32 protein-coding genes (2 of these 32 only partly in view) are annotated in these 57671 nt (G+C 62.6%); 19 read left to right on the top strand and 13 right to left on the bottom strand.

All coding sequences use genetic code 11. From position 1 onward, the window contains the following. From GM668_RS11990 to cueR, 11 genes are all read left to right on the top strand, one after another. A protein-coding gene (locus GM668_RS11990) for an HD family phosphohydrolase (RefSeq protein WP_155439188.1) crosses the window boundary here: on the top strand, positions 1-991 show its 3' portion. Its footprint begins 668 nt before the window's first position; the window shows 991 of its 1659 coding nt (coding positions 669-1659); its start codon lies beyond the left edge, outside the window; its stop codon occupies positions 989-991. 45 nt (positions 992-1036) lie between these two features. Continuing rightward, positions 1037-3301, top strand: a complete 2265-nt coding sequence (locus tag GM668_RS11985; protein WP_443094193.1) for a CHASE2 domain-containing protein — start codon at positions 1037-1039, stop codon at positions 3299-3301. A gap of 201 nt (positions 3302-3502) precedes the next feature. Further along, on the top strand, positions 3503-4636 hold the full coding sequence (locus GM668_RS11980; protein WP_155439187.1) for a ShlB/FhaC/HecB family hemolysin secretion/activation protein: 1134 nt from the start codon (positions 3503-3505) through the stop codon (positions 4634-4636). A gap of 28 nt (positions 4637-4664) precedes the next feature. Continuing rightward, positions 4665-13457, top strand: coding sequence for a YDG domain-containing protein (locus GM668_RS11975; RefSeq protein ID WP_170305608.1), 8793 nt, complete (start codon positions 4665-4667; stop codon positions 13455-13457). Between the two features lie 25 nt (positions 13458-13482). Further along, positions 13483-14142 (top strand): FecR family protein, encoded by a 660-nt coding sequence (locus tag GM668_RS11970; protein WP_155439185.1) that lies wholly within the window; start codon positions 13483-13485, stop codon positions 14140-14142. Positions 14143-14360: 218 nt separating this feature from the next. Then, on the top strand, positions 14361-15941 hold the full coding sequence (locus tag GM668_RS11965) for a ShlB/FhaC/HecB family hemolysin secretion/activation protein (RefSeq protein WP_155439184.1): 1581 nt from the start codon (positions 14361-14363) through the stop codon (positions 15939-15941). Positions 15942-15950: 9 nt separating this feature from the next. After that, on the top strand, positions 15951-25772 hold the full coding sequence (locus GM668_RS11960; RefSeq protein WP_155439183.1) for a YDG domain-containing protein: 9822 nt from the start codon (positions 15951-15953) through the stop codon (positions 25770-25772). A 25-nt stretch (positions 25773-25797) separates the two neighbouring features. Continuing rightward, a complete protein-coding gene (locus tag GM668_RS30915) occupies positions 25798-31329 on the top strand; it encodes a two-partner secretion domain-containing protein (protein WP_211923379.1) in 5532 nt (1843 codons plus the stop codon). Continuing rightward, a complete protein-coding gene (locus tag GM668_RS11950; protein WP_155439182.1) occupies positions 31298-32140 on the top strand; it encodes a FecR family protein in 843 nt (280 codons plus the stop codon). Before GM668_RS30915 ends, GM668_RS11950 begins: the two co-directional genes overlap by 32 nt. Positions 32141-32258: 118 nt before the next feature. Beyond that, positions 32259-34538, top strand: coding sequence for a heavy metal translocating P-type ATPase (locus tag GM668_RS11945; RefSeq protein ID WP_155439181.1), 2280 nt, complete (start codon positions 32259-32261; stop codon positions 34536-34538). After that, the gene (gene cueR, locus GM668_RS11940) at positions 34535-34939 is read left to right on the top strand and encodes a Cu(I)-responsive transcriptional regulator (RefSeq protein WP_155439180.1); all 405 of its coding nucleotides are present in this window, start codon (positions 34535-34537) and stop codon (positions 34937-34939) included. The genes GM668_RS11945 and cueR overlap by 4 nt, the downstream gene beginning before the upstream one ends. On the opposite strand, the gene GM668_RS11935 is transcribed toward cueR, so the two are convergent. Beyond that, positions 34936-35679, bottom strand: coding sequence for a sulfite exporter TauE/SafE family protein (locus tag GM668_RS11935; RefSeq protein WP_155439179.1), 744 nt, complete (start codon positions 35677-35679; stop codon positions 34936-34938). The two genes, cueR and GM668_RS11935, sit on opposite strands and share 4 nt — an antisense overlap. Before the next feature lie 113 nt (positions 35680-35792). Between GM668_RS11935 and GM668_RS11930 the strand changes: the two genes are divergently transcribed. Next, the gene (locus GM668_RS11930; protein ID WP_155439178.1) at positions 35793-36500 is read left to right on the top strand and encodes a glutathione S-transferase; all 708 of its coding nucleotides are present in this window, start codon (positions 35793-35795) and stop codon (positions 36498-36500) included. A 15-nt stretch (positions 36501-36515) separates the two neighbouring features. On the opposite strand, the gene GM668_RS11925 is transcribed toward GM668_RS11930, so the two are convergent. From GM668_RS11925 to GM668_RS11910, 4 genes are all read right to left on the bottom strand, one after another. Further along, positions 36516-36746: a heavy-metal-associated domain-containing protein gene (locus tag GM668_RS11925; protein WP_371868687.1), complete on the bottom strand. Its 231-nt coding sequence runs from the start codon at positions 36744-36746 to the stop codon at positions 36516-36518. Positions 36747-37093: 347 nt separating this feature from the next. Continuing rightward, on the bottom strand, positions 37094-38923 hold the full coding sequence (locus GM668_RS11920) for a PhoH family protein (RefSeq protein WP_155439177.1): 1830 nt from the start codon (positions 38921-38923) through the stop codon (positions 37094-37096). Positions 38924-39109: 186 nt separating this feature from the next. Further along, positions 39110-39583, bottom strand: a complete 474-nt coding sequence (locus tag GM668_RS11915; protein ID WP_170305607.1) for a peroxiredoxin — start codon at positions 39581-39583, stop codon at positions 39110-39112. A 103-nt stretch (positions 39584-39686) separates the two neighbouring features. Continuing rightward, entirely contained in the window at positions 39687-40079 is a 393-nt protein-coding gene (locus GM668_RS11910; protein WP_155439176.1) for an Mth938-like domain-containing protein, read from the bottom strand. A gap of 250 nt (positions 40080-40329) precedes the next feature. Here GM668_RS11910 and GM668_RS11905 point away from each other — a divergent pair, with 250 nt between their 5' ends. Both GM668_RS11905 and GM668_RS11900 read left to right on the top strand, forming a co-directional pair. Next, positions 40330-41562 (top strand): pyridoxal phosphate-dependent aminotransferase, encoded by a 1233-nt coding sequence (locus GM668_RS11905; protein ID WP_155439175.1) that lies wholly within the window; start codon positions 40330-40332, stop codon positions 41560-41562. A gap of 22 nt (positions 41563-41584) precedes the next feature. Then, positions 41585-42907, top strand: a complete 1323-nt coding sequence (locus GM668_RS11900; RefSeq protein WP_155439174.1) for a homoserine dehydrogenase — start codon at positions 41585-41587, stop codon at positions 42905-42907. Between the two features lie 113 nt (positions 42908-43020). On the opposite strand, the gene GM668_RS11895 is transcribed toward GM668_RS11900, so the two are convergent. The 7 genes from GM668_RS11895 to GM668_RS11865 form a co-directional block, all read right to left on the bottom strand. Further along, positions 43021-44310 (bottom strand): glycosyltransferase, encoded by a 1290-nt coding sequence (locus GM668_RS11895; protein ID WP_155439173.1) that lies wholly within the window; start codon positions 44308-44310, stop codon positions 43021-43023. A gap of 220 nt (positions 44311-44530) precedes the next feature. Further along, positions 44531-44851, bottom strand: a complete 321-nt coding sequence (locus GM668_RS11890) for a BON domain-containing protein (protein ID WP_155439172.1) — start codon at positions 44849-44851, stop codon at positions 44531-44533. A gap of 234 nt (positions 44852-45085) precedes the next feature. Continuing rightward, positions 45086-46462 carry a sigma 54-interacting transcriptional regulator gene (locus GM668_RS11885; RefSeq protein WP_229499222.1) on the bottom strand — a complete coding sequence of 459 codons (1377 nt, stop codon included), beginning with the start codon at positions 46460-46462 and terminating at the stop codon, positions 45086-45088. Further along, complete coding sequence (locus GM668_RS11880; RefSeq protein WP_229499220.1) at positions 46446-47087, bottom strand: hypothetical protein; 642 nt, start codon at positions 47085-47087, stop codon at positions 46446-46448. The genes GM668_RS11885 and GM668_RS11880 overlap by 17 nt, the downstream gene beginning before the upstream one ends. Further along, entirely contained in the window at positions 47077-48525 is a 1449-nt protein-coding gene (locus GM668_RS11875; RefSeq protein WP_155439171.1) for a sensor histidine kinase, read from the bottom strand. The genes GM668_RS11880 and GM668_RS11875 overlap by 11 nt, the downstream gene beginning before the upstream one ends. A 193-nt stretch (positions 48526-48718) precedes the next feature. Further along, the gene (locus GM668_RS11870) at positions 48719-50221 is read right to left on the bottom strand and encodes a sensor histidine kinase (RefSeq protein WP_155439170.1); all 1503 of its coding nucleotides are present in this window, start codon (positions 50219-50221) and stop codon (positions 48719-48721) included. An 11-nt stretch (positions 50222-50232) separates the two neighbouring features. Next, entirely contained in the window at positions 50233-50925 is a 693-nt protein-coding gene (locus tag GM668_RS11865; protein ID WP_155439169.1) for a response regulator, read from the bottom strand. 208 nt (positions 50926-51133) lie between these two features. On the opposite strand from GM668_RS11865, the gene GM668_RS11860 reads away from it, so the two are divergent. The 5 genes from GM668_RS11860 (at position 51134) to GM668_RS11840 (ending at position 57373) form a co-directional block, all read left to right on the top strand. Beyond that, positions 51134-52192 carry a porin gene (locus GM668_RS11860; RefSeq protein ID WP_155439168.1) on the top strand — a complete coding sequence of 353 codons (1059 nt, stop codon included), beginning with the start codon at positions 51134-51136 and terminating at the stop codon, positions 52190-52192. A gap of 35 nt (positions 52193-52227) precedes the next feature. Next, positions 52228-53211 carry a tripartite tricarboxylate transporter substrate binding protein gene (locus GM668_RS11855; RefSeq protein ID WP_155439167.1) on the top strand — a complete coding sequence of 328 codons (984 nt, stop codon included), beginning with the start codon at positions 52228-52230 and terminating at the stop codon, positions 53209-53211. A 40-nt stretch (positions 53212-53251) separates the two neighbouring features. After that, the gene (locus tag GM668_RS11850) at positions 53252-54334 is read left to right on the top strand and encodes an ABC transporter substrate-binding protein (protein WP_155439166.1); all 1083 of its coding nucleotides are present in this window, start codon (positions 53252-53254) and stop codon (positions 54332-54334) included. A gap of 147 nt (positions 54335-54481) precedes the next feature. Next, positions 54482-56257: an ABC transporter permease gene (locus tag GM668_RS11845; RefSeq protein ID WP_155439165.1), complete on the top strand. Its 1776-nt coding sequence runs from the start codon at positions 54482-54484 to the stop codon at positions 56255-56257. A 15-nt stretch (positions 56258-56272) separates the two neighbouring features. Further along, positions 56273-57373: an ABC transporter ATP-binding protein gene (locus GM668_RS11840; RefSeq protein WP_229499218.1), complete on the top strand. Its 1101-nt coding sequence runs from the start codon at positions 56273-56275 to the stop codon at positions 57371-57373. 47 nt (positions 57374-57420) lie between these two features. Here the strand turns inward: GM668_RS11840 and GM668_RS11835 are convergent, their stop codons facing one another. Further along, a protein-coding gene (locus GM668_RS11835) for an energy transducer TonB (RefSeq protein ID WP_155439164.1) crosses the window boundary here: on the bottom strand, positions 57421-57671 show its end. Its footprint extends 391 nt past the window's final position; 251 of the gene's 642 nt are visible here — the last part of the coding sequence; the start codon falls outside the window, past its right edge; the stop codon is at positions 57421-57423.

The following is a 57671-nucleotide window of genomic DNA, read 5'->3' as shown; positions in this document are numbered from 1 at the left end:
GTACACGGGCCGCCATTGCCAGTTCGTGCCGGAATTGACGATGATGCTGGCCGAAGCCGTCCACAGCACGGACACAGGGCCGCTGGCGGACTTCCGCATGACGGATGCGGACCGCAAGGAATTGTGGCTGGCCGGCTTGCTGCACGACTGCGGCAAGATCACGACGCCGGTGCACGTGGTCGACAAGGCCACCAAGCTGGAAACCATTTTCGACCGCATCCACACGGTGTCGACCCGTTTCGAAGTGCTGATGCGCGATGCGGAAATCCGCGCCCTGAAAGCCAAACTGGCGGGCGGCGACCACGCGGCCATCGACGCCCAGCTGGCGCAAGAACTGGAACAGCTGGAAGCGGACCGCCAGTTCCTGCGCATGGCCAATGTCGGCGGCGAGGGCATGAAGCCGGAAGACCAGGAAAAAGTGCGGCAACTGGCCAAGATGCGCTGGCTGGGACCGGTTATCCAGAAGAAGGAGCCGGGCGGCGAAGAACCGCCATTCCGGCGCGAAGAACAGGATTTCCTCACGCAGGAAGAAGTCGACAACCTGACCATCCGCTTCGGCACCTTGACCGATCCGGAGCGCAAGGAAATCAACAACCACATCGTCATGACGATCCGCATGCTGGAGTCGCTGCCATGGCCGAAGCATTTGCAAAATGTGCCGGAATACGCGGGCGGCCACCACGAGCGCATGGATGGCAAGGGGTATCCGCGCGGCCTGACGAAAGACCAGATGTCGGTGCAAGCCCGCATCATGGCCATTGCCGATATCTTCGAAGCGCTGATGGCGCGCGACCGTCCGTACAAGAAGGGCAAGATGATGTCGGAAGCCATGCGCATCCTGGGCAACTTCAGCCTGAACGGCCACATCGACCCGGACTTGTTCGACATCTTCGTGCGGCAAAAAGTGTATCTGGCGTTTGCCCACAAAAACGTGGACGAACGGCAGATCGATCACATCGACGAATCAAAAATTCCGGGCTATACCCCTTAACTGCACTGACTGCCAGGAGCTGGTGTGCCACTGAAAATTCCCCGATTGGCGGACAAGGCGGTCAAGGCGCTGCAAAAATATTACCAGCGCTGGCTGCTGGGGCTGGTGCTGACGGCATTGGCTGGCGCATACCTGATGAACGCGCTGCCATCGGAAACGCTGGACCGGATGGAAACATCGGTGGCGGACTTGCGCATGCGGCTGGAAAAGCCCGAGCTGGATCCGCGCGTGGTCATCGTCGACATTGACAGCAAAAGCCTGACTGAAGTCGGGCGCTTTCCGTGGAGCCGCAACCATGTTGCCGAACTTGTGCGACAGCTGACGGACAAGTATCAGGTCAGCGCCATCGGCTTTGACGTGTCATTCCCTGAACCTGACACCAGTTCCGGTTTCGATGTGCTGGCGCAACTGGCGCAGCAAGAGTTGAAGCAGGTGCCGGGCCTGGACAAGCAATTGCAGCGGCTGCAGCCGGCCATGGATTACGACGGCTTGCTGGCTGGCGCGCTGAAGGGGCAGCCTGTGGTGCTGGGCTACAACCTGTCTGGTACGGAAACCAAAGGCGTACTGCCCGAACCGGCCTTTACCGAAGAAGATCTCAATGGCCGCGAACTGACGGCGATCGAGACCAGTGGTTATGAAGCCAATATCCCCCGTTTGCAGGCGGCCGCCGCGACAGCCGGCAGTTTCAGTGTGGTGACGGACCCGGATGGCGTCGTGCGCAGCACGGCGCTGCTGCAAAAGGTGGGCAAGGGGTATTACACTACGCTGTCGCTGGCGACGGTGGCCGTGGCAATCAATGCCTACGCAATCAAGCCGCTGTTTGAAGAGACAGTCGATACGCTGTCGGACAGCCAGAAAGCTTCTGGCGGCGTTGAAAAGATCGCTATGTTCAGCAAGGAAGGCAACCGCCTGATTCCCGTTGGCGAAGCATTAACAACGACAGTTCAGTTCCGTGGCAAGGGAGGCCCCAACGGCGGCGCCTTCCGCTATGTGTCGGCAGTCGATGTCATGAAGGGTAAAGTGCCGCAGGATGTGCTGGAAGGCGCCATCGTGCTGGTAGGTACGACAGCCCCCGGTCTGAACGACTTGCGGGCCACGCCAGTCAATGCGGAATATCCAGGGGTGGAAATCCACGCAAACATCGTGAAATCCATCCTGGATGACCAGTTCAAGGTGCGCCCCTCCGAAGCATTTGTGCAGGAAATGGCAATGGCACTGGTGGTGGGGCTGGTGCTGACACTGGCATTGCCGGCGCTGTCTCCGTTATGGTCGGTCGTGTTGTCGGTAGCGGTGATGGGCGCAGCGGCATTTGCAAACTTTTATATGTATAGCCACTTTGACGTGGTGCTGAAGGTCGCCGTGATTTTGCTGCTGGGCGCCGCGCTGTTCGTGCTCAACGTAGCGTGGGGCTACTTCTTCGAAGTGCGCCGGGGCCGCGCACTGGTGTCCCGTTTCGGTGAATACGTGGCGCCCGAACTGGTGGCCGAGATGGCGGAAGACCCGGAAAAGTACAACATGGATGGCGAAAGCCGCGAACTGACGGTGATGTTCGTCGACGTGCGGGGCTTTACGACGATTTCCGAAGGCTTGACGCCTAAACAACTGCGCGAATACATCAATTTGTACCTGACGGCGATGTCCGAAGATATTCGCGACTACTATCGCGGCACGCTGGACAAATACATCGGCGACGCCGTGATGGCATTCTGGGGCGCGCCGGTGGCGTTCCCCGACCATGCGTTCCGCGGCGTGGCGACGGCGCTGAAAATGCAGGAAAGCGCCCATAAATTGAATGACGATTTTATCAAGCGTGGCTGGCCAGAGTTGAAAATCGGTATCGGCTTGAATTCCGGCCCGATGCACGTGGGCGACATGGGTTCGGCCATCCGCCGCGCGTACACGGTGATGGGCGACGCCGTGAACCTGGGTTCGCGGCTGGAAGGCATCACGAAAGTGTATGGCGTGGGCATTTGCGTGGGCGAAGTCACCCGCCATGCCGCGACGGAATTCGCTTACCGCGAGCTGGACCTGGTGAAAGTCAAGGGCAAGAACGAACCGGTGGCGATTTTTGAACCGGTTTGCCTCGATAAAGACTTGCCGGAAGCCGATCGGGCGGAAATCGCCCGCTGGCACGAAGCGCTTGCGCTGGTGCGCAAGCAGCAGTGGGATGCGGCCCAGGCCATGCTGGAAGAACTCCATGCGGCCCACCCCAGGGGCTTGTACGCGCTGTATTTGGAACGCATCGCCATCTACCGCGAACACCCGCCGGGCGACGACTGGGATGGCGTGACCAAGTTCGAGACCAAATAGAACGCATGGGTGCCGGGCCTTTAGGCCGGGCATCAACATATCAGGGCACACTTCCAAAAGTGTCTCCCGCCTGCATCAAGCGCCGCGAAAGTTGCGGACTTCACTGATAAATCGGACTAAACTTAAAGTAACAACCATTTCTTAACGGCCAAATTGTCAGATGGCTATCGGGAGCGGTTGGCGCTGCTGTCCGGAGGCATCATGAGGTGTCGCATTATGCAAATGCTGGCTGCAACGGCCCTGGCCGCTGCTGCTGGTGATGCATACGCCTACGGTTACTCCGACGACCAGGATGACCGCGTCAAAGGCAGCGCGGTACTGGATCGCAGTGACAGCAAAGTGCGCGCAGGCGTTTCGCTTGGCTATTCGATTCCTTTATCTGGGCCAGAGCGCCGTGGCGATACGCTGGACGTGTATGGCAGCTGGTCGCAGGCCGGCAGCCGCTATGGCGGCGGCCTCGGAAGCCAGGGCGGGGCGGCGTATTTGAATAGCGGCGGCAGCGGCCCTGTGGGCAGCGCCACCGGCAGCCCGCTGGCGGGCGGCGGTGCGGCGGACTTGCTGGATAACGCAGGCAAGGGCGCCGCTGTGGGCGTGCGCTGGAACCAGATGCTGTCGTCCGGCGGCGGATATGAATCCCGGCTTAGCCTGGGCGCGGACCTGCGCGGCTACCGTGCCAACGGTCCGCTGCAAGAAGTAGAACCTGGCAACGACGTGACCGTCGCGCCCGTGAGCGTGAATGTCAGCGGCAACTGGACCTTGAATGAGGGGACCGTGAGCGGATCTGTAACCTGGCTGCACAACATCGGCGCGCCGCGTGGCCACCAGGATGACATTGCCCGCCTGCGTCCCGGCGCCAGCCCGAACTACAGCATCGTGCGCCTGGCCGCGCAGTTGACCCGCAATTTGCCCAGCGACTTCCAGGTGCGCGCCGGCGTACACGGCCAATATACGAATGACGTGCTGCTGCCAGGCGAACAGTTTGGCGGCGGCGGGGCGGGCGGCGGCTTGCTGGTGCGGGGATTTACCGACCGCGTGCTGGCGCATGACAGCGGCCTGGCGGCGCACGTGGAATTGTATACACCGGAACTGTGCGGCGAATACCTCCGCTGGCAGTGCCGGGGACTCGTGTTTTACGACAAAGGCTATTTCCGTAACAGCCGCGACTTGCCTGGCGAGTTGCGCAGCAACAGCGTGCGCAGCATCGGCGTCGGCCTGCGCATGAACATATACAAGAACGTAGACCTGCAAGTGGATTATGGCCGCGTGGTCAAGTCCAGCAACGTACCGCAAGACGACAAGAACCGCCTGCACGTGCGCATCGGCATGCGCTGGTGATCCCGCCACAGCAAAAAAGGAAGGCACGATGAACCTCCATCCCGTCCACCATGGACTGCGCCGCAAAATGCTCGCTGTCCTGGTCGCTGCCTGCTACACCTCCGCCTACGCCAATCCCACCGCCCCGCAAGTGATCGCCGGACAGGCCAGCTTCCAGCAGAGCGGCAATCTGTTTTCCATCACGAATACACCGAACGCCATCATCAACTGGCAGAGCTTTTCCATTGCGCCGGATGAAATCACGCGGTTTATCCAGCAAAGTGCGAACAGCCGGGTACTGAACCGTATCACGGGACAGGACCCCAGCCGCATCCTTGGCGCGCTGCAGTCGAACGGGCACGTGTACCTGATCAACCCGAATGGCATCGTATTCGGCAAGGATGCGCGGGTCGACGTGCAGGGGCTGGTGGCGTCGTCACTGGCGCTGTCGGACAGCGATTTCCTGGCGGGGCGCAACCGTTTCAGCGGCACGGGCGCAGGAAAAGTGTCGAACGAAGGCGCCATCGTGACGCCGGGCGGCGGCAAGGTGTACCTGGTCGGCTCCAGCGTGGAAAATTCCGGGGTGATCACATCAAAGCAGGGCGACGTCGTGCTGGCGGCTGGGCATACGGTGCAGCTGGTCGATTCCAGCGATCCATCCGTCCACGTGGTGGTGTCGGCGCCGGATGACCAGGCACTGAACCTGGGGCAGGTGCTGGCGTCCGGCGGACGTGTCGGCATTTACGGCGCGCTGGTGAACCAGCGCGGCAAAGTCAATGCAGACAGCGCCGTGCGCGGCGAGAATGGCAAGATCGTGCTGAAAGCGTCCGGCACCACGCTGCTGGAAAAGGGTTCCGTCACCAGTGCCGTCAACAGCGCGGGGCAGGGCGGCGACATCAAGCTGCTGGGCCAGCGGGTCGGTTTGACCGATGATGCGCTGCTGGACGCCAGCGGCGCCACCGGCGGCGGGCAGGTTTTGATAGGCGGCGGCTACCAGGGCAAGGATGCGTCCGTGCCGAATGCGCAGCAAACGTATATCGGTGAAAAAGTGCAGGTGCGTGCCAATGCGCTCGATAACGGCAATGGCGGGCGCATCATCGCGTGGGGCGACAACGCCACGCGCGTGTATGGCAGCCTGTTTGCACGCGGCGGCGCACAGGGCGGCGATGGCGGCTTCATTGAAACGTCCGGCCACTATCTGGACATGCAAGGCAATGCCGATACCCGCGCGCCGCTGGGTAAAACCGGCCAGCTGTTGCTGGACCCGACCAATATCACGATCATTTCCGGCTCGCCATCGTCAGGCAGCAATGTCGCCATCACGTCGCCACCCAACGAGTTCCGGGAATCCACCAGTAACACCGATAGCGAACTCGACACGGGCCGTCTGGTCTCCGAGCTGGCCAATAACAACATCACCGTCAGCACCACCAATAGCAACGCCGCTGCCACCGGTAACCTGACGGTGAACGCGCCCATCAGCTGGGCCAGCACCAATAGCCTGACCTTAAAGGCCGATAACAATATAGTCATCAACGACACGATTACGGCAGCCAGCGCGCCGCTGGTCTTGACCGCCACCGGCGGTTCGATTTCGCAGACCAGCACCGGCTATGTCACCGTGGCTTCCGTGACCGCATCGGCGCCGGCCGGCAATATCGCACTGAACCACACGTCGAACGCCATCAGCGGCGCCGTCTCCGCATCCGCATCGGGCAATATTTACCTGGCGGCGCAAACGCTGACCACGGGAACCGTGACGTCCAGCGGCAGCGGCGCCATCCAGGCATCCAGTTCATCGGGCGCGCTGACCATTGGCGGCAACATGAGCACCAATGGCGGCGCCATCGTACTGCAGGCGCCAGTCCTGAACGGTATCGTCACCGGCAGCAGTACGGCGATTTCCAGCGGCAATGGCTTGATCACGCTGCAAGGCGATAACATGGATTTGCAGGGCACCATCAGTGCCGGCAGCGGCGGCATTTCAGCCACCGCGCGCAGTACCAGCCAGTCAGTGCACCTGGGCGGTACGGAAGCCGATTCCACCAATATCCTGGCGATTTCGCAAGCGGAAATCCAGCGCATGTCCACGACCGGCGCCATCACGGTGACCAATAACGGCAGCACCGGCACGCCGGACATCGTCGTCAATGCGCTCAACACAGCGTCGTCGCACCCCAGCGGCGCATTCAATGTCGTGGCGCAGGGCGATGGCAGCATCGACGTCCAGGGCAACGTAACGACGGCCGGCAACCTGCTGCTGAGCACCAGCAACACGACCACGTCGCGCATCACAGTGGGCGGTACGCTGACGTCGTCAGCCAGCACGATCCTGTCGACCGGACTGCTGACGGTGAACCAGAACATCGCAGGCAATCTGGTCGCCGTGCTGACCAATAATTCCATCGACCTGGGCTCCGCCACCGAGACGGCCGGTACGCTCAACGTGGCGTCGGCCACCATGTCGCGCTTCGTGACGAATAACCTGAGCTTTACCGTCAACAGCGCCAACAGCACCGGCGACATTACACTGAGCCAGGCGTTGAACTGGGCGCAGCATTTGTACCTCTCCACGCCGGACCAGTATGTCGTCAATAACGCGGTGACCGTGGGCGGCCAGCTGCAATTGAGCGGCGGCAGCTGGATACAGAATGCGGCATCGCTGCCCTCGCTAAGCCTGGGCAGCTTGTCGCTGGCGTCGTCGGCCGGATTCCGGCGCGTGGTCGGCGGCGCAGGCACCACCAGCAACCCGTATCAGCTCACGGATGTTTACGGTTTGCAGGGCGTGACGTCGTTCAATAACACGGACAATTTCATCCTGGCCAATAACATCGATGCATCGGTCACGTCATCATGGGACAGCGGTGCGGGCTTTGTCCCGCTGGGCACGGCCTCGCTGCCGTATAACGGCATATTCAACGGCAACAGCAAGAGCATCACCGGCCTGAACATTTCCCGCAGCAGCGCCAGCACGGCCACCGGCCTGTTTGGTTACCTCGGCAGCGGCACCATCAAGAACCTGACCTTGGGCGGCTCCATCACCGGCAAACTCATGACGGGCGGCCTGGTCGGCAGCGCCACCAGTTCATCCGGGGCCATCACCAACGTCACCAGCAGCGCATCGGTCACAGGCGATTACCATGTGGGCGGCCTGGTCGGCAGCAATGCGGCAACCATCACCAGTTCCAGCAGCAGCGGCGTGGTACAGGCCATCATGGATTCAAGCGGCAATGCCGATGTGGGCGGGCTGGTGGGGACCAACGCCGGCGCCATCACCAAGTCGTTCGCCACAGGCCAGGTGGCCACTTATGGCCAGATGGCGGGCGGGCTGGTGGGGCAGAACGCCGGCGGTTCCATCACCAAATCGTATTCGAGCAGCAATGTCATGGGCGGACGCAATGTCGGCGGGCTGGTGGGGCGCAATCTGTCGGGCACCATTGCCAACACGTACGCGACCGGCCCCGTTACCGGCAGCAATGTCAGCAGCCTCGTGGTGCACGAATATGTCGGCGGGCTGATCGGCGATTCCGCCGGTACCGTGCAGACCTCCTACAGCACAGGTACGGTGACGTCCGGCACCGGCTTCACGAATTTGCATGGCTCGATTGGCGGCAATTTCGGCACGTACACCAATAACTACTGGAATTCCACGACGGCAGGCAGCGGTGTGACGGACAGCGTGGCGACAAGCCTGACGACCACGCAACTGATGCAGCAGTCGAATTTAACGGGGTTCGACTTCAGTACCGTCTGGCAGCTCTACAACGGCAATACCAACGCCATGCTGCGTGACTTCCTCGTGCCGCTGACGGTCACACTGACGGGCGGTACATCCAGCAAAACCTATGACGGCACGGCGCAAGCCTTCAATGCAACCGCGTCCTACAGCGGCTTTACAGGTAGTGATACGGTGGCCAACCTGGGCGGCACGTTGAGCTGGGGCAGCAGCGGCGCCCTGCATGCGGGCACGTACACGCCGACCGGCCTGACGTCGACCAAGTACGACATCAGCTATACCGGCGCATCGTCGTCGCTGACCATTGCCCAGCGCCCCGTCACTGCCACGGTTTCCGGCAGCAAGGTCTATGACGGCCAGTTGACGATGGCGTATTCCGCGTCGCTCAGCAATGTGCTGGCGGCGGACAGCAGCCATGTGTCCGCAACGGGCACCGTGACATACCAGAACAAGAATGTCGGCACAGGCAAGGCGCTCAATTTCGGCCTGTCGCTGACAGGGTCCGCGGCCTCAGATTACACGCTGACGAGCAGCAGCGGCACCGGTACCATTACGGCAGCGGCGTTGACGATCAGCGGCATCTCGGGCGTGAGCCGCGTCTATGACGGGACAGTCAGCGCCACGCTCAACACGGGTTCCGCTTCGCTGTGCTGCGCCGTCAGCGGCGACAGCGTCAGTTTTACTTATACCCCGGGCAGCACGACCTTTGCGGACAAGAATGTCGGCACCGGCAAAGTCATCACGATCGGCAGCGGCGCCTTCACACTGAGTGGCGCCGATGCGGGCAATTACACGATGACGCCGCCGACCGGCATCACGGCCAATGTCACTCCCGCTCCGCTGACGGTCAGCGGCCTGACGGGTGTTTCGCGCGTGTACAACGCCACCACCACGGCTTCCGTATCCGGCACGCCAGCCATTGTGGGCGTGCTGGGCTCGGACGTGGTCGGCATTTCTCCCACGGTTGGCAGCGGCACGTTTGCCAGCAAGGATGTCGGCACGGGCAAGGCCATTACCTTGGCCAGTTCAGCCTTTACGCTGACGGGCGCCGATGCGGGCAATTACAGCGTGACGGCGCCGTCCGGCCTGACGGCCAACGTGACGGCAGCCACCCTGACAGCCAGCGGTATCACGGCGTCGAACCGCACGTACGACACGACGACGACGGCAACCTTGACGGGAACGCCGGTCTTGTCCGGCATTATGTCGGGCGATACGGTCAGCGCCAGTTCCACTTTGGGGGCAGGCACGTTTGCGGACAAGAATGCCGGCACCGGCAAAGCTGTCACGGCGCCGGGCAGCGTCGTGACGTTGCTGGGCGCCGATGCGGGCAATTACACGGTGGCGTCGCTGACGGGGCTGACGGCCAACATCACCCAGGCGCCGCTGACGGTGTCCGGGCTGACCGCCACCAGCCGCACGTACAACATGCTGACGTCGGCCGCCACCAGCGGCGGCACGCTGGCCGGCATCCTCGGCAGCGACTCCGTGACCATGGGTGCTGTGACGGCGGACTTCGCTGACAAAAATGTCGGCACCGGAAAATCCGTCACCGTATCCAGCGTGGCGCTGGGCAGCACGGATGCCGCCAATTACAGCGTGACGCTGCCGACCGGCCTGACGGCCAACATCACGCCGGCAGTGTTGACGGTCAGCGGCATGACGGCCAGCAGCCGCGTCTATGATGCCACCACCACGGCGGCGACGACGGGCGGCACGCTGGCTGGTGTGCTGGGCAGCGAATCGGTGGCCTTGGGTACGGCCACGGCGGCGTTCGCCGACAAAAACGTTGGCACCGGCAAGAGCGTAACGGTATCGTCGGTCGCGCTGACGGGGGCGGATGCGGGCAACTATACGGTGACGCCGCCGACCGGGCTGACTGCCGACATCACGGCCGCCAGCCTGACGGTGACCGGCTTGTCGGGCGTGTCGCGCGCGTATAACACGGGGACCAGCGTGACCATCAGCGGTACGCCGGCATTGAGCGGCGTGCTGGGCTCGGATACGGTCACGCTGAACTCCACGCTGACCACCGGCACGGTGGCGGATAAAAATGTCGGCACCGCCAAGGCTGTCACGTTACCGGGTGGCGCGCTGACGATCAGCGGCACGGATGCCGCCAATTACACGCTGACGATCCCCACCAGCCTGACGGCGGACATTACGGCCGCGCCGCTGACGGTGTCGGGCCTGACCGCCACCAGCCGCGTGTATAACGGCAGCACCAGCGTGGCAACGTCCGGTGGCTCGCTGGCCGGTGTGTATGAAGGGGAAGCGGTCAGCCTGGGGACGGTGACGGCGAACTTTGCGGACAAAAACGCCGGTACCGGCAAAGCCGTCACCGTGTCGCAAGCCGCTTTGACGGGCGCCGATGCGGGCAACTATACGGTGACCCTGCCGACCGGCCTGACGGCCAATATTACGGCGGCGCCATTGACGGTGTCGGGTATTCCCGGCCTGACCCGCGTTTATGACAGTACGGCCAGCGCCAATACCAGCGGCGGCACCGTGTCCGGCGCCGTCAGCGGCGACAGCGTCTCGGTCGGCGCCGTGACGGCAACGTTTGCAGACAAAAATGTCGGCACCGGCAAAGCCGTGACGGTCACCGCGGTCGCCCTGGCAGGCGCGGATGCCGGCAACTATACGGTGACGATACCGACCGGCCTGACGGGCGCCATTACACCGGCCACACTGACCATGACCGGCATTTCCGGCGTGTCGAAACAGTACGACAACACGACGACCGCCACCACCACGGGCGGAACGCTGACGGGCGTGTTCAGCGGCGATACCGTCACGGCGGGCAGCTTTACCGCCAGCTATGCGGACAAGAATGTCGGCACGGCCAAGCCGCTGAGCCTGACCACGATTGCGCTGTCCGGCACGGATGCGGGCAATTACGTGCTCACGCAGCCGACCGGCATTACTGCAGACATCACGCAGCGGCCATCGTCCACCTGGTCGGGCGCGGCGGATAACTTCTGGAGCAATGGCAATAACTGGGTGGGCGGCATTGCGCCGGACGGCGCCAATGTGGCGGCCGCCATCTTGCCGCTGGCATCGCAGGACGTGATTTTGGATAGCGGTTCCGTCACGCTCAATACCTTGACCGTGTCTGGCGGACAGAAGGTGCAGATCAGCGGCGGCACGCTGACCTTGGGGACCAGTGCCAGCCATGCATCGACGTCGGCCGCCATGGTCGTGGTCAGCGGCGCGCTCAACGTGGTTGGCAACCTGACCGGGACCACGCTGACGCAAACGGGCGGCACGATAGCCGGTTCCGGCACGATGTCATATAGCACCATTGCGCAGGGCGGCGGCGCCATCAGCGGTTTGAGTTCGGTGGCGGCCACCAATAACTGGTCGCAAAGCGGCGGCACGTTCTCGATTCCGGGCGCGCTGTCGGTTACGCAAGGCACCGGGTCGCTGGTAATGAAAGCCACGACCGCCACCACCGGCATCACGCTCAACGTGACCGAGGGCGGCGGCATTTCGCAAAATGGCCCGCTGGTGACCAATTCGCTGACGACGACGTCGCAGACTGGCGTGGTATTGACCAACACCAGCAACCAGATCAAGGCGTACACGGGCAGCAACAGCGCGTCGGGCGGCATTTCGCTGGTCAATGTCACGGGCAGCAATTCACTGGTGCTGGGACCAGTGACCAGCACGGGCGGCGGTATCACGGTTGACAATACCGGCGCAGGCGGCATCCACGTCACGGGTGCGCTGAGCGCACCGACCGGCGCCGTCAAGCTGACCGCGCACAGTCCGATCAACGTGGCGTCGTCCATCACGGCCGACAGCATTGCATTGGACGCCAGCACCACTATTGCGCTGGCATCCGGTTCGTCGCTGTCGGCAGTGCATAACATCACGATCGATGCGGGCACCAGTATCGGAGTCGATGGCGCCATTACCAGCACATCGGGCTCGGTGGCGATGACGGCCGATACGGGCAATATCGTGGCCAGCAGCAGCGCAAATATCAATAGCCCGGGCGGCCTGAGCATGACCACGCTTGCCGGTTCCGTCACCGCGCCAAGCTCGGTCTTCGCCAGCGGTACGTCGCCGACCGTGGTGGATGCTGTGGCAAATGCGGCAGCCCAGGCGGCTGCCGATGCGGCCGCGAAGAAAGCGGCAGAAGAGGCCGCCGCCAAGGCTGCTGCGGACGCGGCTGCGAAGAAAGCCGCAGACGAAGCCGCCGCCAAGGCTGCTGCTGACGCGGCTGCGAAGAAAGCTGCGGAAGAAGCCGCTGCCAAGGCCGCGGCCGATGCCGCCGCGAAGAAAGCCGCGGAAGAAGCCGCCGCCAAGGCAGCAGCAGAAGCGGCAGCGAAGAAAGCCGCGGAAGAAGCCGCCGCCAAGGCGGCAGCCGAAGCGGCTGCGAAAAAGGCCGCAGAAGAAGCGGCCGCCAAAGCCGCCGCCGAAGCAGCGGCAAAAGCTGCGGAAGAAGCCGCGGCCAAGGCTGCGGCGGAAGCCGCCGCGAAAGCCGCCGCCGAAGCAGCCGCCAAGGCAGCGGAAGAAGCTGCCGCCCGCGCGGCCGAAGAAGCCGCACGGATCGCCGCGGAAGAAGCGGCAGCCAAAGCTGCGGCAGACGCGGCCGCCAAGGCAGCAGCCGATGCAGCAGCGAAAAAAGCCGCCGACGAAGCCGCCGCCAAGGCTGCAGCCGACGCGGCAGCGAAGAAAGCCGCAGCGGAGGCGGCAGCCAAAGCGGCAGCGGAAGCCAAAGCGGCAGCGGAAGCCGCCGCCAAGAAAGCCGCGGAAGAAGCCGCCGCCAAGGCCGCGGCGGAAGCGGCAGCGAAAGCCCAGCAAACCAAGGAAGCCGAGCCCGTCCGCACGGCCGTGAATACTACGGTGAACCTGATTAATGCCTCGTCTGCCAAAGTCGTGGAAACCACGCCGGCGCCAAGTGCATCGGGCGGCGGCACGTCGTCCAGCGCCGCGTCAAGTGCTTCGCCGAGCTCCTCGTCCAGTTCGTCGTCTAGCTCATCCTCTGAAAGCAAATCCGAGGGCGATTCCAAGAAGGAGGAGAAAAAGGATGGCGTTGCACCTCAGGACACCGCACCTAAGAAAGACGAGCCTGTCAAGAAACTGTATTGCAACTGAGCGGGTTGCCGCCAGGCGGTTGGCCATGGGCGCGGCCGCCGCATGGGCCTTGGCGTGCGCCATGCCGGCGCTGGCCAGCACGGTAGCCGGCACGGTGACCCAGCTCAGCGGCGCCATGACGGCCAGCCGGGCCGATGGCGTCGTGCGGCCCCTGGCGCTGAAATCCGAAGTGGCCAGCGGCGAATTGCTGACCACGGCGAAAGACAGCTACGCCATCGTGAAGTTCATCGATGACAGTGAAATCGTGCTGAAACCGGTGACGGTGCTGGCCATCGACCATTTTGTGTTTGAGCATGGCAAACCGTCCGGCGACAGCGCGGGCTTGCGGCTGCTGCGGGGCGGCATGCGCTCCGTGACAGGCTTGCTGGGCAAGCGCAACAAGGAAAAATTCACACTGCATACGCCGAGCGCCACCATTGGTATCCGTGGCACCACGTTTTTCCTCGAATACCTGACGGGCAGTGCGGATGGCGCGGCTGCCAGCGCACTCGATCCGGGCTTGCACGTGTATGTCAGCGATGGCGGTATTTCACTGACCAACCAGGCCGGCTTTTTTCAATACGACCCAGGCCAGTATGGCTATATCAAGGATGACAAGACCAAGCCCGCCAAGATGTTTGCCAACCCCGGCATGCGGTTTGATTTGCCGGCTGAATTCGGCGCCAGCGGGTTGCCGGACAAATGATGGGAAAAGCAACTTTATGTTGCCGGCATTTTTGTGACAAATTTATTTCAAGAAGGCACTATTTGTTGTTTGTGTGATAGCATCCCGTTGTGCTGGATCAAGGCAAAACAGTGACGGGATTTGTCTCATGCAGTTGCAATATTTACTGTTACCGGCCGCAACAGGCCGTCAGTGAGTAATAATTCCATACAGCACAAGAACAACCCACGAGCCGATACATGAAACGACCACTTGCGCGCATCTTTGCAGCCTCCCTCCTGGCCGCCGCCGTCAGCACTGCCTGGGCTGCAGAACCGGATGACGGTATCGTCCGGTTTGAAATCACGCGGTTTATTGTCAGCGGTAATACTTTGTTACCGCAAGCCGAGATCGACAGCACGCTGGCGCCGTTTGCCGGCCCGCGGCGCGATTTCGGCGACGTGCAGCGCGCATTGGAAGCGCTGGAAGCCGTCTATCACGCGCATGGCTACAACATTGTCACCGTGGAGTTGCCGGAGCAGGAACTCGACAAGGGCGAAGTGCAGCTGAAAGTGGTGCAAACCAAAATCGGCCGGGTCAAGGTCAGCGGCAACCAGTATTTCGATGAAGCCAATGTGCGCCGCGCCTTGCCGCATTTGCAGGAAGGCCAGACGCCGAACTTGAAAAAAGTGTCGGCCGGCTTGCGGCTGGCCAATGACAGCCCGGCGCGCAAGATCGCGCTGAAACTGCAAAGCAGCGACGAAGAGGGCGAAGTCGATGCGGCGCTGGACGTGACGGATGAAAAGCCGTGGAAAGCCATGCTGAACGTGGACAATACCGGTACGGATTCGACCGGTAAGACCCACGTGGGCGTCGTGCTGCAGCACGCCAACCTGTGGGGCCTCGACCATGTCGCCAGCCTGCAATACACCACGACGGCGGAAAAGCCGAACCAGGTCAAAGTGTATGGCCTGGGCTACCACATCCCGCTATACAGCCTGGGCGATGCAATTGACTTGTTTGCCAGCTATTCGAACGTGGATTCCGGCGTCGTGTCGGCCGGCGTCTTGAGCCTGGCCGTCAGCGGCAAGGGTTCCGTCTATGGCGCGCGCTATACGCACAACCTGGCCAAGCGGGGCGAGCTGGATTCGCGCCTGATCTATGGCCTCGACTACAAGGCGTTCAAGAATAGCGTGCTGTATTCCGGCGCCCAGCTGGGCAATGACGTGACGGTGCATCCATTGTCTGTCAACTATGTCGCCAACTGGGCCAAGGAAGGCACCGACCTGGGCGGTTCCGCCACGCTGGTGGTCAACATCCCGGGCGGCGACAAAGGCAGCGCCGATGACTTTACGCGCGTGCGCACGGGCGCCAAGGCCCGCTATACGGCGCTGCGCCTGTCCGGCAGCTATGGCCGTTCGCTGGCCAGCGACTGGCAGTTGCGCGCCATCGTCAATGCCCAGCTGACGCCCGATGCGCTGATTCCTGGCGAACAGTTCGGTGGCGGCGGCGCTGGTTCCGTGCGCGGCTTTGCTGAGCGTGAAATTTCCAACGACAGCGGCGTGGGGGCAAACCTGGAAGCGTACGCCCCTGATTTTTGCAGCTCCGACCGCTGGCAGTGCCGCGTGCTGGGCTTTTATGACATGGCCTACGTGAAACGCAACCATGCGCTCGCTGGTGAATTGACCAGTACCACCATTGGCAGCGTGGGCCTGGGCTTGCGCGTACTGATGGGCAGTTCCCTCAACCTGCAGCTCGATTACGGCCACGTCGTGCAGGCCGGCGCAACGGGCCGCAATGGCGCCAACCGCTTGCACGTGCGATTGGGCCTATCTTACTAGGACCCTATCATGAACTCCCCCGGGCGCCCCCTGTACCTCAAGCGCAAAGCGCTGGCTGTCATGGTGGCCGCCTGTTATGGGGCGGCTTATGCCAATCCCCTGGCGCCGCAAATCATCGCGGGCCAGGCCGCCTTCCAGCAAAATGGCAAGGTGTTTTCCATCACGAATACACCGAACGCCATCATCAACTGGCAAAGCTTTTCCATTGCGCCGGATGAAGTCACGCGGTTTATCCAGCAAAACGCGGACAGCCGGGTATTGAACCGCATTACCGGGCAAGACCCCAGCCGCATCCTCGGCGCGCTGCAATCGAACGGGCACGTGTACCTGATCAACCCGAATGGCATCGTATTCGGCAAGGATGCGCGGGTCGACGTGCAGGGGCTGGTGGCGTCGTCGCTGGCCCTGTCGGACAGCGATTTCCTGGCGGGGCGCAACCGTTTCAGCGGCACGGGCGCAGGAAAAGTGTCGAACGAAGGCGCCATCGTGACGCCCGGCGGCGGCAAGGTGTACCTGGTCGGCGCCAGCGTGGAAAATGCCGGCGTGATCACATCAAAGCAGGGCGACGTCGTGCTGGCGGCTGGGCATACGGTGCAACTGGTCGATTCCAGCGATCCATCCGTCCACGTGGTGGTGTCGGCGCCGGATGACCAGGCACTGAACCTGGGGCAGGTGCTGGCGTCCGGCGGACGTGTCGGCATTTACGGCGCGCTGGTGAACCAGCGCGGCAAAGTCAATGCCGACAGCGCCGTGCGCGGCGAGAATGGCAAGATCGTGCTGAAGGCGTCCGGCACCACGCTGCTGGAAAAGGGTTCCGTCACCAGCGCCGTCAACAGCGCGGGACAGGGCGGCGACATCAGGCTGCTGGGCGAGCGCGTCGGCTTGACCGATGATGCGCTGCTGGACGCCAGCGGCGCCAAGGGCGGCGGCCAGATCCTCATCGGCGGCAATTACCAGGGCAAGGATGCCTCTGTGCCGAATGCGCAGCAGACGTATATCGGCGAAGGAGCGGTGGTGCGCGCCGATGCGAAAGTCGAAGGCGACGGCGGCCGCATCATCGCGTGGAGCGACAAGGCCACGCGCGTGTATGGCAGCCTGTCGGCGCAGGGCGGCGCCAGGTGGGGCGACGGCGGCTTGATCGAAACGTCGGGCGGCTATCTCGACATGCAGGGCAAGGCCAATGCTTCCGCGCCGGCCGGCAAGGGCGGCAAGCTGTTGCTGGACCCGACGGACATCACGATTGCCACCGGTGTCACGACCAGCGGTGTGACGGCGGCGACACCATTCGCACAAGCCACCAATGTTTCCACCAGTACGATTATCCCGACACTGATCACGACGGCGCTGAACCTGGGCACCAGTGTGGAAGTGACAACGGCCAACTCCGCCAGCACCAGCAGTTCCGGCAGCCTGACGGTATCCAGTGCCGTGCAATGGAGCGGCGCGTCGACGCTGACGTTGACGGCCACCGCCGGCGCGATGAATATCAACGCCAATATCGAAGGCACCAATGCCAGCGCGGCGCTGGTCATGACGGCGACTGGCGACATTACGCAAAATTCCAGCACCGCCATCAAGGTACCGACGGTCACCGCCACGTCGTCGGCCGGCAGCATTTCGCTGTTAGGATCGCAAAACGAGATTTCCACGCTGTCGCTGCAGGCATACAAATCAATCAGCGCATTCACGTCCAATAGCGCCACGTCGGTTTCCAAAGCCAAGTCCACCACGGCCAGCCTGTCGGACACGGGCGACGTCAGCCTGCAAAGCGACGGCGTGCTGACGATCGCCGGTGAAGTGTCGACCACGCGCGGCGACGTGACGATCGAAGGCTCGCAGGGCATCGTGGTCAGCAGCGCCGGCAGTGTTTCTTCCGGCGGCAACAATATCTCGTTCACGCAAGACAGCGGCTATTCCGTCGCCATCAATTCCGGGGCGACAGTCAGCAGCAGCGGCGGCAATATCTGCATTTCCACCGATACGCTGACTGCTGCCGGCATCGTCAACGCCGGCAGCGGCGACTTGAACATCATGACGCTGACGAGCGGCCGTCCGCTGGAAATCGGCGCCACCAGCGCGACCGCCACGTCGCTGTCGCTGACGTCGTCGATGCTGCCGAACTTGCGCACCACGGGCACGCTGGCGGCCACGACTTCCGGCTCGGGCGGCACCGTCACGGTGTCGGGCACGGTAGACTACACCACCGGCAATTCCAAGCCATCCACGGTGACGTTGACGGCGGACGATGACATCACGCTCAACGGTACGCTGAAAGTCACGGGCGACATCAACCTGACCACGACAACGTATGGCGCCAAGCGCGTGACCTTCGGCAGCGCGTCCAGCACCACGGCGAGTGGCAGCCTGACGACGCGGTCTGGTCAATTGAGCCTGAATGGCCCGGTTTCCGCATCGACGTTCGAGGTCCGGACGGAAAATGACATGATCGTCGGCAGCGGGACGGAAAACTCGAGCACCATGGTGATCCCCGTCAGCAGTGTCACGGGCAAAGTCACGGCCAGCACGCTGAGTTTTGTCGTCAACAATGACAGTGACGTCGGCGACATTACGCTCAATAGTGCGCTGAACTGGACCGGTAACCTGACGCTGTCGGCGCCCACCAGCCTGACCGTCACGGGCAACCTGGCCGTCACGGGCGCGCTGACACTGGACGATGGCGCGTGGGTGCAGAACAGCGCGAGTTTGCCGACGCTGTCGGCGGGCGACTTCGTCATCAATAACGCTACCTTCCTGCGCGTGCTGGGGGGCGATGGGACCAGCACCAGTACACCGTACCTGCTGACGGACGTGTATGGCTTGCAAGGCATGGCTACATTGCTCAGCTCCACGCTCCACTACAAGCTGGCCAACAATATCGATGCCAGCGGCACGTCATCGTGGGCCAATGGATTCCAGCCGATCGGCAACAGCGATTATCCATACCAGGGGGACTTTAACGGCAACAGCAAGTCCATCATCGGCTTGTACATCAACCGTCCTTCGTATTACTCCGCCGGCCTGTTTGGTGAATTGAACGGCAGCGCCAATGTGCATGACTTGACGCTGGCCGGTACGGTCATCGGAGGCGCCTACGTGGGCGGGCTGGCGGGCTATGTCGGCTCGGGTGTCACCATCAGCAATGTCACCAGCAGCATCAACGTCAGCAGCGATTATTCGGGCGACGTTTATGCGGGCGGGCTGGCTGGCTATAACTGGGGCACCATTGAAAGTTCATCGTCCAGCGGCAGTGTGACTGCCGTTGGTACGGGCACCGTGTATGCCGGCGGCTTGATGGGGTATAACACGAACTCCATCAATAACGTGCACGCCAGCGGCACTGTGTCGGCAACCGGCGCCTATGCGTATGCAGGCGGGCTGACCGGCTTGAACTATGAAGACATTACGGGCACGTCGTATGCCACCGGCGCCGTGTCGGCCGATGGCAGTTCTACCGGCGCAGCGGGCGGCCTGATTGGCATTAACGTCGTCAATGTGTCGGGCGTCTATGCCACCGGCAACGTGACGGGCTATAACAATGCGGCTGCCGGCGGCTTAATCGGCTACAACAGCGCTACCGTGTCGGACGTGTATGCCACCGGCGCCGTCACCGGCCTCAGTAATGTCGGTGGCCTGGTGGGGGAAAACAACGGCGATATCACGCTGTCCTACGCGACCGGCGCCGCCACGGGCACGAAGAGTCATGTCGGCGGCCTGGTGGGGAATAACAATTCCAGCAACACGCTGCAGTATGTATATGCCACCGGTAATGTCAGCGCGGGCGCCTATGGCGGCGGCCTGGCCGGCCTCAATGAGGGCGATATTTACGATGCGTATGCGACGGGTAACGTCACCGCGACGTCGACCGGATCCGTCACCCACCAATACTTCGGCGGTTTTGCCGGCTATAACAGCGGCTATATCAGCCGCGCATACAGCACGGGAACGATGTCCACGTCGGGATCCGGCCCGTTCAGCGGCGTCACGGCATTTTCCACCAACAATACCATCGGCTGCGACTGCTCGAATGCCGCGCCTCATACGTATTACAACAGCGCCAATACCAGTGCATCCAATGTGAATTCCACTGGCCTGACGACGGCACAAATGCTGCAGTCGTCCAATTTCACGGGATTTGATTTCACCGGGACGTTCTCGCAGGCGCCGACACCGGCAGTGTGGCGCAATTATGATGGCTACACGACGCCGATGCTGAAATCCATGCTGACGGCGTTGACCATCAATACGACTGGTTCTTACTCGCACGTGTATGACGGCACGACGCCTTCGTTCACGGGCACGCCCACATACACGGGCTTTACCGGCAGCGATACGTCGTCATCGTTGTCCGGTTCACTGGTGTGGGGTACGGCCAAGAATGTCGGTACCGGATACACGACCCTGTCGGGCCTGTATTCCACCAAGTACGACATCAGCTATACGGGCAGCGCGACGCTGGCAATCACGGCGCGCACCGTGACGCCGACCGCGTCCAAGGTGTATGACGGCACGACGTCGCTGACCAGCGCCAACATCACGTTCTCCAACATGGTGTCGGGCGACAGCCTGAGCCTGATTGCGACGATGTCGTATGCGAACAAGAATGTCGGCACCGGTAAAACCATCAACCTGTCGGAAGCCAACCTGAGCGGCGCCAGCGCCGGCAACTACACGCTCAGCACGTCCGGCGCCACCGGCACGATTACCGCGAAGTCGCTGACGGTATCCGGCATGACGGGCGTGAACCGCACTTATACGGCGGGCACGTCGGCATCCGTCAGCGGCGGTACGTTGTCCGGCATGATCAGCGGCGACACCGTCACCCTCGGTACGACAACGGCCAGCTTCGCCGACAAGAACGTGGGCACGTCGAAAGCCATTACGGTCAGCAGCGTCGGCCTGTCCGGCACCGATGCCGGCAATTACACGGTGACCGCGCCGACCGGTTTGACGGCCAATATCACGGCCGCCACGCTGACGGTAACGGGCCTGTCTGGCGTATCGCGCACGTATGACGCGGGCACGACGGCCACCACGACGGGCGGCACGCTGTCCGGCAAATTGGGCAGCGATGACGTCAGCGTGGGGACGGTAGCAGCCAGCTATGCCGACAAGAATGTCGGCGCGTCGAAATCCGTAACGGTGTCCAGCGTGACGCTGTCGGGTACGGATGCCGGCAATTACACCGTGACGCTGCCGACCGGCGTGACGGGCACGATCACGGCTGCGCCGTTGACGGTGTCAGGCATGACGGCCGTGAGCCGCACGTATGACCGCACGACGACCGCCACCACCACGGGCGGCACGCTGTCCGGTATCCTGGGCGATGACAGTGTGACGCTGGGTACGACGACAGCCAGCTTTGCCAGCAAGACCGTTGGCGCCAGCAAGCCGGTGACGGTCAGCAGCGTCGGCTTGAGCGGTACGGATGCGGGCAATTATTCGGTGACCGTGCCGACCGGGCTGACGGCCGACATTACTGCCGCAACGCTGACGGTGTCGGGCATGACGGGCGTCAACCGCACATACAACGCGGGCACGTCGGCTTCTGTCAGCGGCGGCACGCTGTCCGGCATCATCAGCGGCGACACCGTCACATTGGGCACGACAACGGCCAGCTTCGCCGACAAGAATGTCGGCGCCAGTAAAGCCATCACGGTCAGCAGCGTCGGTTTGTCCGGCACGGATGCGGGCAATTATTCGGTCACGGCGCCGACCGGCCTGACGGCCAACATCACGGCAGCGGCGCTGACCGTGTCCGGCATGTCGGCGGTATCGCGCACGTATGATGCGACCACCACGGCGACGACCAGCGGCGGCGCCCTGTCCGGCATCCTGGGTTCCGATGACGTGTCGATGAGCACGGTCACGGCGGCGTTTGCCAATAAAAACGCCGGCACCGGCAAGGCCGTGACAGTCAGCAGCATCGCGCTGTCCGGCACGGATGCCGGCAACTATTCGGTGACGGCGCCAACGGGGCTGACGGCCAATATCACGGCAGCGCCGCTGACGGTTTCCGGCATGTCGGGCGTGTCGCGCACGTATACCAGCGGCACGTCCGCCACCACCACCGGCGGTACGCTGTCCGGTATCCTCGGCAGCGATACCGTGACGATGGGAACGGTGACAGCCAGCTTCGCCGACAAGAATGTCGGGACCGGCAAAGCCATCACAGTCAGCAGCGTCGGCTTGTCCGGCACGGACGCGGGCAATTATTCGGTCACGGCGCCAACCGGCCTGACGGGCGATATCACGGCGGCGCAGCTGACGGTGAGCGGCATGACGGGCGTGTCGCGCACGTATGATGCAACCACCACCGCCACCACCAGCGGCGGTACGCTGTCCGGCGTGTTCAGCGGCGACTCGGTTGCCAAGAGCACGGTGACTGCCAGCTTTGCCGATAAAAATATTGGCACTGGCAAGGCCATTACCGTCAGCAGCATCGCCTTGTCCGGCACGGATGCCGGCAATTACACGGTGACCGTGCCAACGGGACTGACGGCCAACGTCACCGCAGCGCCACTGACCGTCACGGGCATGTCCGGCGTATCGCGCACCTATGATGCGACGACCACGGCCACCACGACCGGCGGCGCGCTGTCCGGCGTGCTCGGTTCCGACTCCGTTACGCTGGGTACGGCCACGGCCAGCTTTGCCAGCAAGACCGTGGGCACGTCCAAAGCCATTACCGTCAGCAGTATCGGCTTGTCCGGCACGGACAGCGGCAACTATACGCTCACCATGCCGGCCGGCCTGACAGCCGATATCAAGGCGGCGGAGCTGACCGTGACCGGTATGGCGGGCGTCAGCCGCGTGTATGACGCCACCGCCACGGCCACGACGGCGGGCGGCACGCTGTCCGGCATCTTCAGTGGCGACACGGTCGCCAAGGGCGCCGTCACGGCAGCCTTTGCCGATAAAAACGTGGGGACGTCGAAAGCCATCACCGTCAGCAATATCGCGCTGACCGGCGCGGATGCGGGCAACTATACGGTGGCCGTGCCGACCGGGCTGACCGCCGACGTGACGGCGGCGCCGCTGACCATCACGGGGATCACCGGCGTGTCGCGCGTGTACGATGCCACCACGACGGCCACCACGTCGGGCGGCACGTTGAACGGCCTGCTCGGTTCGGATGCCGTCACGATAGGTGCTGTCACGGCGGCCTTTGCCGACAAGAACACCGGCACCGGCAAAACCGTCACAGTCAGCAATGTCGCGCTGAGCGGCACGGACGCCGCCAATTACACGGTAACCATGCCGGCCAGCATAACGGCCAACATTACGGCGGCGCCATTGACAGTGTCGGGCATGACGGTACCGGACCGCACCTACAATGCCAACGCCATTGCCACCACGTCGGGCGGTACGCTGGCCGGCGTACTGTCAGGCGACACGGTCGCGGTGGGTACGGTCACGGCAGCGTATGCCGACGCCATTCCGGGCGCCGGCAAAGCCGTCACCATATCGAATCTGGCATTGACCGGGACCGACGCCGCGAATTATTCCGTGACGATCCCCACCGGGTTGACCGGCAACATCACGCAAGCGCCGACTGCCACCTATATCGGACCGGGCACCGGCAACTGGGCCACTCCCAGCTTCTGGCTGAACGGGATAGTCCCGGTCAACAATTATGTGCTGGCGGCGACATTGAACGGCTCGTCCGGCGCGGTCGCCTTCACCAGCGGCACGGTGACCCTGCAATCGCTGACGGCTGCCAATGGACAATCGCTGAATATCACGGGCGGCACGCTGACCCTGGGCGCCGCGGCGACGGATTTGTCCCATGTCGCAGGGTCCGTTACCGTTGGTTCCACCGGCACGTTGAGCGTGGTGGGCAAGCTGACGGCGGGCGTGTACACGCAATCGGGCGGCACGGTCAATGGCAGCGGCATCCTCGCTGCCCAGCAATTTGCCATGAGCGGCGGCGCCATCGGCAGCCTGGCCGGCCTCGACGTCGCCAGCAGCTACAGCCATACGGGCGGCACGATTTCCATACCGGGCGCGGTGCAAATTACGCAAGCGGCAGGCAACCTCGCGCTGCGCGCCATGACGGCAACCGCCGGCATGAACCTGACGGCAACGGCCGGCGCCATCACGCAGACGGGGGCGCTGGATACGGCGTCGCTGTCCACCACGTCGGCCACCGGTGTCACATTGACCAACAATTCCAACCATATCCTGGCGTACACAGGTGTCAATGGCACGGGCGGCATCCAGCTGGTGAACAAGCTGACCGGCGCCGACCAGTTGTCGCTGGGCGCCGTGACCACGACGGGCGGCAGCCTGGTAGTCGATAACACGGGCGGCATAGTCTCGACAGGCGCGCAATCCGCGCCGGCCGGCAAGGTATCGCTGACGGCGCACAGCCCGATCACACTGAACTACTCGATTACCGCGCAAGATATTGATTTGTCGGCCAGTACGGAGATCGCGCTGAATAGCGGTTCGTCGCTGCAGGCGGCCAACAATGTCGATCTGGCCGCTGGCACGGAGATCGCGCTGGGTTCCGGCGCCACCGTGCAGGCGGCAAACAGTATCGGGCTGTCGGCGGGTACCGACATTGCGATGAGCAGTGGTTCATCGCTGCAGGCAACCAAGAATATCGGCATGACGGCCGGTTCCGACATTACGCTGGCCGGCTCGCTGCAAAGTACGTCGGGCAGCATCACTGCGACGGCCACGGCAGGGGGCATCACTGCGCTGCCAGGCACCAGTATTAGTGCAACAACGCCAGTATCTTTGACCGCTGCGACCGGAACTGTGTCATCATCCGCGATTACGTTTGCGGGCGGCGCCACGCCGGTAATTAACGATCCGGCAACGGTTGCCGCTGCTGAAGCGGCGGCAGCCAAGGCGGCGGCCGACGCGGCAGCGAAGAAAGCGGCAGAAGAGGCCGCCGCCAAGGCTGCCGCGGACGCGGCGGCGAAAAAAGCTGCGGAAGAAGCCGCCGCCAAGGCTGCTGCGGAAGCCGCGGTGAAGAAGGCCGCGGAAGAAGCTGCTGCCAAGGCTGCTGCGGAAGCGGCGGCGAAGAAGGCCGCGGAAGAAGCCGCCGCGAAGGCGGCAGCGGAAGCAGCAGCCAAAAAAGCCGCGGAAGAAGCCGCAGCGAAGGCAGCGGCGGAAGCAGCCGCCAAAAAAGCCGCAGAAGAAGCGGCCGCCAAGGCCGCAGCGGAAGCGGCAGCGAAGGCGGCAGCAGAAGCGGCCGCCAAGGCCGCCGAAGAAGCCGCAGCGAAAGCCGCGGCAGAGGCTGCAGCCCGCGCAGCGGAAGAAGCCGCCGCCAGGGCCGCAGCGGAAGCAGCAGAAGCAGCAGCGAAGGCTGCGGCGGAAGAAGCCGCAGCGAAAGCCGCTGCGGAGGCGGCCGCGAAAAAAGCCGCCGAGGACGCCGCAGCCAAGGCCGCAGCCGATGCGGCAGCCAAGAAAGCTGCAGCCGATGCCGCCGCCAAGGCAGCCGCGGAAGCCGCTGCGAAGAAGGCTGCGGAAGAAGCGGCGGCAAAAGCCGCGCAAAACACGAATAACGAGCCGGTAGGCCAGGCCATCAGTTCCACGGTGAATATCATTAACACCGCGGCATCGGCGGTCAACGCCCTGCAAGACCAGGCGGACGCCAAGAAGCTGGCCACGGCGGCCACCGCATCGTCGCCGGCTTCGTCCGCCTCGTCTTCCACGCCGGCCTCTTCGCAGACTTCGTCAACGGCTTCGGCCTCGACCGCGCAGCAAAGCACGGCGGAAGAAAAGCCCGGCGAGACCAAGGAAGAAAAGAAGGATGGCAATGCGAAGACTGCCGACGTCGTGAAAAAAGATGAACCCGTGAAAAAACTGTACTGCAACTGACAGCATTACCGACTTAAGAGACAGAATGAAGAAAGAGTTTTTCCCGCCGCTGACCCTCAAGCGCAAACTGCTGGCCGTCATGGTCGCCGCCTGTTACGGCGCAGCCCAGGCCAACCCGATGTCGCCCCAGGTGATCTCCGGCCAGGCCCTGTTCAACCAGCAGGGCAACGTATTCACGATTACGAACACGCCGAACACGATCATTAACTGGCAAGCGTTTTCCATTAACCCGAATGAGGTTACGCGGTTCATCCAGCAAAGCGGCGACAGCAAAGTCTTGAACCGCATTGTCGGCCAGGACCCCAGCAAGATCCTGGGCAGTTTGCAATCGAATGGCCAGGTCTATCTGGTCAACCCGAACGGCATCTTGTTCGGCAAGGATGCCCGGGTTGACGTCAACGGGCTGGTGGCGTCGTCGCTGTCGATGTCGGACAGCGATTTCCTGGCGGGGAAAAAATATTTCATTGGCGCCGGCAGCGGCAAGGTGGCCAACCAGGGCGCCATCGTGACGCCCAACGGCGGCCACGTATACCTGATTGCATCGGATGTGGAAAACAGCGGCGTGATCACGTCGCCGCAGGGGGACGTCGTGCTGGCGGCGGGCCACACGGTGCAGCTGGCCGATTCCAGCGACCCTCAAGTGCACGTGGTGGTGTCGGCGCCGGCCAGCCAGGCGCTGAACCTGGGCCAGGTCCTGGCGACCGGCGGCCGGGTTGGCATTTATGGTGCGCTGGTCAACCAGCGCGGCGCCGTCAATGCCAATAGCGCCGTGCGCGGTGAAAACGGCAAGATCGTGCTGAAAGCGTCGGGCACCACCTTGCTGGAACAGGGCAGCGTGACGTCGGCCACGAACAGCGCCGGCAAGGGCGGCGACATCCGGCTGCTGGGCCAGAACGTTGCGCTCAATGGCGACGCCAAAGTCGACGCCAGCGGCGCGGCTGGCGGCACGGTACTGGTGGGCGGCGATTACCAGGGCGCCAATGCTGCCGTGCCGAATGCGAAGCAGGCGTTTGTGTCCGCCGATGCGGCCATCCGCGCCGATGCCGCGCAGGCCGGCGCGCAGGGCGGCAAAGTCATTGTGTGGGGCGATGATGCGGCGCGCGTGTACGGCGCCATTTCCGCGCAAGGCGGGGCGCAGGGGCAGGGCGGCCTGGTGGAAACGTCAGGCCATTACCTGGACGTGGCCGGTGCGCGCATCGATACCCGCGCCGCAGGCGGCAAGAACGGCATGTGGCTGCTGGACCCGGACAGCATTGCCATTGATTCGAGCTATACGGGACCGAACACGCTGGCCGACGTGAAAACCTTCTCGGCCGGCGCGGCAACGGGCGCCACCAGCATCAATCCAGCCTTGCTTAATGCGGCAACGTCCGATATCACGCTGCAGGCGCGCAGCAACATCGACATCAATTCCGCCATCAACGTGGCGCAGTCCGGCGTGAAACTGACGGCCCAGGCGGGCGGTTCCATCACCGTGGGGGCGGCAGTGAGCACGCAGGGCGGCGACGTGGCCTTGCAAGCCAATTATGGCGACACGGCCAGCGGCAGTGGCGCCGTCAACGTCAATGCGGCCGTGGCGACCAACGGCGGCGCGTTCAAAGCCAGCGGCGCGCAAATCCATGTCAACTCCGGCATCAATGTCGGTACCGGTGCGGTAGACTTGCGCGCGGATGTCGCGGGCGGCCACATTGCCATTGCCGGCACGGGTTCGATTACCGGTTCGGCCGTTGCGGATGACCGGCTGGTTTCGTTCATTGCCGACAATATGTCGATCGAAGGCAAAGTCGATGGCGGCGGCACGTCCGGCGATACCACCGTGTCGTTCACGCCGTACACCAGCTCCCGCCCGATCGCCATCGGCGCGGCCCGCTCCGGCGCCAGCCTGGGCTTGACGGCGGCCGATCTCGGCCACGTCTCTGCCTACGGCATCAATATCGGCAGCGCGGGCGCGTCCGGCGGCATCACCGTGGGGCAAGACCTGGACTTGTCGTCCGGCGTGCGTAGCGTGTTCTTTGAAAGCGCGGGCGACGTCAACGTCAATGCCAAAGTCAAAACCGGCATCACGGACGGCGCCATTTACGTGGGCGCCTATGGCGGTACGGCGAAGATCGCCTTTGGCAGCGGCGGCGGGGTGCAAGCCAACAACGTCATGCTGCGCGCCAATAACATGGAGCTGGGCAGCACGGCCAATACCATCCAGGCCACCAGTACGGCCAAGCTGTCCGCGTATTCATCCGATGCGGACGTCGTCGTGGGGACCGTGCCGACCACGGCGCCGGTGGCGCTGGGCTTGTCGATTGCTGAACTGGGCGCCATCAGTGCGCCGGAAATCAATATCGGCGACAAATCGGGCAGTGCGCTGCGCGTCACCAATGCCGTGGACTTGTCGTCGACGGGCACCACGAAACTGGTGCTGGCAGGTTCGTCCGTGTCGCTGGACGCCGGCGTGAAAGCCGCCGATACGGTGGCGCTGATGTCGGATGGCGACATCGTCCAGAAGTTTGGCCTGATCGAAGCGCCGCGGCTGATGGCCACCGGCGCCAGCGTGGCGCTGACGAAGCAGAATACCGTGCAACACCTGGCCGGTTCGGCCAGCACCGGCAACTTCAGCTTCAACAATGTGGGGGCACTCAACGTCACCACCGTGGCCGGTGTCAACGGCATCAGCCTGGGCAGCGGCAATTCCAGCACAGTGACGCTGGTGGGCGACACCATCAATATCCGCCAGCCTCTGGCGGCGCCATCCGGTGCGGTTACCGTGACGGGAACCACCGGTGTCACGGTGGGCAATACTGACGCACCTGCCAGCGCATCCATCCAGGCCGGCTCCATGACGCTGGGCGGCGGAAAAGTCGCCTTGCTGTCGGGCGCCGGCTTGCAGGCGCATTCTGTGGAATTTAAGGCCGACAGCCTGGACCTGGCCACGGGTTCCACCACCAATGCGGGAACCGGCAATATTTCCGTCACATCGAACGCGGGCCATGCGCTGGTGGTGGGCGCAGGCGCCACCGACAGCGCATCGGTGCTCGGCATCGATACGGCGGAACTGGCCACGATGACCAGTTACCACCTGCATTTGACGACGCAGAGCGGCAACGTCACGCTCAATGCCGCCAATTTGTCGACCACCAGCAATATCACGGGCGGTGTGGATGTGACGGCGGCCGGCAATATCGCCGTGACGGGCGCCCTGACGGCGCCTGGCTCGGTGACGGCCATTGCCAGCAACAATATTGCGTTCAACGCCGACTTGACGACCAATGCGCTGTTTACGTCGTCGTCCGGCTTTTCGATGGGCTCGGGCGTCAAGATCGTGGCGCCGCAAACCGTGACGATATCCGCGTCCGGCGCACCGCTGATTGCGGTAGGCGCGGGCGCGGCGGCCAGCGAGGGCGGCATCGTGCTGACCGATACGGCCATCAAGAACATCGGCACCAAGAACCTGGCGATTTCCAATTCCCGGTCGGGCGGCAGCATCACGGTGGGGGCGCTGGACTTGAGCAACACGGCATCCTACAAGAACGGTTCGCTGTCGCTGTCGGCCAACAGCCTGTCCGTGACGGGCGCCGTCAAGGGGCTTGATACGGTGACGCTGACATCGTCCGGCACGTTCCAGAACAGTGGTTCGGTAACGGCCAAGAATGTCGCTATTTCCGCCGTCAATGCCAACCTGGCCAGCGGCAGTTCGATCAGTGCGACGCAAGGCGTGACGGTGACGTCGGCTGCTTCCGGCAGTACGGTGCTGGGCAGCGGCGCCACCGACAGCGCCACGGTACTGGGCTTGACGGACACGGAATTGCGCACGGTGGCGACGCCCAACCTGAACTTTATCGGGGCGGGTACCGTTGAATTGCGCGCACTGAACCTGGCTGGCGCCGGCCCGTCCGAAATGCTGGGCATCGTCGGCGGCCAAGGCATCAATATCACGGGCGCCGTGAATTTGCCGAACACGCCGACCTTGCACCTGTCGTCCACCACGGGCGGCATCACGCAAAGCGCGCCGGTTACCGTCAGCAGCCTGATGCTGACCGGGGTGGGCGGCAACGTGGTGTTGAACCAGGCGAATAACGTCGATACGCTGTTTGGCGGCGTATCGTCGGGCAACCTGGAATTCACCAATGCCCGCACGCTGACCAATCACGGCATCACGGCGGCAGGCGGCAAGGTCACGCTGAAGGTGACGGGCAATATCTTGCAGGGCGATGGCGATATCGTGGCCGATACGCTGGACATGACGGCCAGCGGCAGCATCGGTACGCCGTCCAAGGCGCTGGAAACCATGGTGTCCGTGCTGAGCGCGGAAAGCAGCGCCACATCCGGCAACAACCCGGTCAATATCAACAACGTTAACTACACGGCCAACCCGGTTACCGCCAACGCGGGCCAGCTGACCGTGTACAAGCTGAAAGTCAACAGCGGCAATAGCGGCGCGGTCACGCTGAACAACCACGGCGCGACCGTGGTGGCCAGCAGCGGTGTCGTGAAGACGGACAGCGGCAAGATCACGGTAACGGCGCACAGCCCGCTGACGATTGACGGCACCGTGGAAACCATCAGCGGCGATATCGCGTTGACGGCCAGCTCCAGTGTGGGCGGCAGTGATGCGCTGAACTTCTCGCCGTCGGCGCAAGTGAAGTCCGTCAGCGGCTTTATCACGCTGGCGGCGGGGACGACGATTTCCGGCGTGACGACGGCCACCGTCCAGGCGGCCCCTGGCAAGCTGACGCAGTTTGCGGATTTGACAAACAATCCGACTGCGGCGCCAACGCAAACGCCGACTGCCGCACCAACGCAAACGCCAACTGCGGAGCCAACGCAGACGCCGACTGCCGCACCAACGCAAACGCCAACTGCGGCGCCGACGCAGACGCCGACTGCTGCACCGACACAGACGCCGACTGCGGCGCCAACGCAGACGCCGACTGCCGCGCCAACGCAGACGCCGACCGCCGAACCGACACAGACGCCGACTGCGGCGCCAACACAAACGCCAACTGCCGCACCGACGCAGACGCCGACACCGTCGCCAACGGTGGCGCCAACGGAAGCGCCAACCCAGGCGCCAACCCAGGCTCCAACCCAGGCGCCAACGCAATCGCCGCCAACGGAACCGCCAACGCAGGCGCCCACGCAAGCCCCTACGCAGGCGCCGACCCAGGCGCCGACGCAAGCCCCTACCCAGGCCCCTACCCAGGCCCCTACGCAAGCGCCGACGCAGGCGCCAACGGTGGCGCCGAGCCCGGACATTTGCGTGATTGCGCCATCGTCGGCCTTGTGCGCCGTGCTATCCCCGCCAACGGCAGAGCAGCCTAACAAGCCGGTGGCCGTGGCCAGTGCGCAAGTGATCAAGGCAGTCAACGACGTGCAGCCGCCCATTGCCCAAGCCGAAGTCGTCATGAAAGACCCGGTGCCAACCGCCGCCCCGACGGATGGCCCGGTAGCAGCGTCTTCCACGCCGGAAGAGAAAACGAAGGAAGAAACCAAGGAAGCCAAATCCGCCGCAGCCGACAAGGAAGTGAAAAAAAATGAACCCGTCAAAAAACTTTATTGCAACTAAAGCCCTGCTGCTGATTGCATTCTGCCTCAGCTGCTCGTTTGCAATGGCGGCCCAGGTGGCCGGCACGGTGACCCAGCTGAGCGGGCCGCTATTGGCGAAGAAAGCCAGTGGCGCCGTAAAAATCCTGTCGCTGAAGTCGGAAGTGGAAAGCGGCGATACGCTGGTGACGGAGAAAAACACGTATGCGATGGTGAAGTTCATCGACAACAGTGAAATCACGCTGAAGCCCGCGTCGCAGCTCACCATCGATAACTTCGCGTTCGATAACGCGAAGCCCGATGGCGACAGCGCCAGCTTCAATTTGCTGAAGGGCGGCATGCGCTCGGTCAGTGGCTTGCTGGGCAAGCGCAACAAGGAAAAATTTGCGCTGAAGACGCCGGCGGCCACCATCGGTATCCGCGGCACCACGTTCATTGTCGACTATGTGCCGGGCGGTGAAGAAAAAGCGCTGGCATCGGTGCAGGCTTATCTGAACGCCAGCACGGCGGGCATCGGCGATGCGGCGCCGATCGCACCGCTGCAACTGGCTCAGAACGTGCCGGCCGCCGGGCCGGCGTCCGGCGCCCTGGCGCCTGGTTTGTACCTGCATGTGATCGACGGTATCGTGCATTTGACCAATCCGGCCGGCGTCCAGTCGTTCAATGCGGGTCAGTTTGGCTTTGTTCCGAACTTCAAGCAGCCGCCGATCATCGTGCCGCAAAATCCGGGCATCAAATTCCAGCCGCCGCCCGTGTTCAACCAATCGTCGGCGCCTGGCGATACGTCCAGCAAACCTGCCAAGTCGAACTCCGTCGATTGCGAAGTCCGCTGATGGCCTGACCCGCGGGACTCCCTGCTGAGTCCCCGCTACAACACCCCGGTGCGCTGTCCTGGCGCACCGGCGTTTTCTTCCCCGAAACTGTGGTACAAAGTCGCTTGACCTTCCCATCATGGGATGGTTGAAGATACAGGCATCACAGGAGTACGCATTGAAAGCAGACTATTCACCGCCTCAACCTTATGTGCTGACCTTCGGCGTGGAAGGCATGACGTGCGCATCGTGCGTGGCGCGGGTCGAACGCGCGCTGTCGGCCGTGCCCGGCGTGGCCAGCGCCAGTGTCAACCTGGCCACGGAACAGGCGCGGGTTGAATCGTCCGGACCGCTGGCGATCGATGCCATGCGGGCGGCGCTCGACAAGGCGGGCTTTGGCGTAACAGAGCAGGCAGCCATGACCGTGCCAGACGCGGAGCCCGCGCGCCCCAAGGCTGGCGGTGCTGCCGTGCTGTGGTCGGCCCTGCTGTCGCTGCCACTGATGGCGCCCATGGTGGCGGACTGGTTTGGCTACCGCCTAATGGTGGCGCCGCAAACCCTGGCGCTGTTGCAATTGCTGCTGGCCACGCCGGTGCAATTCATTTTTGGGGCGCGTTTTTACAAGGCAGGGTTCAAGGCGCTGCTGGCTGGCGGCGGCAATATGGATTTGCTGGTGGCGCTGGGTACCAGTGCCGCGTATGGCACCAGCGTGTACCACGTGTGGCGCTTTGAAACCATGGATGGCTATGCGCACGCGCATTCCAGCCTGTATTTCGAAGCGTCGGCCGTGGTCATTACGCTGGTATTGCTGGGCAAATGGCTGGAAGCGCGCGCCAAGCGGCAGGCTGTCTCCGCCATCCGCGCATTGCAGTCGCTGCGGCCTGACCGGGCGCGCGTGCGCCGTGGCGGCGTGGAGACCGACGTGCCGATTGCACAAGTGGCGGTGGGCGATATCGTCGTCGTGCGTCCGGGCGAGCGCATTGCCATCGATGGCGTGGTGCTGGAAGGCGACAGCCAGGTCGATGAAGCGCTGATTACCGGCGAAAGCTTGCCGGTGGCGCGCGGTCCCGGCGATCGGGTGACGGGCGGCGCCATCAATGGCGAAGGCTTGCTGCTGGTGCGCACCACGGCGATTGGCGCGGAAACCGTGCTGGCGCGGATTATCCGGCTGGTGGAAGATGCGCAGGGCGCCAAAGCGCCCGTGCAGCGGCTGGTCGATAAAGTCAGCGCCATCTTCGTGCCGGTCGTGCTGGTGCTGGCCGGGCTGACGTATGGCGGCTGGTGGTACACCGGCGCTGAACCGGAACTGGCGCTGATGCACGCGGTGGCGGTGCTGGTGATTGCCTGCCCGTGCGCGCTGGGGCTGGCGACACCGGCGGCCATCATGGCGGGGACCGGAGCGGCGGCGCGCCATGGCATTCTCGTCAAGGACATGCAGGCGCTGGAACTGGCGCAGCGCATCACGACGGTGGTGTTTGACAAGACCGGTACGCTCACCAGCGGCAAGCCTGTGCTGGCTGCGCTGGAACCCTATGCGACGGACCGCCAGCGCCTGCTGGTGCTGGCAGCGGCCATGCAGCGGGGCAGCGAACATGCACTGGCCCGCGCCGTGATGGACGCGGCGGCGCAGCGAGGCATCGTGGCGCCTGCCGCAGTGGGCATGACGGCCATGCCAGGGCGGGGATTATCGGCCAGCGTGGAAGGGCTGCCGCTATTGCTGGGCAGTGCGCGCCTGATGCAGGAACACCATATCTCGCTGGCCCCGCTGGCGGCGCTGGCGGCGCAACTGGAGCAGGACGGCCATACGGTATCGTGGCTGGCCGACAGTGCGCGCCACGAATTGCTGGGGCTGTTGGCCTTTGCGGATCCCGTCAAGCCCACGGCGGCGGGCGCCGTGCACGCTTTGCATGCGCAAGGCATCGCGACAGTCATGCTGACGGGCGATAACGTGGGGGCGGCAAACCGCGTCGCCAAGCAAGCGCCGGTGCAGACTGTGGAAGCGGGCCTGCTGCCGGAAGATAAAACGCGCCGTATCAGTGAATTGAAGGAGGCGGGCGGCGTGGTGGCCATGGTGGGCGACGGCATCAACGATGCGCCGGCGCTGGCCGCGGCCGATGTCGGCATTGCCATGTCGGGCGGCGCGGATGCCGCCATGCATGCGGCGGGGATCACGTTGATGCGGCCCGACCCGCTGCTGGTGGCGGGCGCCATCGATATCTCGCGCCGCACTGTGCGCAAGATCCGGCAGAATTTGTTCTGGGCCTTTATTTATAACCTGGCCGGCATTCCGCTGGCGGCTGCTGGTTTGCTGAACCCGATGGTGGCGGGCGCCGCAATGGCGGCCAGCTCCGTCAGCGTGGTGGCCAATGCATTGCTGCTGCGGCGCTGGAAGCCCGTCCCACCGAAGGAAACACCATGAACATCGGCCAGGCTGCGCAGGCGTCCGGCGTCAGCGCGAAGATGATCCGGTATTACGAAAGCATTGCGCTGTTGAAGGCGGCGTCGCGCACGGATGCCGGCTACCGCATTTATGGCGCGGATGACGTGCATACGCTGCGTTTCATCCGCCGCGCCCGCAAGCTGGGTTTTTCGCTGGAACAGATCCGCGACTTGCTCGCGCTGTGGCAAGACCGCGCGCGGGAAAGCGCTGACGTGAAGCGCATCGCCAGCACCCACGTCGATGAACTCAATGCCCGCATCCGCGAATTGACGGAAATGCGCGACACGCTGGCGTCGCTGGCGGATGCCTGCTGCGGCGACCAGCGGCCGGATTGCCCGATCTTGCTGACGTTGGGCGCGGAAGATGCCGATGCGGATTAGCGGATAAACATCCACACAGTCAGCGCCAGGCCGACCGTCACGACGAACAGCCGCATGGCGCGTTCCGGCATGCGGTGGATCAGCCACGAGCCGCACAAGCCGCCCGCAATGCCGCCCACGCACAGCGCCAGCGCGGCGGGCCAGCTGATGCGGTCCGACAGCGCGAACACCAGCGTGGCGGAACAGTTCATGGCCATGGCCAGCATGTTTTTCGTGGCGGTCGCCATGCGGATTTGCTGGCCTGCGATGGTCAGTGCCGCCAGCATCAAAAAGCCGATGCCGCCGCCGAAATAGCCGCCATAGACGGCAATGCACGACTGGACCGCTGCCAGCGCCCACGCCGGCATGCCCTCCACCGCATGCAGCGGCTGGCTGCGGAAGCTGCCCCATGCAAACACAGACGTGGCAAACAGCACCAGCCACGGCACCAGTTTGGCGAAGAACGTGGGCGGCGTCACCAGCAACAGCAGGGCGCCGGCGATGCCGCCGATAAAACTGATGGTGAACAGTTGGCGGAACGTCAGTCCCGCCACGCCGCCCGCCAGCTTGCGGCCGGCGATGGCCGACGTGGTCTGGCTGGGGAACATGGCAATGGTGGACGTCATATTGGCGGCTACGGGATCGAGCCCGGCCAGCAGCAGCGTGGGGAAGGTGATGAACGAGCCGCCGCCGGCCAGCGCATTTTGCACCCCGGCGAACAGCCCTGCAGCAGCGATCAGGACGACTGTGGACAGTTCCATGGTGTGCGGGATGGTGGGGACAGCCTGATTATAGCGGCCTGCCTGCGCAGGCGCTGCGTGCAGCGTATTTCAGGCATGATGGCTGGGTGGCTTGCTGGCGGGGAGGAAATGCGATGGTTGAATTGTATTACTGGCCGACGATACAGGGCCGGGGCGAATTCGTCCGGCTGGCGCTGGAAGCTGCCGGTGTACCTTACCGCGACGTGGCGCGTGAAAAGCATGGCCTGGCAGCGATGCAGGCCGTGCTCGATGCGCAGAGCGTGCAGCACCCGTCATTTGCGCCGCCGGTGCTGCGGGCGGGCGGATTGCTGATTGGGCAGACTGCCAATATCTTGCTGCATCTGGGCCGTGCATATGGGCTGGCGCCGCGTGCGGAAGCAGGGCGGCTGTGGGCGCACCAGTTGCAGTTGACGATCGCGGACATGGTGGCGGAAGCGCATGACACGCACCATCCGATATCCGTCAACCTGTATTACGAAGACCAGAAGGCTGCGGCGAAAAAGCGGGCCAAGGAATTCGTGGAAACGCGCATCCCGAAATATCTGGGCTACTTTGAGCAGGTGCTGGAAAACAGCAAGGGCAGCTATGCGCTGGGGAAGCGGCTGTCGTATGTGGACTTGTCGCTGTTCCAGCTGGTCGAAGGCTTGCGCTACGCTTTCCCGCGCGCCATGGCGCGCAATGAAGGGAATTGGCCGAAGCTGATTGCGTTGCATGGCCGCGTCATGCAAGTGCCCGCGGTTGCCGCCTACCTGCGTTCGGCGCGGCGGATTGCCTTCAATGAAGACGATATTTTCCGCCGCTATGCCGAGCTGGATTTCTGAGCCGGCTTGCCCGATTCAGCGGGCGCCGGTGACAGGAAAGCCCGCGTCGGCAATGGCTGCGCGCACTTCATCGAGTGTACGGCCAGAAGTCACTTTGACTTTTTTTGCGGCCAGGTCGACATCGACCTTGGCGCCCGCATCGATCCGCTGCACCGCACGCGTCACGCTGGCCGCGCAACCGCCGCACGTCATGTCTTGCACGTCGAATTCATACATGGTGTTACTCCTGAAGGTAAAGAAAGCCATACTGTAATCCTTCCCAGCGTAGGAAGGTCAAGCAAAATCACCCCCAGTGGGGTCAGACGTGCATTCGTGCATCCATCCCGTGGGGTCAGACGTGCATTCGTGCATACAAATTTTAAATATAGCCTGCTATTAAAGGGTTTCTGCGGTTCAGTTCGTTTCGAAAACAACCGAGCTCAGCAATCGAATTTTGCCCAATTTGCGCGCGTTCTCCTATGAGCGCTATGCACGAATGCACGTCTGACCCCACGGGGAATACGCACGAATGCACGTCTGACCCCACTGGGGGGAATAAAAAGCCCCGCGCACCTTGCGATGCGCGGGGCTGGCTATGAAGCGTTGTTGAGGGCTTACAGCACGTCGGATGCGTGATCCGCCAGGCGCGAACGTTCGCCGCGCGCCAGGGTCACGTGGCCGCTGTGCGACCAGCCTTTGAAACGGTCCACGACGTACGTTAGGCCGCTTGAGCCTTCCGTCAGGTAGGGCGTATCGATCTGCGCGATGTTGCCCAGGCACAGGATCTTCGTGCCCGGACCGGCGCGCGTCACCAGGGTCTTCATCTGCTTCGGCGTCAGGTTTTGCGCCTCGTCGATGATGAGGAACTTGTTGACGAACGTGCGGCCACGCATGAAGTTCAGCGACTTGATCTTGATGCGCGAACGGATCAAATCCTGCGTCGCCGCGCGGCCCCATTCGCCGCCTTCGCCGTCCGACTTGTTCAGCACTTCGAGATTGTCGTCAAACGCGCCCATCCACGGCGACATCTTTTCTTCTTCCGTACCAGGCAAGAAGCCGATGTCTTCACCCACCGGCACCGTCACACGGGTCACGATGATTTCGTTATACAGCTTGGTTTCCAGCACTTGCGCCAGACCGGCCGCCAATGCCAGCAGGGTTTTACCCGTACCAGCCTGGCCCAGCAACGTGACGAAGTCGCACTCCGGATTCATCAACAGGTTCAACGCGAAGTTCTGTTCCCGGTTGCGCGCGGTGACGCCCCACACATTGTTCTTGTTGTGCGAGTAGTCGCGCAAGGTTTGCAGCACGGCAGTCTTGCCGTTGATCTGCTTCACCTGGCCATAGAATGGCGCTTCGCCATTGTTAGGCTCCAGGAAGATGAACTGGTTCACCAGCAGCGATGGAATGAATGGACCGGTGACGCGGTAGAACGTCGCGCTCTGGCCATTCTTGTTTTCCTGCCAGGACTCCATGTCCTTGCCATGCTTGTCCCAGAAGTCGTCCGGCAATTGCACGATGCCGGAATACAGCAAGTCCGTATCTTCCAGCACGTGGTCATTGAAGTAATCTTCCGCCGGCAATCCCAGTGCGCGGGCCTTGATGCGCATGTTGATGTCTTTCGACACCAGCACCACGGCGCGGCCCGGCTGGTCCGCTTCCAGCGAACGCACGACAGCCAGGATCTGGTTGTCGGCTTTCCCTTGCGGCAAGCCTTCCGGCAAGTCCGCTACGTGCAGCTTGGTCTGGAAGTACAGGCGGCCCTTGGCATCCTTGTTGCCCAGCTTGGACAGCACGATGCCGGCTTCGATGGCGTCATCGTCCGTGTCCGCCATCAGCGCATCGAGCGTGCGCGATACCTGGCGGGCGTTGCGGGCCACCTCGGACATCCCCTTCTTGTGGTTGTCCAATTCTTCCAATGTCATCATGGGCAGGTAGACATCGTGCTCCTCGAAACGGAACAGCGACGACGGGTCGTGCATCAACACGTTGGTGTCGAGCACGAACAGCTTGGTCAGGCCGGCCTGGTCCGCATGGCGGCTCGAAGACGACTTGATGGCGACTTCATGTTCCTTGTGCTTGGCCGGGTGCGGGCCTTCCACCGAGACGGGCGGCGTCTTGCCGCGCGGCGACTTGGCTTTGGTCTTTGGCGTCGGCGAAATTTCTTCCGTCAAAGGTACATGCACATGCGGTTCCGCCGCCGGTACGGCTTTCGCCTTGGCGTTTGATTTGCGCGCAGGCTTGGCGGCCGGCGCTTCTGCTACAACTTGAACTGCGGGTTTGACTGCTTTTGCTACGGGCACCGCCTTCACGGATGCTTTTTTAGGCGCGGGTGGCGCCTGTTCTTCCAAGGGCAAAGGCACGGGACGTGCGCCGCTGGCCTTCGGGTAATCTTTTGCGAGCAACAGGGTAGCTGGCTTGCTTGGCATTTTTGGCAGTGGCATCAGGATCTCGATCTAAAAAAAAGCTTGATGGGTCCGCCCATTGGACACGCCGCGCGAAGTGTAGCGGCGCATGGGGTGGATGCTGACGGAAAGGTAATACAAGACTGCCGCGGGCGGGGAACGCCCGAATTGGGGTACCGGAAGGTGGCATACGCCACCGGGTACAGTGGGTGGGTAGGGTTTGACTCAAAGTACTTGGTTTTTGACGAATTCCAAAACTTCATCCACGTGAGTAGCAACCTTCACGCCTCTCCATTCTTTCACCAATCGGCCTTGAGCGTCAACGATAAACGTGCTGCGCTCAACACCCCTGACAGTCTTACCGTACATTTGCTTCATCTTCATGACATTGAAGAGGCTGCATACGGTTTCATCGGGGTCGGAAATCAATTCAAACGGCAGTCCCAGCTTGGCCTTGAAATTTTCGTGCGAACGAATGGAATCGCGGCTGATGCCATAAATTTCCACGCCGGCCGCCTGGAACTGGCCGTATGCATCGCGGAACGCCATGTTTTCAGTGGTGCAGCCAGGGGTATTGTCCTTGGGATAAAAGAACAGTACGGTGTGCTTGGCCGGGCGGCCCAGCAGCTGGAAGGTCTGGCCGCTGGTCATCGCAGCGGAAAAATCGGCGAGGGGTACTGCAGTTTGGCTGTCAGCCACGGAGGTTCTCCTGGTTGGTATAGTCAACTTGGATATGGGGGCGGTTTGAGGAATTTCAATACCGCAATGTTGATTTAATTGGCAGTACCTGACACCTACGGTATCAGGCACTGGCGGGTTGAGTTTTCTCAAAAATCAGCGCCAGCGTCACTTTGCGGCCTTCGCCCATCAAAATATTGTAAGTACGGCATGCAGCATTGGTGTCCATGCACTCAACGCCGATGTGCTTGCTGGTCAAAGGATTGGTCAGGCGCGGGTGCACGAAGCGCTGGCGCTCGCCGGTGCCGAGGATGACGACATCTGGCTGGTCTGCCGCCAGCATTTCAAAATGTTCGGCGGCCAGTGCTTCAAACGAATCCACCGGCCACGCGCGCGGCGCTGTTTCCGGCAGCATATATAAGCTGTTGGTGAACGGCTGGGCATTGATTTCAACCCCGCCAGCGAAGTAGCCGGTCACGGTCTGGTATTGCTGGGTGGTGCTGGGATGGAGCTTCATAGCGTGTATCTGTGCGTAAAGTAGCGTAATTATGCGTAAAGGGACGCGATTTCTCTATGTATTGTAACGTTTTCACGCGATCCGGGGCCGCCAGAGGTTGCTTTAATGGGGCGCTTTCGGCAGAATGGGTATTTTCGCAATGCACCAAAAAGTCACATTGACGCGCACGTAAATAGAATTTTTGGGTCTTCTGACCGAATTTTCTTGCGCGAGATGGGGCGAAAGCCACCAAGAAAGTTAGGATCAGATTTTGCGACCGGTTCAAAAATCGAACAAGCTGGCGGAAGTTTGCTATGAAATCCGCGGTCCCGTGCCTGAAAAGGCGCGCCAGATGGAAGAAGAGGGCCACCGCATCACGAAGCTGAATATCGGCAACCTGGCCGTATTTGGTTTCGAGCCACCGGACGAAATCGTCCATGACATGATGGTCAACCTGCCGAATGCGGCAGGTTATACGGATTCCAAAGGCATGTTCGCGCCGCGCAAGGCCGTCATGCACTACACGCAGGGCAAGAAAATTGCCGGCGTGACGATTGACGACATTTATCTGGGCAATGGCGCATCCGAATTGATCGTGATGTCCATGAACGCCTTGCTGAACACGGGCGACGAAGTGCTGGTGCCGGCGCCGGACTACCCGCTGTGGACAGCGGCTGTCAGCCTGTCGGGCGGCACGCCGGTGCACTATGTCTGCGATGAAAAGCAAGACTGGTTCCCGGACATTGACGACATGCGCAAGAAGATCACGCCGAATACCAAGGCGATCGTCGTGATCAACCCGAACAACCCGACGGGTGCGCTGTATCCCAATGAAATCTTGCTGCAGATTATAGAACTGGCGCGCCAGCACCAGTTGATCATCTATGCGGATGAAATTTACGACAAAGTGCTGTACGACGGTAATGAACATACGTCGATCGCTTCGCTGGCGGACGACATCCTGTTCGTGACGTTCAACGGCTTGTCAAAAAACTACCGTTCGTGCGGCTACCGCGCCGGCTGGATGGTGGTATCGGGCGAAAAACGCCACGCCAAGGATTACATCGAAGGCCTGAATATGCTGGCTTCGATGCGTTTGTGCGCAAACGCGCCGGGCCAGTTTGCCATCCAGACTGCGCTCGGAGGCTACCAGTCCATACAGGACCTGGTGGGGCCGGGCGGGCGCCTGTTGAAGCAACGCGATCTGGCTTACAAGCTGTTGACCGATATCCCGGGCGTCACTTGTGTCAAGCCGAAAGCCGCGCTGTACATGTTCCCGCGTCTTGATCCGAAGATCTACCCGATCGCGGATGACCAGCAGTTCGCGTACGACCTGCTGGCAGAAACCAAAGTACTTATCGTCCAGGGCACCGGATTCAACTGGATTGCGCCGGATCACTTCCGCGTCGTGTTCTTGCCGAACACGGATGACATGGAAGAAGCATTCGGACGTATCGCGCGCTTCATGGAAGGCTACCGCAAGCGCCACGGCAGCCCAATCTGATCAAACACGAAAACTCACCATTATGAAACCCATCAAAGTAGGCTTATTAGGCATTGGCACCGTGGGTGCCGGCACGTTCAACGTCTTGGCACGCAATCAAGAAGAGATTACCCGCCGCGCAGGCCGTGGTATTGAAATTATTGCCGTTGCCGACCTGAACACTGCACGCGCCAATGAGCTGACCGGCGGCAAGTGCAAAGTCGTGTCCGACGCGCGTGAACTGGTTAACGATCCGGAAATCGATATCATCATCGAACTGATCGGCGGCTATGGCATTGCGCGCGAACTCGTCATGCAAGCGATCGCCAATGGCAAGCATGTGGTGACGGCAAACAAAGCCCTGCTGGCAACGCACGGCAATGAAATCTTCGCGGCCGCACAAGCCAAAGGCGTCATGGTCGCGTTCGAAGCGGCTGTCGCTGGCGGCATTCCGATCATCAAGGCGCTGCGCGAAGGCTTGACGGCGAACCGTATTCAATGGCTGGCCGGCATCATCAACGGCACCACCAACTTCATCTTGTCCGAAATGCGAGACAAGGGCCTGGACTTCGACACTGTGCTGAAAGAAGCGCAGCGCCTCGGTTACGCAGAAGCAGACCCGACCTTCGACATCGAAGGCGTGGATGCGGCGCACAAGGCCACCATCATGTCGGCCATTGCTTTCGGTATTCCTGTGCAGTTCGACAAGGCGCACGTGGAAGGCATCACCAAGCTGCAAGCCGTGGACATTCAATACGCGGAACAGCTGGGCTACCGCATCAAGCTGCTGGGTATCGCCAAGCGCGCCATCGTCAATGGCACGGAAGGCATCGAGCTGCGCGTGCACCCGACCTTGATCCCGTCCAAGCGCCTGATCGCCAACGTGGAAGGCGCGATGAATGCCGTGCTGGTGCAGGGCGACGCTGTCGGCGCGACCTTGTACTACGGCAAGGGTGCGGGTTCCGAGCCAACCGCTTCGGCCGTGATTGCCGACCTGGTCGACATCACCCGCCTGGCGACGGCTGATCCGGAACACCGCGTGCCGCACCTGGCGTTCCAGCCCAACGCGATGAACGACATCAACATTCTGCCGATGTCGGAAATCACCACCAGCTACTACCTGCGGTTGAACGTGGTGGACCAGCCGGGCGTGCTGGCCGACCTGACGCGCATCCTGGCCGACGCGACGATTTCCATCGACGCCATGATGCAAAAGGAACCGGCAGACAACGAGACGCACACCGACATCGTGATCTTGACGCACCAGACGCAGGAAAAGAATGTCGTGGCGGCGATTGCGAAGATGGAAGCGTTATCCACAGTTGTGGGCCAGGTGACCAAGATCCGCCTGGAAAACCTCAGCTGATTGCATCAGTCTTTGTAGAGGGAGCGGCGCTGCGTGCGCCGCTTTTCTTTGCCGCGCCGAAAAAAAGTCCCTGGCACCTTTTTGCAGTTTGGAAAGAAGTCTCCGTGGTGGTGTCACGCCATGGCTGGCAGCCTATGCGTGAAGCGCTGTTCAATTTGCCGCACTGCCTCGGCCACACCGTTTTCCTGCGCCATGGCGCGTGCCACGGCCTGCGCGCGCTCGGCCATGGCGGGCGTGCGAATCGCGTGCGTCATGTGCGCGGCCAGCTTTTGGGGCGTTACACTGCGCACGTGCAGCGGTTTGCCCGCGCAACCGAGCCGCTGCAATTCCCGTCCCCAGTGTTCTTGTTCGCTGATATGCGCCACCACCACGGATGGTTTGCCAGCCAGCGTGACGGATTGCGTTGTGCCGGCGCCGCCATGGTGGACCACGGCGCGGCAGCGGGGAAAGACCAGGTGGTGGGGCGCGGCGCCTGTATACAGGATGCGGTCGCCGGAAACAAAGCCGCACGCTTGCGCATCCGGGCTTTGTATGATGGCGCGGCAGCCCGCCAGGCGGACCGCATCCGTCATCAGCTTCAATGCATTGGTTTGCAGCGCCACATCGCGTGGCATCCAGCTGCCGGTGGTGACATAAACAGGCGCGTCGCCCGCATCGAGGAAGGCCGCCAGTGCGCCGCCCAGCTGTCCCTCCAGCTGCATATTGGGCATATCCAGGAAGCCCGTTACTTGAATGGATTGCGGCCAGTCCGGCTGGCGCCCGCAAATTTGCGGGCTGATGCCCACCAGTGTCAAATGCCGCGACAGCCATCCATCCATGACGACATCGCGCGTCGGCGGCATTTGCAAGCTGCTGCGCAGCCGGTTGGGGTAGTGGCCGATCGTGCGGTGCAGGGCGGTGCGGGTCAGCCACCACATGAAGCGGTTGCCCAGCTTGCCGAACGGGTGATGAATCGGGTGGCTGAACGCGCTGGGCACCCCGGCATGGGACAGCAAGACGCTGACATACGGTTTGCCCGCGTATTCCGCCGCCACCTGCAACGGTTGCGTGAAGTAATGGCCGATCAGCACATCGGATTCGCCGCACAACGCGCGCGCCGCCGCGAACATGGCGTCTTCCGCCGGTGCGTAGCAATGTTTGACCAGCGTCGCCATTTGCTCCAGCGGATTGCGCATGCGGCATGCTTCAGCGCCGATCCGTTCAGCCTCTTCAGGCGCCAGCACGGGCGACGCAATGACGCGCAGCTTGACGCCGGATGCGGACGTGACGGCGGCGTAGGCGGCGCTGTCAACGCACGTGATGGCCAGCGTCACGTCATGTCCCGCCGCTTGTAACCCTTCTGCCAGGGCAAGGAAGGGACGAATGTCGCCATGGCTGCCCCACGTTTGCATGCCGATTTTCATGACTGTTTCCAGGTTGCAAAAACGCTATCGTGACATGGATAGCGAAAGTCCGCCAGGCAGCGTGCAATGCATAAAAAAAACCGGGCAACGATTGCTCGCGGCCCGGAAAAATACGCTGGGTAAAGCCACTTCAACTACGGTGTTACACCTGCGGGTAGGCAGGTTTACTGCGGGGATACAACTACTGCGGGGTACTGCTACTACAAGGGGTACGACAAGCTTACTTAGCGACCGTCAATTCGCTCTTCACTTCTTTGACGCCTTCCACGCTGGACGCAGCCTGGATCGCTTTGGTGCCGGTGTCGGTATTGGCAACCTGGCCCGTCAGCGTCACCACGCCCTGGCTGGTTGTTGCCGAAACGCCTTTGAAATCTGCAATGGCAGCTTTGACTTTGGCGTTCAGCGCGCTGTCAGCCGTGGCGACAGCGGCGCCAGCCATGGCGCCTTCCTGCTGGCCAGCGGCGAAAGCAGGGGACAGGGCGGCAGCGGACAATGCGGTGAAGGCGGCGGTGGCCAGCAGGCGGGAAAAGGTATTCGTCATATTCGCTACTCCATAAAGGTTGTCTAAGAACGCCTTGTGACGTTGATCTCCTTACAGCAAAGCGCGTGCCAGCTCGATGGAATCATTAAAAATCAATGGCTTACGTTGATTGATTGCTGTGTGGAATATTTTGGCGGCGAGGATTTGTCGGGCTGTGGCGACAACATGCCGCCACACCCGGTGTAAAGCCAGGAAAATCAAGGGGTTAAGGCTGTCGCCATGGGGCGACAGCGGTCAGCTTTCCGCCCTGAATTGCGCTGCATCCAATTCATGGCGCTGCAGCAAGCGGTAAAACTCCGTGCGGTTGCGCTCGGCCAGCCGCGCCGCGTCGGCCACATTGCCATCTGTCAGCTTGAGCAGTTGCACCAGGTATTGCCGCTCAAAGCGCTGCTTGGCTTCCGTATAGCTGAGCACTTCCAGCGACGGCACTTTCAGCGCCCGCTGCACCAGCGACAGCGGCGCCAGGCTCGAGGTCGCCAATGCACACACGTGTTCCACCACGTTGACCAGTTGCCGCACATTGCCGGGCCACGGCGCCCGCGTCAGCGCTTCCAGCGCATCGGGCGCGAAGCCCGTCACTTGCTTGCCATACTTCGCCGCCAGCGATTGCAGGAAGCGCGTGGCCAGCAATGCAATGTCTTCGCGCCGCTCGGATAGCGGCGGCAACGTCAGCGTGATGACGTTCAAGCGGTAATACAAGTCTTCGCGGAACTGGCCTTCCTGCATGGCCGCATCCAGGTCGCGGTGCGTGGCGGACAGGATGCGCACGTCAACCGGCTTGCCCACGTCGGAACCCAGCTGCCGCACCACGCGCTCTTGCAGCACGCGCAACAGCTTCACCTGCAGCAGCAGCGGCATGTCGCCTATCTCATCGAGGAACAAGGTGCCGCCGTCGGCTGCCTGCACCAGGCCCTCGCGCCCGGATACCGCGCCGGTAAAGGCGCCCTTCACGTGGCCGAACAATTCCGATTCCAGCAACTGTTCGGGAATCGCGCCGCAATTGACGGCAATGAACGGAGCCTTCGCGCGGCGGCTGGCGCGGTGGATGGCGCGCGCCAGCAATTCCTTGCCGGTGCCGCTTTCGCCCCGTATCAATACGCTGGCGTCCGACGCTGCCACCAGCCGCGCTTCGGCCAGCAATTCCGCCATTGCCTGGCTGCGGCTGACGATTTCTTCGCGCCACTGGCCATCGTCCGCCCCCTGCGCCGATGGCGGAGCGCTCAACTGCAAGCCTTGTGCAACGCGCTCCAGCAGCACTTTCGCATCGAACGGTTTGGTGAGGTAAGCAAAGGCGCCCAGGCGCGTGGCTTCCACGGCATCGGGAATGGTGCCGTGCGCTGTCAATAAAATCACGGGCAGCGCGGGATGGCGCGCGCGGATGTGCTGGAACAGCGCCATGCCATCTTTGCCGGGCAGGCGGATATCGCTGATCACCAGCGACGGCAGGGCGATGTCGAGCTGCGCCAGCGCCGCTTCCGCACTGGGCACTGCCGTGACCGCATAGCCATTGGCAGACAGGCGCAATGACAACAGGCGCAGCAAGTCGGCGTCATCGTCCACCAGCAAAATGGCGGCGCCCATACGCACGGGCAGGTTATCGTTGCCGTTCATTGCTGACTCCCCGCGCAGGCAAGTTGCGCTCGATGGCTTTCAAGCTTTCCAGCGTTTCGGCCAGTTGATCGATTTTGCGCTGGCTTTCCTTCAGCTGCGCCTGCAGCTTGTCGCCATGCTCGGCCAGGCGGCGCTGTTCCTGGCATTGCGCCGATAACAGCGCCGCCAGCAGCGCCAGTGGATGCGTGGTCGATGCCACGCCGTCAAATTGCGCCTGGGCGCGCGGCAGGTCGCCGCTGCCCCGCGTCCACAGCAGCACCATGCCCATTTGCAGCGCTACGCGGGGCGATGGCTGGCGCATGCCCAGCGTGGCCAGTTCCTGCAGCAATTCACCTTGCGTCATGCGGCGTAACTGCTGGTGATAGGCCAGCAGCGGCGCAGTTTCATCGGCCAGCATGACGGTGGTGGGCGGCGGCGCTTCGGCCGGGGCGCGCGGCAGCACAATGGATGCCGTGGAAGGAAGGCGGGGAACGCTGCAGCCGGACATCAGCATTGCCGCCAGCAATAGCGCAGCGGGTAGTACGGCAGCGCCGGCGGCAGCGGTATGGCGGCATGCGCCGTGCACCGCGTGCGCGCCGCGGCGCCGGATGCGCGCTGTATTGCGGTCTGGGTAATCAATCGTCATAAGGCAACTCAATTTGAAAATGGGCGCCGCGCTCAGACGGCATCAGGCGCAGTGCGCCGCCATGCGCGTGCACGTATTCGCGCACGATGGCGAGGCCGATGCCATTGCCACGGCGGGCGCTGGCGGGTTGGCGTTCGCCCTGGTAAAACGGTTCAAAAATACGTTCGCTATCTTGCGGCGCGACGCCGGGACCTTCGTCGCGGCAATCGATATGCAGCTTGCCTTGCGCTTCGGACAAAGAAAAATGCACGGCGCCGCCCTGCGGGGAAAAGCGCAGTGCGTTCGACAGTAAATTGCCCAGCGCGGCCGCCATCAGATCGGCATCCAGCAACAGCGGGCGGACCTGGCCTTCCACCGCGCAGTGCACGTGGCGCGCCTGGCACTGCAGGCGCTGGGCGGCAATGACGCTGTCCAGCAGTACGCCGGGATCGGTGGTGGTGCGCCGCAGCCGCTGCGCGGCAAAGCCCGCCTCATTAAAGCGCAGCAAGTCTTCAATTTGCGCCTGCAGCGACAGCGTGTTTTGGCGCAGGATGGCGGCAATTTCCCGCTGTTGGCGGGACAGGGGGCCGGGAACTTCATCTTCCAGCAGCGATACGCCTTCCACCAGCGCGGCCAGCGGCGTTTTCAATTCATGCGACACGTGGCGCACAAAGCGCGCCTTGTCGGCTTCCACTTCGGCCAGGCGCTTACGCAGCCAGTCCAGCTGCGTGCCAAGCCGGCGCAAATCGCCGGGGCCCTGCACGGCTATGGTTTCGTCGTAGCGGTTGCCGCCCAGCCGGACGATGGCTTGTTCGATTTGTTTTAGCGGGCGTGACAGCCACGCGCCGCCGCCCAGCGCCAGCAGGGCTGCCAGTGCGACGGCAACGGCCACCTGCGTGGTCAGCAGGCGGCGCCGCTGGTCCAGTTCATCGAGCAGCACCTGGTTGCGGCGCTCGACTTCGTGCCGCACGGCGTCTTCCAGCAATTGGCTGACAGCGGGCAAGCCGGCCAATGCCCGGTCCAGCGTCTGGCCCAATGCGCGGCGGGCTGGCGCGGTGCTGCGGCGTTCGCGCGTTGCCGGCACCGACTGCAGTACGGCAGCGACAGCTTCGCCCCGCGCGCGCCAGTCGGCCAGCGCGGCGTGCTGTGAGCTGGGCAGGCCGGCGCCGATAGTGGCCAATGCGGATTGCGCTTCGCGCCATGCATCGGCATAGCGGTCGCGGAAGGCTGGATCGTCCAGCACAAGGAACTGGCGCGCGCTGCGCTCCATGGCCACGCCCCGTTCGCTGAGGCGCTGCACCTGTTCGGCCAGCGCGACCGCATGCCGGCCCGCTTCGCGGCTATGGGCGGCGAGGCGGTCCAGGGTCAGCAGGGCATGCACGGATGTGGCGCCCAGCAGCGCCGCGATCAGTACGAAGACGCCCAGCGATAGTTGGCGAAACGAAAGTTCCGGAAACATGGGCGCGGCTGGAAAGTTGGGCAGGGCGGATCACAGGGTGGCGCGATGATAGTTCAAAGAGCGGAAACACGGCGTCCGGTTGCCATCATGACCCAATGCTATCGTTTCCAAAGCGAACGATAGTACTGGCCAGGTCCCCAAGGAAAGTTGTGACTTTGAACGGTGCCAGGCACCGAAGGGAATTGCAACTAATTCAGCCTGGAAATTCGACGGTGACTTTCAAGCCTTTGCCACCCGCGCCATCCGACAGCGAGACGGTGCCGCCATGCAGCGCGGCGATATCCCGCACGATCGCCAGGCCCAGCCCCGCGCCGCCCGGATTGACTTGCATCGATGCCGCTGCCCGGTAAAACGGTGAAAACACCCGCTCCCGCTCGCTTGCGGGAATGCCGGCGCCGCTGTCTTCCACTTCCAGCAGCAGCTTGCCGCCGCCGGGCAGTACGCGCACGGTGACGCTGCCGCCCGCCGGCGTATAGCGCAGCGCATTGTCGACCAGGTTCGACACCATTTCCTGCAGCAGCAGCGGCTGCCCCCGCACGATGGCTTCATGTTCCGCTTCCAGCGCCAGGTCGATCTGCTTGCCCACTGCCGTCACCGCCAGTTGCAGCGCCACGTTTTGCGCCAGTTCGCGCAAGCCCACGGGCACCGGCCTGACATCGCCGCTGTGTTCAATGCGGGCCAGCATCAACAAGCGGTTCGCCAAGTGCACGGCGGCATCCGTGGTGGCGGCAATGCCGGACACCATGGCGCGCAACGCTTCCTTGTCCACCGGCCCTTCGCTGCGGTCGATTTCCCTCAGCGTCATTTCCGACTGGGTTTTCAATACCGTCAGCGGCGTGCGCAACTGGTGTGACGCATCGGCAATAAAGCGCCGCTGCGATGCGATCAGGCTGCGGATGCGCGACATCGAGCCATTCATGGCTTCCACCAGCGGGCGCACTTCGCGGTGTACCAGCGCAGGGTCCACGTCATGCAAGTCCGAGGCGCTGCGCATTTCCACTTCGGCGCGCAGCCGCATCAACGGGCGCAATACCAGGCGCACGGCAAACCACACCAGCAGGGTGGCCGCCAGCACCACCCACGCCTGCCAGGCCAGCGTATCCTTCAAAATCTGGATCGTCAGGCCGCGCCGCGCATCCGTGGTTTCCGCCACCTGGATCAGCGCCACGCCGCGCATGGAATCGTCGTACACCGGCTGCACCAGCGCGGCAATGCGCACCGGCTGGCCGTTGTAGTCCGCATGATAAAAGCGCACCAGCGCCGGATACGCTTCCGAGCGGGGCACATTGGGCGGCACGGGCGGCAAGTCGTCAAAACCGGATGCGGTTTCGCCATTCATGCCCGTCACCTTGTAATAGATGCGGCCCAGCGTATCCGTCTCAAAACTGTCCAGCGCCACGTAAGGCACGTCCACCACGACTTTGCCGTTTTCAATCGACACCCGTTCCGCCAGCGCGCGCGTGGATGCCAGCAGCGAGCGGTCGTACGCCATGTCGGCCGCATCGAGCGCATTGCGGTAGACCGACACGGCATTCACGGCCATCAGCAGGATCAGCGGAACCAGCAGCCAGCGCAGCAGCTGGGTGCGCAGGCTGCCCAGCGGCACGCTGTCCTGTGCTGCGCCAGGCGCGCCAGCAACAGCGCGCGGCACGGCTTCTCCATCCGGCCCGGCGTCGCTGGCGCTGTGCTGATCCATCGCTGCCGGCCTTATGCGCCGTCGCGCGGCTGCAGCAGGTAGCCGATGCCGCGCAGCGTGGTAATGGCGGCCGCCCCCGGCTGCGCACTTTCCAGCTTTTTGCGCACCCGATGTATATACAAGTCGATGGCGTCGAGGTTCGCGTCATCTTCCAGCGCAAACACTTCGTCAAACAGTTTCTCTTTCGATACCGCGCGCCCGCTGCGGGAAATCAGCGCTTCCAGCACTGCGTGTTCGCGCGGCGTCAGCGCCAGCGCATTGCCATGGTAGCTGAACATGCGCGTCACGGTATCGAAACTCAGCGCGCCGCACGTGTGCACGACAGCTTCATTGCCCACGCTGCGGCGCAGCTGCGCCTTGACGCGCGCTTCCAGTTCCGCCAGCTCGAATGGCTTGGCCAGGTAATCATCGGCGCCCAGGTTCAGCCCCTGCACCCGTTCTTCCAGGCCGCCGCGGGCCGTCAAGATCAATACCGGCGTCCTGGCGCGGGAGCCGCTGCGCGCCCGCAAGCGCTTCAATACTTCCAGGCCATCCATTTTGGGCAGCGTCAAGTCCAGGATCACCAGCGCGTAATCCTGCGTATGCAGCAGGGCGTCCGCGTCGGCGCCGTTGTCCGCGCATTCCACGGTCAAGTTGGAATCTCGCAACGCCTTGGCCAGCGAGCGCTGTAATTCAATATGGTCTTCTACGAGCAGGATACGCATGGTGTTGTTTTTGGGTGTCTCCAGGCGCGCATCATCGCTGCGCGGGAAGGAAAAGTAAAACCCTTTTCTGGTACTGTTGCAAAAGCCTTCAATGAATAGGCTATGAAACGGCAATGAAAGGCAATTGAAAGGAAGTGCGACCTATAGTGGAACCCTGATATTTACTTATCAGCACCATTTCAAACAATTATATCTATAGGAGATGTCCATGAAGAAGTCCGCAATGACCGTCGCCGTCCTCGCCCTGGCAGCGGGTAGCGCCCACGCCGAGAGCAACGTGCAGGTATATGGCCTGATCGATGCCGGGGTGGAAAACGTCAACCACGCAGCGGCCAATGGCAATGGCGTGACCCGCGTGGTGTCGGGCGGCATGAATACGTCGCGTTGGGGCTTCCGGGGCAGTGAAGACCTGGGCGGCGGCCTGAAAGCCGTGTTCCAGCTGGAAGGCGGCATCCTCCTTGACACGGGCAACATGGACACAGCGCTGTTCCGCCGCCAGGCCAATGTGGGCCTGGAAGGGGAGTGGGGGCGCCTGGTGGCGGGCCGTTCGTTCACCACCGTGTATGACACCGTGATTGCCTATGATCCGATGGGCTTTGCGCCATCGTATTCGTGGGCGACCAGCGGTCCTGCAACCGGTCCTTCCAAATATGGCTTCACGACCGGTTTCGATAACCTGATCAAGTACTCGGGCAGCACCGGCAACCTGAAATACGGCGCCACCATTGGCCTGGGCGAGCAAACCACGGGTGCGGCCGACAGCCGCAAGGTGGCCGGCAACGTGGCGTATTCCGCCAACGGCCTGGGCGTGATGGCAACGTGGGAACGCATCAACGGCAACGTGGTGCCAGCTACCGGCAACCGCGACGAAAACACGGTATGGCACGTGGGCGCCAGCTATGAAACGGGTCCATGGAAATTGTGGGGCGTCGTGCGCGACTTCAAGACCGTGGCAGGCAAGGCCGCCACGCCGGACGTGAAAGCCACCACCGTATGGGGCGGCGTTGCGTACAAACCGCAGCCGAACGTGACGCTGACGGGCGCCATCTACCGCATCGACGTCAAGAACGTGGCGGCGGGCAAGGATGCGGATCCGATCATGTACGTGGCACGCTACCGCTACGCACTGTCCAAGCGTACCGACCTGTATGTGGCCACCGCGTACGCAAAAGCCAAGAATGGCCAACTGACGGGCCTGTCGCGTGACGACGCTGGTTTCGATACCAGCCAGCGCGGCGTGATCGGCGGCATCCAGCACCGCTTCTAAGTGCTGGTCCAAGCACGGTTGCCACGAACCCAGCCATGCAACGCCGCGCCGCCCTGATCGCACTTGCCGCTACCGCTGCCGCCCCGGCCAGGGCGCTGGCGGCAACGGCTGCGGGCAGCAAAATCGAGTGCATCGTGCCGTCCAAGCCGGGCGGCGCGATGGACTTGACGTGCAAGCTGGCGCGCAAGGGGTTGCAAGCGATGCCTGACGTCAGCAAGCACGGCATGCACATCAGCTATGTACCTGGCGGCATCGGCGCTGTCGCGTGGCACCAGCTGGTGTCGCAGCGGCGCGCGGAACCGGACACGCTGGTCGTGTTTTCCGGCGGCTCACTGCTCAACATCGCACAGGGCAAGTTCGGCAAGGCGACGGCCGCCGACGTGCGCTGGGTGGCGGCGCTGGGCGCGGACTACGGCATGATCGCCGTGCGTGCGGATTCGCCGTACAAAACATTGGCCGATTTGCTGGCTGCGCTGAAAAAGCATCCGGAACAAGTGCTGATCGGCGTCTCCGGCACCATCGGCAGCCAGGACTGGCTGAAGATGGCGCTGGTGGCGCGCGCCGCCGGCATCGACCCGAAAGCGCTGCGCTTCGTGGCGCTGGAAGGCGGCGGCGAAGCTTTCACGGCAATGCATGCCAACTATGTGCAAGTGGTGTCGGGCGATGCATCGGAAGCGTCGCTCAATGCCACGCCGGATAAAACCCGCGTGCTGGCCGTGCTGTCGCAAGAACGCTTGCCCGGCGCACTGGCCGGCGTGCCGACGGCGAAAGAGCAGGGCATCGATGTGGTGTGGCCTGTGATTCGCGGTGTCTGGATGGGACCGCAAGTGGCCGACACCGATTACAACGCCTGGGTACAGCGCTTCGAGCGCATGTTGGCCAGCAAGGAATTCGCGCAGTTGCGCGCGGCTTCCGGACTATACCCCTTTGCCCTGACAGGCGATGCGCTGACCGCCTATGTCAGGAAAGCCGTGGACGATTACGGCAAACGCGCCCGGGAATTCGGCCTGGTGCGTTAGGAAAATACCTGTTTAACACTTAAAAAATTCGGAGATCACCATGTTGAAAACGACCCTGGCCGTCGCTGCCGCCCTCTTCACGTCTGCCGCTTTTGCGCAGGTGCCTGCCGGCTATCCCGCCGACTACCAAAAGATTATCGATGGCGCGAAAAAAGAAGGCAAACTGGTGATTTATGGCGCCACCGACAGCAAGGCCACGCAGCCGCTGATCAAGGATTTTTCCGCGCAATTCCCCGGCATCACGGTGGAATACAACGACATGAATTCCACTGAAGTGTATAACCGCTTTATTTCCGAAGCGGCCGCCGGCGGCAACACGGCCGACGTCATGTGGTCGTCCGCCATGGACTTGCAGATGCGCCTGGCGTCGGACGGGCATGCGCTGCAATACAAATCGGTGGAAAGCGCCAAGCTGCCAACGTGGGCGATCTGGGATGACAAGGCGTATGGCACCACGTTTGAGCCGGCCGCCTTCGTATACAACAAGCGCCTGGTCTCTGCCGCCGAAGTGCCGCAAACCCATACGGACTTCGTCAACCTGATCAAGCAGCCCAAGTTCGCCGACAAGGTCACCACGTATGACATTGAAAAATCCGGACTGGGCTTCATGTTCATGACGCAGGATGCAAAAGAATTCCCGAAATTCCTGGACCTGGAAAATGCCTTTGGCGCTGCCCGCGTGCGCGTGCAATCGTCGACCGGCACCATGATGGAGCGTATCTCGTCCGGTGAAAACCTGATCGGCTATAACGTGCTGGGTTCGTACGCGCTGGTGCGCGCCAAGACCGATCCTTCGATCGGCGTGGCGCTGCCGAAGGATTACACGCTGGTGATGTCGCGCGTCATGTTCATCAACAAGGCGGCGAAGAATGTCAACGCCGCCAAGCTGTGGCTGGACTACATGCTGTCGCACCGCGGCCAGGTGGTGATTGCCAACGATTCCAAGCTGTACGCGATCCGCCAGGACGTGACGGGTGAGACCACGTCGGCTGACCTGATCAAGCAAATCGGCAAGGACAACATCCGTCCCGTGCCGGTGCATCCGATCCTGCTGCAATTCCTGGGGCCACAGAAGCGTATGGCGTTCCTGAAGCAGTGGAAGGAAACCGCAGGGAAAAAATAATACCCCGCCTCCTCGTCATTCCGCATCGGCGGACCGCCGCGCAGGCGGGAAGCCCTAGATCGCTGGCCGAAATGGCTCAGCATGGATCCCCGCTTGCGCAGGGATGACGAGGCGCAGGCTGCGTATCCCGATTTCAACGGAGCGAACATGCAAACATTAACTCTGCCAGGCAATGGCCGCCGTTCACTGAACTGGCCGCGCGGACTGGTCGTCACCCTGACCGTGGTGGCCATCTTCCTGCCCCTGCTGCTGATCTTTTACCAAAGCTTCCTGTCCGCGCCATTTTTCATGCCGGACAAGGAACTGGGCCTGGATGCCTACCAGTTCATCTTTGAAGACCCGGACTTCATCCTGGCCTTTAAAAACGGCACGTTGCTGGCCGCCGGCCTGACCTTGATTGCCGTACCGCTGGGCGGCGCGCTGGCCTTCCTGATGGTGCGTACGGACTTGCCGGGCCGCGGCTTCATCTCGCCGCTGCTGCTGGTGCCGATCTTCGTGTCGCCCATGGTGATGGGCTTCGGCTACGTGGTGGCCATGGGTCCGGTGGGCTTCTATTCCACGTGGGCGAAGGAAATCCTCGGCTTCATCCCGTGGAACATCTATTCGTTCACCAGCATCGTCATCATTGCCGGCCTGACGCACGTGCCGCACGTATACCTGTATGCATCGTCCGCGCTGAAAAGCCTGGGCTCCGACGTGGAAGAAGCTGCCCGCGTGGCAGGCGCTTCGCCGCTGCAAGTGATGCTCAATGTATCGCTGCCGATGATCATGCCGGCGCTGGCGTATGCCGGTGTGCTGGTGTTCTTCCTGGGCTTTGAAGTGTTCGGCCTGGTGCTGGTGCTGGGCGACCCGGAAGGCCACCTTGTGCTGCCGACTTACCTGTATAAGCTGACCAATAAACTGGGCACGCCGTCGTACCACTTGATGGCTGCCGTAGCCGTATGCCTGGTGGCCGTGACGATGCCGCTGGTGATGCTGCAGCGCCGCCTGCTGAAGTCCGCCAACAAATACGTATCGATCAAAGGCAAGGGCGCGCGCACCAAGTCCATGCCGCTGGGTAAATGGAAGTGGGTGGCATTCGGCCTGCTGTTCGCGTGGCTGCTGTTTACCATCGTCGTGCCCCTGTCGGGTATCGTGCTGCGCTCGTTCGTGCAGTATTGGGGCGAAGGCGTGAAGCTGGCGGATGTACTGACCTTGCAGCACTTCCGCGACATCTTCGAGCAGCACGCCATGATGCGCGGCATCCTCAACACGGTGCTGATCGGCGTGATCGGCGGCGGCCTGGCGGTCGCGTGCTACAGCGCGATTGCGCTGGCCATGCACCGCAAGCCGGACGGCATTACCCGCCTGCTGGACTACAGCGTGCTGGTGCCGCGCGCGATTCCCGGCCTGCTGGCGGGCCTGGCGTTCCTGTGGGTATTCCTGTTCGTGCCATCGTGGCTGGACGGATTCTTCAAGGGTTCGGATAACTTCTTTGCCGTGTGGATGACAGAAAGCGTCGTGCCGGCCTTGCGTTCGCTGCGCTCCACCATCTTCGCTGTGTGGCTCGCATATTCTGTCGTATGGCTGGCCTATGGCATGCGCCTGATTTCCACCGCGCTGCTGCAAGTGGGACCGGAACTGGAAGAAGCGGCGCGTGCGGTGGGCGCCAAGCGCGGCCAGGTGACCCGCGATGTCACGCTGCCACTGATTAAATTCGGTTTGCTGGGCGGCTGGCTGATGGTGTTCCTGATCTTTGAACGCGAATATTCGACCGGCGTGTACTTGCTGTCGCCGGGCACGGAAGTCATCGGCGCCATGCTGGTGTCGCTGTGGGCGGGCGGTTCGACGGACCTGGTGGCGGCGCTGTCGTTCATCAATATCACACTGGTGGCCATTGGCCTGGGCATTGCGCTGCGATTTGGCGTAAAGCTCCATAATTAAACTAGGACTTACATCATGAAGCGAGACATCATGACCAATGAACTGACCACGAATGAGCTGAGCGTCAGCGACCTGCACCTGGAATATGGCAGCGGCGCGACTGCCAACCCGATTTTGAAGGGTGTGTCGATGCACTTGCAAAAGGGCGAAGTGGTGGCGCTGCTGGGCCCATCGGGCAGCGGCAAGACCACGTTGCTGCGCGCCGTGGCGGGCTTGGAAAGCCCGAAGCTGGGCACCATCGCCATCGGCGACCGTGTCGTGTTCGACGGCTCCCGCCAGTTTGAAATGCCTGCCGAACAGCGCAGCCTGGGGCTGGTGTTCCAGTCATATGCGCTGTGGCCGCACAAGACCGTGTTCGACAACGTCGCGTATGGCCTCAAATTGCGCAAGATGGGCGCCAGTGAAATCAAGGAACGCGTGATGGAAGTGCTGAAGCAGCTGGGCCTGGGGCACCTGGCCGAGCGCTTCCCGCACCAGATGTCCGGCGGCCAGCAGCAGCGCGTGGCGATTGCCCGCGCGCTGGTGTACAACCCGCCCGTGATCTTGCTGGATGAACCGCTGTCCAACCTGGATGCGAAATTGCGCGAGGAAGCGCGCTCATTCCTGCGCGAACTGATCGTGCGTCTGGGTTTGTCGGCGCTGATGGTGACGCACGACCAGGGCGAAGCCATGGCGATTTCCGACCGCATCCTGCTGCTCAATAACGGCAAGATCGAACAGCAGGGCAATCCGCAAAGCATGTATGAGACGCCGAACACGCTGTTTACTGCGGAATTCATGGGCAGTAACAACCGTTTGCCGGCCAAGGTGCTGGGCCGCGATGGCAATGCCGTGACGTTGGACGTCAACGGCGTGACCTTGCAGGCGACAGCACGCGGCAAGGGCGAAACGGATCCGGCCACGGTGATCCGCGTGGAAGAAGTGGTGGTGCGCGCGGAAAGCACGCCGAACGCGCTGCCGCTGCCGCTGATCACGTGCATGTACCTGGGCGACAAGTGGGAGTGCATCTTCGGCACGGCGGACGGCAGCATCCATTTGCGTGCGTATTCCAAGTACAAGCTCGATGCCCGCACGTATTGGCTGCATATGCCGGCGGACCGGCTGTGGGTGTTCTGACGCGGCCCGCATGACAGGCAGGGGCCGGTCTGCACCGGCCCCTTGCATTACTGGTCGAGACTCCACACGTACTGCATGCGCGTCCACGACGCCTGCGCCACGCCATCGACCGTGCCCGGTTTAAAGCGGCACAAGCTCAGTCCCGCCTGCGCAGCTTTATCCAGCGCCCTGAAGCCGCTGGACTTTTCCACTTTTGAATCCACCACCTTGCCATCCGTTCCAATCAGGAACGCCAGCGTGACCATGCCGGATTCGCCGTTACGCAGCGATATGGCTGGATAGTCGGGCCGCGCGCAGT

This window comes from Pseudoduganella ginsengisoli (assembly GCF_009720865.1).
GTDB classification, from domain to species: Bacteria; Pseudomonadota; Gammaproteobacteria; order Burkholderiales; family Burkholderiaceae_D; genus Rugamonas; species Rugamonas ginsengisoli.
This window is presented reverse-complemented; position numbering and strand designations above follow the sequence as displayed.

Bases quoted from the DNA above. Each gene is read 5' to 3' on its own strand.
- GM668_RS11980 (WP_155439187.1), top strand. From the start codon at position 3,503: ATGAGGTGTCGCATTATGCAAATGCTGGCTGCAACGGCCCTGGCCGCT.
- GM668_RS11975 (WP_170305608.1), top strand. From the start codon at position 4,665: ATGAACCTCCATCCCGTCCACCATGGACTGCGCCGCAAAATGCTCGCT.
- GM668_RS11970 (WP_155439185.1), top strand. From the start codon at position 13,483: ATGGGCGCGGCCGCCGCATGGGCCTTGGCGTGCGCCATGCCGGCGCTG.
- GM668_RS11965 (WP_155439184.1), top strand. From the start codon at position 14,361: ATGAAACGACCACTTGCGCGCATCTTTGCAGCCTCCCTCCTGGCCGCC.
- GM668_RS11960 (WP_155439183.1), top strand. From the start codon at position 15,951: ATGAACTCCCCCGGGCGCCCCCTGTACCTCAAGCGCAAAGCGCTGGCT.
- GM668_RS30915 (WP_211923379.1), top strand. From the start codon at position 25,798: ATGAAGAAAGAGTTTTTCCCGCCGCTGACCCTCAAGCGCAAACTGCTG.
- GM668_RS11950 (WP_155439182.1), top strand. From the start codon at position 31,298: ATGAACCCGTCAAAAAACTTTATTGCAACTAAAGCCCTGCTGCTGATT.
- GM668_RS11945 (WP_155439181.1), top strand. From the start codon at position 32,259: ATGGGATGGTTGAAGATACAGGCATCACAGGAGTACGCATTGAAAGCA.
- cueR (WP_155439180.1), top strand. From the start codon at position 34,535: ATGAACATCGGCCAGGCTGCGCAGGCGTCCGGCGTCAGCGCGAAGATG.
- GM668_RS11935 (WP_155439179.1), bottom strand. From the start codon at position 35,679: ATGGAACTGTCCACAGTCGTCCTGATCGCTGCTGCAGGGCTGTTCGCC.
- GM668_RS11930 (WP_155439178.1), top strand. From the start codon at position 35,793: ATGGTTGAATTGTATTACTGGCCGACGATACAGGGCCGGGGCGAATTC.
- GM668_RS11925 (WP_371868687.1), bottom strand. From the start codon at position 36,746: ATGGCTTTCTTTACCTTCAGGAGTAACACCATGTATGAATTCGACGTG.
- GM668_RS11920 (WP_155439177.1), bottom strand. From the start codon at position 38,923: ATGCCACTGCCAAAAATGCCAAGCAAGCCAGCTACCCTGTTGCTCGCA.
- GM668_RS11910 (WP_155439176.1), bottom strand. From the start codon at position 40,079: ATGAAGCTCCATCCCAGCACCACCCAGCAATACCAGACCGTGACCGGC.
- GM668_RS11900 (WP_155439174.1), top strand. From the start codon at position 41,585: ATGAAACCCATCAAAGTAGGCTTATTAGGCATTGGCACCGTGGGTGCC.
- GM668_RS11895 (WP_155439173.1), bottom strand. From the start codon at position 44,310: ATGAAAATCGGCATGCAAACGTGGGGCAGCCATGGCGACATTCGTCCC.
- GM668_RS11890 (WP_155439172.1), bottom strand. From the start codon at position 44,851: ATGACGAATACCTTTTCCCGCCTGCTGGCCACCGCCGCCTTCACCGCA.
- GM668_RS11885 (WP_229499222.1), bottom strand. From the start codon at position 46,462: ATGAACGGCAACGATAACCTGCCCGTGCGTATGGGCGCCGCCATTTTG.
- GM668_RS11880 (WP_229499220.1), bottom strand. From the start codon at position 47,087: ATGACGATTGATTACCCAGACCGCAATACAGCGCGCATCCGGCGCCGC.
- GM668_RS11875 (WP_155439171.1), bottom strand. From the start codon at position 48,525: ATGTTTCCGGAACTTTCGTTTCGCCAACTATCGCTGGGCGTCTTCGTA.
- GM668_RS11870 (WP_155439170.1), bottom strand. From the start codon at position 50,221: ATGGATCAGCACAGCGCCAGCGACGCCGGGCCGGATGGAGAAGCCGTG.
- GM668_RS11865 (WP_155439169.1), bottom strand. From the start codon at position 50,925: ATGCGTATCCTGCTCGTAGAAGACCATATTGAATTACAGCGCTCGCTG.
- GM668_RS11860 (WP_155439168.1), top strand. From the start codon at position 51,134: ATGAAGAAGTCCGCAATGACCGTCGCCGTCCTCGCCCTGGCAGCGGGT.
- GM668_RS11855 (WP_155439167.1), top strand. From the start codon at position 52,228: ATGCAACGCCGCGCCGCCCTGATCGCACTTGCCGCTACCGCTGCCGCC.
- GM668_RS11850 (WP_155439166.1), top strand. From the start codon at position 53,252: ATGTTGAAAACGACCCTGGCCGTCGCTGCCGCCCTCTTCACGTCTGCC.
- GM668_RS11845 (WP_155439165.1), top strand. From the start codon at position 54,482: ATGCAAACATTAACTCTGCCAGGCAATGGCCGCCGTTCACTGAACTGG.
- GM668_RS11840 (WP_229499218.1), top strand. From the start codon at position 56,273: ATGAAGCGAGACATCATGACCAATGAACTGACCACGAATGAGCTGAGC.